Raw genomic sequence first — 56,742 nt, forward strand, 5'->3', positions numbered from 1 at the left:
CCGGTTTCCAACCGAAGCGAGAGACCTGACGTCTGGATTACGTTTGCTGCGTCGGCGTCTTGCGATGATCGTTGCGGTGATGGTGGTGCTGATGGCGGCTTCGATCGTGCTGATCTCAGGCTTGAAGCCGACCTATCACGCCGCCTCCCGGCTGATGATCCATAAGCCCCTGGCAACCGCACTCAGCACCGGCGATGCCGGCAACACTGCGCCGCTGAACGTCACGTCCGAGACCGAGCGGCTTCTGTCCAGAAGCGTGACGGAGCGCATCATCCGCGACTTGCGGCTCGACGAGCGGCCGGAGTTCAACCCGGCCCTGCGCCAGGCCTCCGTCATCGACGAGATCAGGGCAACCTTGCGCGGCCTGGTGAGCAGCGATAAGCCGTCACAGCCGGCAGAAGACAGTATCGAGCCGATCATCCAGGCCTATTACAAGGCGCTGAGTGTCTGGCGTGACGGCCAGAGCGATGTCGTCCAGATCGGCTTTACCGCCAGCGATCCCGAACTGGCAGCCGCCGTCCCGAACCGGCTCATCAGCATCTATCTCGAAGAGCGCAAGGACAGTATCCGCGGCAGCCTGGACACGGCAGAAGCATGGATCGGCCAGCGCATCGCCGAACAGCAGGATCGCGCCAGGGCCGCCCGCGATGCCGCCGACACCTATCAGCAAACGATGGGCGTCGTTCAAAATGACGATGATCAGAGCGAACAGGTCAAGGCGATCGTCGAGCTCAGCGACCGGCAGACGAAGATCGGACAAAGCCGCGCCGACATCAAGGATACGATCGCCGCACTGGAAGCAGCCCGCGACCCTTCGCTTGCCGCCCAGAGCAAATCCGTCCCCGACAGCATCGGCGTAATGCAAAGCGACCTTCGCGCCCAGCAGCAGGATCTCGCACGCCTTCTCGACATCTATGGCAACGATGCCGCCGCCGTGGTCGACCTGCGGGCAAGGATCGACAGGTCCCGCACCGATCTCGGCGCGGCGGTCGACCGGTACCTGCAGTCCATGCGCGCCAAGCTGAGCACCCTTGATGACGAGGATCGTACAGTGCGATCGGCACTGGCGTCCGCCTATGAGCAACGCTCCCGCTCATCGCTGGCGCAGACCGAGCTCGGGCGGCTGCAGCGCATTGCCGACAGGGAGCAGACGGCGCTCGACAAGCTGGAGGAGCAGCGCCGCGGTCTTGCCGGACAGGCCATGCTGCCGGGCACCGAACTGGAGGTCCTGTCACCGGCTGCGGTGCCGCTTGCGCCGCAGGGGCGCAGCCGGCTGTTCTACCTGATCGGCGCCTTCTTCGCTTCGATCTCGGTTGCGGTGACGGCCGCCTTCGTGGTCGAGATGATGGACAGGACGGTGCGCAGCTTCGACCAGATCACTGGAATGGCGCGCATCGTGCCGGCCGGCTTCGTCCCGCATTTGCGACGCAAGGACCGCAGAGATCCCTCGCGGCTGTTCGGGCAAACGCAGATCGGCATGTTCGACGAAGCCATCCGCACCGTGATGATCTCGCTCAAACAGGCCAATGGCGGCAAGCTGCCGAACAGCATTGCCGTGACCTCGGCCCATAGCGGCGAAGGCAAGTCGCTGGTGGCCGGATCGCTGGCAATCGAGCTCGCCGCCAACGGAACGCCGGTGCTGCTCGTCGACAGCGACATCCGGCGCGGACATCTCGACACGCTGTTCCGGTCCGGCCTCAAACAGGGGCTGAATGAGTTCCTGAGCGGGCAGGCTGGCCTCGAGGACGTCGTCCATCACCATCCGAGCGGCATCGACTTCATCCCGGCCGGCAATCCCCGCCTGCAGCGGCGTATGCGCATGACCGACGTCGCCGAGATCATCGAGATGGCCCGCGCCAGAGGCCAGATCGTCATCTTCGACAGTGCGCCGGTGCTCGCCTCGGCCGATACGATGCATCTGACGGCGCTGACGGAACGAACGCTGATGGTCGTGCAATGGGCAAAGACCAGCCGCAGAGCCGCAGAGTTCTGCCTGCACCAGCTCAGAAGCGCCCGCAATGCCGATATCGTCGTCGCCATCAACAATGTCAAACCCAAACGGCACGCAAAATATAACTTCCGTGACTCCGAATTATACGCAAGGTCATTGATGACCTATCAGAACTTCGAGACGTCGCCGATCGCGGCATGGTTCACCTTGCGTTGGCTGCACCCGTATCTGGGGATGCAAAAATGAGAGCTGGACGTTTCGATCACCCGCATCACAGGCAAGGCCGGAACCGCGCTTTCAAGTCGCGAGATAGAGCCGCCGTATTCGACAAGGCATGCGCCCACCGGAGGCTGCAGAGCCCTCGTCCCTTGCCGCATTAGCTTCTCAAAAACAGCCTTAATATTCGAGTTGGAGAGCGATCATGGATACCGGAATGAGACATAACAGGAAAGTTGCACTGATTACCGGCGTAACAGGTCAGGACGGTGCATATCTGGCCGAGTTGCTCCTGGATAAGGGCTATATTGTTCACGGCATCAAGCGGCGCTCGTCGTCCTTCAATACCAATCGCATCGAGCACCTCTACGAGGATCCCCACGTCGAGAACCCGCGCTTCATCCTGCATTACGGGGATATGACCGACGCAACAAATCTCATCCGGGTTGTCCAGGAAACGCAACCTGACGAGATCTACAATCTCGCCGCACAAAGCCACGTGCAGGTTTCTTTCGAGACGCCGGAATATACCGCCAACGCAGATGGAACCGGCACATTGCGGCTGCTTGAAGCCATTCGCCTTCTGGGCCTGACCAAGAAGACCCGTTTCTATCAGGCCTCCACCTCTGAGCTTTACGGCAAGGTCCAGGCCGTCCCGCAGAATGAAACGACGCCATTCTACCCTCGATCCCCCTACGCGGCCGCCAAGCTCTACGCCTACTGGATCGTCGTCAACTATCGCGAAGCCTATGGCATGCATGCTTCGAACGGCATCCTGTTCAACCACGAAAGCCCGATCCGTGGTGAGACTTTCGTGACGCGCAAGATTACCCGGGCGGCGGCTGCCATCCATCTCGGCCTGCAGGACCGGCTCTACCTTGGCAATCTGGATGCCAAGCGCGACTGGGGACATGCGCGGGAATATGTCCGCGGCATGTGGCTGATGTTGCAGCAGGACGAACCGGAAGATTATGTCCTGGCAACCGGTGAAATGCACACCGTTCGCTCCTTTGTCGAGAAGGCCTTCGCCAGAGTGGGCATGCCGATCGATTGGCGTGGGGAAGGTGTCGAGGAAAAAGGATATGACAAGTTATCCGGCCGGTGCGTGGTTGAGGTCGACCCGGCCTATTTCCGGCCCACCGAAGTCGACCTGTTGCTTGGCGATCCAACGAAAGCGCATACGAAACTCGGCTGGAAACACGAAATCAGTCTCGATCAACTGGTCTCGGAAATGGTCCGCGAGGATCTGAAAGTCATGGCCCGCAATGTTCCGACGGTCGGCGCGAACAAGGGCCTGATCCATGCCTGAAATCATCTACAGCCTCGCCGGGAAAAGGGTCTATGTCGCGGGCCACCGCGGCATGGTAGGCTCTGCGATTGTGCGGCGTCTCCTTGCCGAGAACTGCGAGATCCTGACGGTTCCGCACGCTGAGGTCGATCTGAGGCGGCAGGATCAGGTGGAGGGATGGATGGCAAAGAACCGTCCCGATGCCGTCTTCCTGGCGGCTGCGAAGGTCGGCGGTATCCTCGCCAATGATACCTATCCGGCCGACTTCCTCTATGACAACCTGATCCTCGAGGCGAACATCATCCACGCCGCGCATAAAGTTCGCGTCGAAAAACTGATGTTTCTGGGTTCGTCCTGCATCTACCCGAAGTTCGCCGAGCAGCCGATCGTCGAAGACGCGCTTCTCACCGGATCGCTCGAACCGACGAATGAATGGTATGCGATCGCCAAAATTGCCGGACTGAAGCTTTGCGCCGCATACCGAAAACAGCATGGGAAGGATTTCATCTCTGCCATGCCTACCAATCTCTATGGACCGGGCGATAATTTCGACCTCAATTCAAGCCACGTCATGCCGGCTCTGATCCGCAAGGCGCATGAGGCCAAGATCAACGGTGAGAAGGAAATCCGCATCTGGGGCACAGGAGCGCCGCTGCGTGAGTTCCTGCATGTCGATGATTGCGCCGACGCCTGCATCCATCTCATGAAGACCTATTCCGCCGAAAGTCACGTGAATGTCGGCTCAGGCGAAGATATCAGCATCCTCGAATTGGCAGGGCTCGTGGCAGAGATCGTCGGCTTCGAAGGCGAGATCATGCGGGACCTCGCTAAACCTGACGGCACACCGCGCAAGCTCATGAGCGCCGACAAGCTCCGTGTCCTCGGCTGGTCACCGAAGATCGAACTGAAGGAAGGCATTGCAGACGCCTATCGCTCCTTCCTGAAGGGGCACTATCTCGAACGCCACAACGAGGCCGCAGAGTGATGGCAGTCTGGCTGTCGTCGCGGCAATCGCATTGTCTGACGCGCCCGACCATCACTGCATCAAGGTCGCAGGTCGTTTACGCTTTCGTTTCGCGTTGATTGCCGGAGAGGGAACCTCGGGCCGCAACGTTTCCGTTGCCCTGTCGCGGTCAACCGGACGACCAAACAGATATCCCTGCACAAAGGGGCATCCGAGGCGCCGCAGGCGTTCTGCCTGATCCTCCGTTTCCACACCTTCGGCCACGATACGGGTACCAAGGCCGATAGACATGTCGAGAAGGGCTTTGACGATGACCGCGCCAGGTCCATCCGACATCCGGTCGATGAAGGTCTTGTCAATCTTGATGATGTCGACGGGGAAATTCAGCAGATGCGTGAGCGAGGCATACCCGGTGCCGAAATCATCGAGCGCCACAAGCAGCCCTTCCCTTCGAAGCTCCTCGATCGCTTTTGCGACCTTCCCATCCTTTTCGTCCATGTAGACCGTTTCGGTCACCTCGAGCACGACATGCTTGAGGGGCGTGCGGTGGTGGGCGAAAACGCTTTTGATCCGTTCGCCGAGATTTCCCTGATTGAAATCCGCCATCGATACGTTGACGCTGACATATTGAAACGTAAGCCCGAGATCGAGCCAGTATCTGATATCGCGCGCGACCTGCTCCAGCATTCGGTCGGTCAGGAGATGCCCTATCGACGGATCTTGGAGCGCCTCGGCAAACGCGCCGGGTGAGAGGATCTGGCCGCCGTCCATACGAATGCGGCAAAGCGCCTCAAGGCCGACGATCTCCCGCGTCGGAAGGCTGACGATCGGTTGGTAATACGCCTCTATCCGATCTTCGGCCAAGGCGCTGGTCACCGTCTGCAGCGCTCGAAAGCGGTTTGCGATCGCTCCTGCAAGATCGTCGCTATAAAGCACGAAACCGCCTCTGGCCGTCTGTTTGGCGTGGTGAAGTGCAAGATTTGCATGTTGCAGAAGGGTCGGAACGTCGGGTGATCGGTTCGGTTCGAAGGTTGCGCCCCCGCAGGTGACCGAGACCCGCAGGAGATGTTCGTTGCGTTGCGGTGTCTGCTTCTCTATGGCCCGTAGAATTTCTGCGGAAACCGCTGATAATTCCGCCGCGGAACAATTTTCGATCAATATTGCGAACTCATCGGCGTCCACCCTGAAGGTGGCAGCCGGCATAGCGATTCGTGCAACGGTTCGACCAACGTCCAGGATCAACCTGTCACCCGTCGCATGTCCGAAGGCGTCGTTGACCCGGCCGAGATGATCGATATCGACGAGCAGGACAGAAAGAGGGGTGGCGGCACCATCGACGGCTGCCTCCAGCGTCTTGAGAAAATTGGCGCGGTTGCCGAAGCCGGTGAGATTGTCGAAAAAGGCGAGCCTTTGATTATCGGCTTTCACCTCCTCCCGCTCGAGCACCAGCGAGCAAAGGTCGAGGCACTCGGCGACGATCATGCGTTCTTCGGCCGTGGGGCCGCGATTATCCTTGTAATAAAACCCGAACGCTCCGAGCACGCGTCCATCGCTGCGCAGGATGGGGCTCGACCAACACGCCTTGACGCCATGTTCTTTGGCAAGGATGTCGGCAAGCGGCCGATAGGGTATCCAAAGCGGGTCTGCAAAGATATCGGTGACGGCGATCGGCCTGCGGAAATGGGCAGCCGTACCGCACGAGCCGACATCAGGCCCGATTGGTATTCCATCGAGCGCGTCCGAATAGGTTTTGGCGATCGTTGGCCCAGCCAGCGGATGCAGGAGCCCTTCGCGGTCAACGGTCACGATTGAGCAAAGGACACCGGCTGCAAGCCGTTCGGCATGCTCGCAAATGCGATCGCACGCCTCTTCGAGGGAAGCCCCTCGTGCGAGCAGATCCAAAATTTCCTGCTGAAGTTGTCCTCGCATGCCCGGCCTCGTCGTATTCCTTTCGCTCGAACGGCCTCGAACCTGTTCGGCCGGTTACGATCGAAAACTAGCAGGTACTATGTTACGGGTTCGGAAATTTATCGACTACAATTCGAAGCCTGAGGATGTATGGGACACTCCTGCCTGTTCGAGCGCAGCCGCGGCGCACGACGACGGTGAAACGAAAGACCGGGTAGGTTCGATACGTTAGCTCTGAAGAATATGCTGCCGCACCAATTCCTTCAAATGCTCCGCATCGCCGGCTTCGATCGCATCGATCATCAGATGGTGTTCCCTGCCCGATTGTTCCACACGGGCCCGCGTGCGCCATTGCGAAGCCGGCACCGATGAAGTCCGACGACGGAAGAGCATGATCTCGACCTCAAGGCAGGCCGCGTCGATATCGTCATGGCGTCCATGGCCTATCCCAGAAACCGGGCAACGAGGACATGACGACGACAGGTCCGCGCTTCCAGGGCGGCTTCCTCGGCCGCGGCAGTTCCGTTGGCTTGCGCAAGAGCGACACCGAGCAGAAGACCATGTTCAACGATGCGATTGCCGCCGCAAAAGCGGATGGCACGATCAAGACGCTGTCGGAAAAGTGGTTCGGCTTCGACGTGACGCCGAAGTGAGCTGATTTCAAAATGATACCCGGCGAGTGACGCTCGCTGGGTATCGCGAGCGATCAATATGTCACGAGGGTTCAAAAACCGACGCTGCATTTACTAGTGCTCGCGCAGGCCCAGCCAGACGGGCCAACAAGCGCACATATTCTGTGCTCGCAAAGTGCCGCGGAGATCGCTATTCGTGTGATTGCGAGGTGTCGCCATTGGCGAACCCGCATCGAAACGAAGCATGACACGATCCCAATGCGAAGGAGGGGCAGCGATGGCCAATCTTCCCGATATGACGAAGCACCGCGGCTTTCCATCCGGCATGCCGGGCAGCGGCATTCAGTTCACCATCCGCCGCGCCAACCCCAAGGGCGTGACGCCGATCAAGGCACTGCCTCGTCGTGCACGGCCCGGCACGGCGGAACACCGGGTCGATGCAGCCTTCCTGCATGCGCTTTGGCATCATTTCGGGGCGGAGCCCTTCGAGCGTGGCAATCTGGACGCCGCGCGGCTCAACCTGCTGTTCGGGCGGGAAGTGGTGGCCGTGGACAAGGATTTCGATCCGAAGTCCTATGACGCGATGCTCGTTATCAACGAGAAGGTGGCGCGTCAGAATTTCCCGGAATCGTTCGAAGATATTATGGAAGTCTGACGGGAACGTTCATCGCGCATTTCCGTCGCGGGATTAGTTTCCCGTCTCGATGTTGACTTCATATTCGGCAAGCAAACGTTGTACGGTTTCGTTTCCGGTGTAAAGACGTTTCAGTCTGGCAAGTTCGGCATCGGTCCCGGTGCAGAGCCGCTTCAGTTCTTCGTCAATCTGAGCGCGTCGTTCTGCGTAAGGCGAATCCTCGCCTCGAAAATGATCGCATCCGTCGCGACGCTCCATAAATGCTCGCACATCTGCAGGTAGTTTCAACCTATCGGATTTCCGGTCGGCAGCCAGGGATGGCCCGCAACATGCGCCGGAAAGGCTCAGAAGCAACAGGCCCGCGGTGATCCTAGGCCCGATGATCGTCATGCCAACGCCTGTTCTACAGCGATCTGCGCCATCTCAAGTGCAGCCTCTCGCGTCTTTGCGGCCGCAACGAAAAGGCCCTTGTGGCAGAACGTTGCCCCGTCGACGCCGCAAGCCAATTCTAGATCGTGGCCGGTCAGACCCGCCCAGGATGCAGGCAAATCGGCGCGCAGCTCGAAGCCCTCGTCTGCGCGGCGGATACCGGTCAGGCACCAGTCGTTTTCCCGGGGGTGAACGACGAAAAGCAGATGATCGGCCTTCGCCCTTACGATCGCCGCACGAAAAGGCATGCCCATCGGCAGTTCGAGGACGCGCCCCTCGCCTGTTTCGTTGATCGCCTTGAGAACGAGGGCTTCTGCGCGTAGCTTGGCATCTTGCGTCGCGATACCGGCCTCGACGAAGCTTCGCGCGATTGAAAGGGCGGCATGGAACGCGCGCTCATCGGCCTCGGGATCCTTGGCATCAAAAACCGGCTTCAGGGTTTCCAGCAAGGCAGGCAGCGTAAGGCCGGCCAGCTCGCCTGCAATGGAAGGATCAAGTGCACCATTGTCGGTCAGATCGACCGGCAAGACGAACTTGGCGTCGAACGAAGCATGCACCGATGAAACATGCGCTTCGGGCACTCGCAGTGCTGCAAGATATTCCGCTCCATAGTGTTTCCAGACCAGGCCGAAGGAACTGTAGGGCCGTCCGTCCTCGCGCACGGGCGCGCCACGCTGATGGTGGTCGAAAATACCTGCGGCGGGATCATACTGCCCGCCGACGTCGTAGATGATGCGATCGGTGCCTGGGGTGGTCCAATCGACATTTCGGCTGCGAATGATCCTGGCCTCAGGGAACAGCCGAGTCAGGATGACGCTCGAAAGCAGCTCGTCGGCGTGAAAACCGCCGGAATGCGTAACCAGGTATGAAGGGGTCATTGTCAGATGCGTCTCTCGGAACCGGGACTTTGTTGGCCGTCCTGATAGCCTGCGTCGATCGCCAGCTCAACAGTGCGTGCGGGAGGCGACCGCAGAATTCTTTCGATCCGGATAGCTTGGAGACTTCCTGGACGCGATGCAGCCACAATGCTGCAGTAACACCATAAACATCCGAGGACATTGTATCCCCGGTGATGCAGGCTCCGTTGCCCGATTGCCGACGCGCTTGCGATCTTCCCATCAGCGATTTGTAGCAGCCGCAGTGGAGCATTGTTTCTGCGCGTGGATCCCATGCAGATCATATCAGAACGACCCCATCTGCTGGCGGAAACGCCGCTTCACCAGGCGCTAACGCACCCTGCCGCAGTCTCCCAAGACAAGGCATCAGTTGCAAGCTGCGACGGCGGATCATCGCCAAGCAGCGCGCTCAAGCAATCATTTTCAGACAATCAGGAGCGAACCCTCGCGGTTCGGATCTATCATGAATAATCACCATTTCGCCCACCCCAACAGAAGTGCTACACCATCGAGGCAGCGCCTGCTGGATCGATACAAGCAGTACCTTCGGTTTGCCGAGCTGAAGTCTTTGGCCGGCGACCGGATCGGCGCTGAGAATGACTACCAGCATGCCGAACACTTCCTCCGCAGCGCTGCCCAACAGAAAGACGCCGACCGACTATGAACGCAACGATGACGGCCGGCCAAGACGCCGGTGCCGAAAAAGCCTGGCTCAAGATTCTCTCGAATTACCGAAAACCCAATACAGGCCGAAGCCTGTACGAACTGGCCGTGACGCTGATCCCGTTTATCCTTCTTTGGGCAGCAGCGTGGATTGCGATACACTTCGGCTATTGGCTCGGCTTAATCCTCGTCGTCCCGGCAGCCGGATTCCTGTTGCGGCTCTTCATGCTGCAACATGATTGCGGGCACGGCTCGTTCTTCGGACGGCGTCAGTGGGATGACTGGACAGGGCGCGCGATCGGCATTCTCACGCTCACACCTTACGATTATTGGCGCCGCGCGCACGCGGAACATCATGCCTCAGCCGGCAACCTGGATGAGCGGGGGGTCGGTGATATCACCACGCTGACGGTCGAGGAATATCGCGCTCTGACGGGTCGAGGAAAGCTCGCCTATCGCCTATACCGGCATCCGCTGGTCATGTTCGGCATTGGCCCTGCCTATCTTTTTCTCTTTAAGCAAAGATTGCCGTTCGGCATGATGCGCTCCGGGGTGTTGCCCTGGCTTTCGACGATGGCGACCAACGCCGGCATCGCTGCGCTGGCCGTTCTCCTCATCTGGGCCGTCGGCATCGTTCCCTTTCTGCTGATCCATCTGCCAATCGTTCTGCTTGCCGGATCGGCTGGTGTCTGGCTGTTCTATGTTCAGCACCAATTCGAAGACACCCACTGGTCCAAGCCTCCGGAATGGACGTTCCCCTATTCCGCCATGCACGGTGCCTCGCACTATGATCTGCCGCGCCCGCTGCGATGGATTACCGCCAATATCGGCATGCACCATGTCCACCATCTGTCGAGCCGAGTGCCGTTTTACAGGTTGCCGGAAGTGCTGCGTGACTATCCGGAACTGGCGAAGCTTGGGCGCATCAACATTCGTGACAGCCTCAGCTGCGTGAAGCTCATCCTCTGGGACGAAACGGCACAGCGGCTGATTTCGTTGCGTGAGGCCAAGGTGCGCGCCTAACAGCGGGTCGCGCCGCACCGCCATCGGTCAGCTCAGATTTTTAAGATAGATCGACAGCAGCTGCGTCTGCGAGGAGATGCCAAGCTTGCGGTACACGTTGCGGCGATGGACCTTCACCGTTCCCGTCGAGATGTTGAGCTTCAGGCCGATCGATTCCGACGAATGTCCCTGCAGCACCAGCTCGACGATTGCCGTTTCGCGGCCCGTGAGGTTGAGGTCGTGCCAGACGGTATCGGCGCGCAGGATGCTTTCGCTTTTGCGGCGGCTCCTGCCTCTTGCGGCAAGCTGCGTGTCGAAGCGCGGGGCGAGCCCGGCCCAATAATGTTTCACCATGCTGGCCACGAGCAGCTCGACCTTCTTCAGCGTGGCGAATTCGGCGGGTGGGAAAGCGCCGGTCTTTTCGCGCCGCATCAGCGACAGCACCACCGTGATATCGCCATCGACAGGTACGAAGAAGCCGATTTCCTCGGCAAGTCCGGTCTGGACGTAGTAGGTGCGATAATATTCGCTGGAAAAGAACCGGTCCGGCGCCAGCTCGCGCATCCGGAAGACGCCTTGCCGCCTCTCGCGAGCGGTATGGTAGAAGGGATCAAGCAGATAAGGACCGGCCTGATAGAGCGTCACGAAAACGACATGCTCTTCGCGATCGAAGGTGCTGTGGAGATCGATCGGCCGTTCTTTTCCGCGATAGGCGAAGACGACGACATAGTCGAAGCGCACGAGTGCGGCCATCATCTGGCGGAACGCATCGCCGAAGCCCGCATCCGTCATGGTTGACTTGCCGACCGTGGCATTGAAAGCGGCAAACAGCGTCTCCAGGTCGATACTCACTAGCCCTTCCCTCCGCCCTTCCCAGCCATTTCGCGCAGCCCGGATATACACCTTCCATGAAACGTTGTGCGTCCAAATACCTCTCTCGGGGTATATACCGTGCAGGAAGCTCAGGCTTACTCTTTCCTTAACGACGGTGGCAATAAGGCAGCGATAGACTGCCATTCCAAACCAACCGCAGGGAACAGACGTGGCATCCGCTTCGACGAACGATATCGAATTCCGTTCGGTCACCAAGAACTATGGCGCCGTGACCGCTGTAACGGACATCAACCTTACTGTGCCCAAGGGTGCGTTCCTGGCACTGCTCGGGCCTTCCGGCTGCGGCAAGACGACCTGCCTGCGCATGATCGGCGGTTTCGAGCAGCCGAGCGAAGGCACGGTGCTGATCGACGGGCACGAGATGAATGGCGTTCCCGCCTATCGCCGACCCGTCAACATGGTGTTCCAGCATTACGCGCTGTTTCCGCATTTCAATGTCGAGCAGAACGTTGCCTATGGGCTGAAGCAGATGCGCCCTAAGATTACGGCAAAAGAGATCGACCGGCGCGTCGCTGAGGCGCTCGAAATGGTCCGGCTCGGCGGTTTTGCCAAGCGGCGCATCCATGAAATGTCGGGTGGGCAACAGCAGCGTGTCGCGCTTGCCCGCGCCATCGTCAACCGCCCTTCCGTGTTGCTGCTCGACGAACCTCTGGCGGCACTCGACAAGAAGCTGCGGTCGGCCATGCAGATCGAGCTGCAGACCCTGCAGCGCGAACTCGGCATCACCTTCGTCCTCGTCACCCACGACCAGGAAGAGGCACTTTCGATGGCCGACGTCGTCTGCGTCATGAGTGCCGGGCGCATCCGTCAACTCGGCAGCCCGCAGGAAGTTTACGACCGCCCTGCAGATCTTTTCGTCGCCGATTTTGTCGGCAAGACGAACCGTATCGCCGCGGCAATGGAAGCCGATGGTACGACGCTCAGGCTGGCGGATGGCTCAGCGATCGCCTCCGGCAAGCAGCTTGCGTCGGGCGAAGTCATCGCTGCTTTGCGCCCCGAGGCAATCCATCTGACGCGCAAGGCTGCGCCATCAGGCACGTCGTTAAAGGGAACCGTGACGCATCGCATCTTCCTCGGCTCATCAGCGGAATATGCCGTCAACGTACCGGGGCTCGGCGATTTCCTGATCACGGCGGACCGGCGCAGCATGAACGAGAGCGATCTCGTGGAGCCTGGCGAGGAGGTTTTCCTCGGTTTCGACCCCGCCGCCATCCATGTCTTTCCAGCATCGAATGCATAAACCAAAACAAGGGAACAGCATCATGAGCAAGGATTATAAGGACAATCTTCCCATTTCTGCCGAAGGTTTTATGGACGAGTTCATGCGCCTGAAGCGCGGCTCCGTCACCCGCCGGCACTTCCTCGGCATTACCGGCCTCGGTCTTGCGACCGCCGTGCTGTCGCGTTTCCCGGGTGCGCTGTCGACATCAGCCTATGCGGCAGAAGATCTCGGCACGCAGATGTCGATCGCCACATGGCCGAACTACCATGACCCGGCAACCTTCGAGAATTTCAAGGCGGCAACCGGCGTTGCCGTCGAGGTCAACGTCTTCGGTTCGAATGAGGAAATGCTCGCCAAGCTGCAGGCTGGTGCCTCCGGCTGGTCGCTCTTCGTGCCGACCAACTACACGATCTCGACCCATCACAAGCTCGGCCTGATCGAAGAGCTCGACCTTTCGAAGATCCCGAATTTCAGCCAGGCAAGCGAAAGCCCGCGCTTCACCAAGGAAGGCCAGATTGACGGCAAGACCTATGCGGTGCCGAAGAACTGGGGCACGACCGGCTTCTCCGTCAATACGTCCAAGATCAAGACCAAGCTTTCGAGCTGGAAGGACTTTTTCGAGATCGCCCAGACGGAAGCCGACGGCCGTGCCATGGTGCATGACTACCAGCTGACGACGATCGGCAGCGCGCTTGTTTCGCTCGGCTACGACTTCAATTCGATCAAGGCTGACGAGCTTGCCAAGGCAGAAGAACTGCTGATCAAGGTCAAGCCGCATCTCTTCGCAATCAATTCCGACTACCAGCCGTCGATGCGTTCGACCGATGCATGGCTGACCATGTGCTGGACCAATGACGGCGCGCAGCTCAACCGCGATATGCCGGAGCTTGCCTATATCCTCGGTACCGACGGCGGTGAGATCTGGACCGACTATTACGCGATCCCGAAGGACGCCCCGAACAAGGCCGCCGGCTACGCGCTGCTCAACTACCTGATGGACCCGCAGAATGCGGTGAAGGAGCACATTGCCAACGGTGCGCCGACCACAGACAGCCGCGTCATCGCGCTGCTGCCGAAGGAGGTCACGTCCAACAAGATCGTCTATCCGGACGAAGCCGCACTGACGCCGCTCGAGTTCGGCGCCGCCGTGACGCTCACCGATCCGGGCCGTGCCGAACTGATGGCGCGCTTCAAGTCGGCATAAGACCATCTTGCATCCCGGCTTCCCCGCCCTGCAGCGGGGGAGCCGGTTCAGCTTCCTGATCCGGTGGATGAAGATCAAGCCATGCCCCTGCCCCACGCCACCAAACGGCGCCTGATCACCGCGGCCCTGGTCGGCCCGGCCAGTGTCTGGCTGTTCGTCTTCCTGGTGCTGCCCTTCATCGCGATCATCGTCTTTGCCTTCGGCGAACGGGCGCCGGAAGGCGGCTATCAGGCAGCTTTTACCTTCGAACAGTTCGCCAATCTCGGGGCTCGCTCGGCAGCCTTCGTCAATACACTGATCCTGGCGCCGATCGGGGCGGCAGCCTGCCTCATCGTTGCCTACCCGGTCGCCTACTACCTTGCGGTCAAGGCGAGCCCGCAGCGTCGGCTGCTGCTCGTCTCTCTTGTCGTCGTTCCCTTCTGGACCAGCCTGCTGATGCGCACCTATGCCTGGATGTATCTGCTTGGCGCGCGCGGCATTCCGCATCTGCTCGAATTCGTCGGCATCGAAAATGTCAGGCTGATCAATACGCCGGGTGCCGTGCTGCTCGGCATCGTCTACGGTTACCTGCCACTGATGATCATGCCGATCTATGTCAGCCTGGAGAAGCTGGACCGCCGACTGCTGGAAGCCTCCGCCGATCTCGGCGCAAAGCCCATCTCGACCTTCTTCGGCATCACCCTGCCCCTATCGCTGCCGGGTGTGATGACCGGCGTTGCGCTGGTGACGATCCTGCTTCTCGGCGAATATCTGATCCCGCAGCTTCTCGGCGGCGGCAAGGTGTTCTTCATCGGCAACGCGCTTGTCGATCTCTTCCTCCAATCACGCAACTGGCCTTTCGGATCGGCGATTGCCGTCACGCTGGTTGCCGTTGTCGTCATCGTGCTGCTTGTCGCCATGCGCATCGCCTGGCGCGTCGCAGGTACCCGGCAGGTGGACCTCATCTGATGCGCGCACTCGTCACCTTCGTCTACCTGTTCCTCTACACGCCGATCGCGCTCGTCGTGCTGTTCTCCTTCAATGCCGGCCGCAATGCCAGCGAGTTCACCGGCTTCTCCACGCAATGGTATGGGCGGGCGCTTTCGAACACTTTCCTGATGGAAGCGCTGCGCAACAGCCTGATCATAGCCTTTACCAGCGCTGCACTTGCAGCGATTTTCGGCACCATGGCCGCGATCGGCATGGAGCGGCTCGGTGCCCGGACGCGTGCGGTTTTCGACGGGCTCTTTGCGGCAGCAATCGTCGTGCCCGGTGTCGTCATCGGCATCGCAACGCTGGTTGCCCTCGTCGAGGTCTTCGGCTTCGTCAATCCTGTTATCGCCGCCCTCTGGCCGGGCGATCAACCGCCGAAGCTGGCACTCGGTTACGGCTCGATCATTGCCGCCCACGGGCTTTTCACCATGGCGCTGGTGACGATGATCGTGAAAGCGCGCATAGCGAGCCTCGGGCGCGATATCGTCGAGGCCTCCAGCGATCTCTATGCGACACCGTTCACCACCTTCCGGCAGATCGTGCTGCCGCAAATCATGCCGTCGATCCTGGCGGGTTTTCTGCTCGCCTTCACCTTTTCCTTCGACGATTTCATCATCGCCTTCTTCGTGGCCGGCTCGAATACGACGCTGCCGATCTATGTCTTCGCCTCCATTCGCCGCGGCGTGACGCCTGAGATCAATGCGGTCGCAACGATGGTGCTGATCGCCTCGCTTGCCCTCATTTTCATCGCGCGCTTCCTGATGCGTGAAAAGACAACGACAAACTGACCGGGGAAATACCATGATACTGAGAGATCGCGTTGCAATCGTCACCGGCGCAGGCTCGGGCATCGGTCGGGCCGGCGCACAGATCATCGCGCGCGAAGGTGCCCATGTCATCGTTGCCGACATCAATTTCGCAAATGCCGAAGAGACCGCCGGTCTCATTGCCGCGGCAGGCGGCAGTGCCGAAAGCCTGGTGATCGATGTCACCGACGACAGGGCGCTTGAAACCGGCATAACCGCTACTGCCGTACGCCATGGCCGGATCGACATTTTGCACAATCATGCGGGTGCTCAGGTCGCCGGAGATCTGGAGCAGGTCGCCGTGGAAGGCTTCGACAAGTCCTGGAGCCTGAATGTGCGGGCGCATTTCATGGCAGCGCGTTTCGTCATGCCGATCATGAAAAAAGCCGGCAAAGGCGTAATCCTGAATACGTCGTCCTCATCTGGCGTGCTCTACGATCGCGAAATGATCGCCTATACGACGACCAAACACGCTGTCATCGCCATGACCCGGCAGATGGCCGGCGACTATGCAAAATTCGGCATCCGCGTGAATGCGCTTTGTCCTGGATGGGTCGACACGCCATTCAATGAGCCGTTCATCGCGCAGATGGGCGGGCGCAGCAAAATCGAAGGCTACATCGCCGAAAAGGTGCCGCTCGGCCGCTGGGCGGATGTGTCGGAAATCGCCGAGCCGATCCTGTTCCTGGTCTCAGACCGCTCGTCCTACATGACGGGGCAGATTCTCGTCGTCGACGGCGGCGAAACCATCGTTTAGGGCGACTGGAAGGTCAGTTGCACCTTGCAGGCCAGCGAACGGTCGCCGGCAATTTCAAAGGCCGAAACAGCGTCTCCGAGCGGCATTCTGTGGCTGATGATCGGCCGCACATCGATCTTCCGCCGCGAGATCAGGTCGACGGCAACGGCAAATTCCTCATGGAAGCGCTGCGTTCCGTGGATATGCAGTTCCTTGCCGACGATGGCGTTGAGAGGCACCGGTACGTCGCCTGAGACGCCCACCTGGACGATAGTGCCGCGCGGCCGGGCCGCCGCAATCGCGCTATGGATGGCTGGGGCGGCGGCGGAACATTCGAACACGAGATCGAAATAGCCTTTTCCTGACTGGAATTCGGCAAATGACTCTGCATCCCGGACCGCGTTGATCGTGCGGCTGGCGCCCATGGCTTTCGCCCGCGCGAGCGCCGCATCGGCAAGATCCGTGACGACAATCTCTGCCGCCTCATAATGACTGACAACGGCAACCATCAGGGAGCCGATCGGTCCGGCACCCGTTACCAGGACTTTCTTGCCGGCAATGCCTGGTGCGCGCGATGCGGCATGCAGGCAGACGGATAGCGGCTCGCTGCAGGCCGCTTCCGCAGCCGTTATCGAGGCTCCAACCTCAACACATTGTTTGGCCGGCACCACCAGCCATTCCCGAAACATGCCCTGCTCATGCGGCAAGCGCATCGCACTGCCCATGAAGCGCATTTCCAGGCAGTGGATCGGCAAGCCTATGCTGCAATATTCGCAGGCACCGCAAGGCTGGCTCGGATTGACCGCGACCAGTGTGCCGGCCTTCAGGGTGACGCTCTCACCTGCCTGCTCCACGGTTCCAGCGGCCTCGTGACCAGGTATCATCGGCTCGCGAACCCTGACCGGACCGAAACCGCCATCCTGGTAATAATGCAGGTCGGAGCCGCAGATACCTGCGGCTGCCATCTTCAAAAGCACTTCGCCCGGACCGGGGGCTGCGACCGGATCAGTCTCGATCCTGAGATCGCCCTTTGCATAAAGCCGTGCCAGACGTGTCTGCATCGCACTCTCCTACTTCAGAAGCCCAAGCTGCTGCGGCAGCCACAGGGATACGGAGGGAACGAAGGTGATCAGGATCAAGGCGATGAAAAGCGGCGCAAGCCAAGGCAGGATCGCCATCGTCGTACGCTCCACCGATAGTTTCGCCACCCGCGACAGCACGAAAAGCACCATGCCGAGCGGCGGATGGAGCAGGCCGATCATCAGGTTCAGAGTCATGATGAGGCCGAACTGTACCGGATCGATGCCAAACTTCGCGACGATCGGCAGAAGGATCGGTACGAGGATGGTAATGGCCGCGATTGTGTCCAAAAAGCAGCCGACGAAGAGCATCAGCAGGTTCACAAGGATCAGGAACACCCATTTATTGTCGGTGATCGACAGGATCGCGTCAGACAGAAGCTGCGCCGCCTGGCTCACTGTCAGCAGCCATGCGAAGACCGAGGCGGCAGTGACGATGAAGAGAACGGAGGCCGTCGTCTCGATCGTGTCGAAGCTCGCCTTGGCAAGCGTCGAGAGCGTCATCGTGCGATAGCGAACAAGGCCAAGGAACAGCGACCAGAGCACAGCGGCGACGGCCGCTTCCGTCGGCGTGAACCAGCCCATGGTCATGCCACCGATCAGGATGACCGGCGTCATCAGCGCCATGACGGCGGAAAAGCGGAAATACCAGTCCAGTGCCAGAAGCACGACAAGCGCGATGCCCGCCGCAGCGTTCATCGATACGCCTGACCGCATCATGACGTAGATCGACAGCGGCACCAGCAGGACGACGACGATCTCCAAACCTGCGGAAAGGAGCTGTTTCACGTCGAAGGGTGCATCGGAACCCCAGCGCTTCACGTAGGCGAAGGCTGCGACGGTGATCATCATCAGCAACGTCATGACGACGCCCGGCAGGATGCCGGCCATGAAAAGAGCGCCGATCGAGACATTGGCCATCATACCGTAGATTACGAAGGGCAAGGACGGCGGGAAGATCGGCCCGAGCGTGGCAGACGCCGCCGTTACTCCGACTGCGGCCTCGACCGGATAGCCGTGATCCTTCATCGCCTTGATCTCGATCGTGCCGATGCCTGCCGCATCGGCGAGCGCAGTACCGGACATGCCCGAGAAGATGACGGAACCGATGATATTGACCTGCGCGAGACCACCCTTCATCCAGCCGACGAGCGCGACGGCGAAGGAATAGATGCGGCCGGTGACACCTGCCGAATTCATGAGATTGCCGGCAAGGATGAAGAAGGGAACAGCGAGAAGCGGGAAACTTTCGACACCCGCGATCATTCGCTGAGCGACGATGATGTCGGGCGCAACACCATAGAGAACAATGTAGAGAACGGATGCGACGGCCATCGAGATTGCGACGGGCACGCCGATCAGCATCAGCAGCAGAAACGAGCCAAGCAAGAGCAGCATCGGGTCATCCTTCGACGGCGTGGAATTCTTCGGGGCGTTCCAGAACGGAATAGCCGCGGCGCAAATTAGTGATGAAGACAATCACCGCCCGGATCAGCATCAGCACGAAGGCGGCAAGCACGCTGTAGAAGACGATGTTGCGCGGCAAATCGACGGTGACCATCTGCTCGTCAGCGACGATCTGGACGTAGCGCCACATCAGATAGCAGCCATAGGCGAAGAAGCCGATGCGGACGATATCCACGAAGGTTGCGAGAACGCGCGCAAGGCCTGCCGGCATGTAATGATAGAAGACGTCCACCTGGATGTGGCGCGAGGTGCGCACGCACATGACGGCGCCCAAGAAAACGACGCCGATCAGGCAGTTGACGGCGATCTCCTCGGTCCAAGCATAGCTGTTGTTCAGCACATAACGGGTGAAGAACTGCAGGAAAACGCAGCCGGCCATCAGCCAGAAGACGATCAGCGTAATCCAGTCTTCGATGGCGTAGTCCGAGACATTGGCGGTGGGCGCATGCCCTTCGAACTCGTGGCCGATCTCCTCGGCGGTGATTTGCGTGTGGACTTCTTGAGACATGATCGGCTTTATTCCGGTTGGGGAAGAAGGGCGCGCAGCGCTCCCGCGCGCCCTCGGGCTCTTACTGGATCGCGCGGATCGCCTCCCAATCGGCTTTATCGTAGCCGAAGTCCTCGAACTTGACCTTTTCCGCAACCGTCTTCTCGAAGTCGGCCTTGTCGACCTCGGTGACGCTCAGACCCTTTTCCTTGAAGGTAGTGATCAGGCCGTTTTCCTTGCCTTCGATGGTCTTGGTCGTGCGCTCGGCAGCTTCCTGCATGACGTCGCCGAAGATCTTCTTGTCTTCATCGGAAAGGCTCGACCACAACGTCTTCGAGATCACCGTATTCAGGTGATCGACAATGTGACCGGTCAGGATGATGTTCTTCTGGACTTCGTAGAACTTCTTGGCCTCAATCGTCGTCAGCGGGTTTTCCTGCGCCTCGACCGTGCCGTTCTGCAAGGCGAGATAGACCTCGGCAAAGGCGATCGGCGTGGTGTTGGCGCCGCAGGCGCGCGGCATGGCGAGATAGGCCGGGACGTCAGGCACGCGGATCTTCAGGCCCTGCATGTCGGCGCATTTGGCGATCGGCTTGTTGGCCGTCGTATGGCGCGTCCCGTAATAGCTGACGGCGGCGATATGGTTGCCGGTCTTGTCCTCATAACCCTTGGCCAGGCGCTTGAAGACGTCGCTCTTGGTGTAGGCAATCAAGTGCTCCGGGCTGCGGAAGATATAGGGGAAATAGGTCACACCGATCGGCTTGTAGTCGCGGGCGGCAAAGCTCGACCCGGAGATGATGATATCGACCGTGCCGAGCTTGAGGCCCTGGTTGATATCGGCTTCCTTGCCGAGTTGCGAAGCCGGATAGACCTCGATCTTGTAACGGCCGTTGGTGCGCTTGTTGATCTCTTCCGCGGCCCAGAGGGAATCCGTGTGGAAAGGTTCGGATGTCTCGTAGACATGGGCCCATTTCAGCACAGTCTGGGCATGTGCGATCGCCGTTGTCGCCATGATTGCGGCGGCCGTGCAGAGTATCGTCGTCAGTTTCAACTTCATCGCTCTCTCCTCCTGAGATCTCGTTAAGTGGCTGCTTTTCCCTTGTTCGGCCCGGCCGTTTGGCCGCGCCCCTCCTCGCCCGAAAACTCCTCCCCGAAGCTTTCGGAAAACCTCTTCTGCGAATTCGTCAGATGCGTGCGCATGGCGGCCTTCGCCCCTGCCGTATCGCCGGCGGCGATCGCATCGCGTATAACCCGGTGCTCTTCCAGTGCGCTGCGCCATGACACCGGTCCTTCGAAATGGCTGGCGAGCTTTTCGAAATACGGCGTCATGCGCATGTCGAACATCTCGCCGGTGACCCGGATCAAGGTCGCATTGCCGACGATAGCGGCGATGCCGGTATGAAAGGCGCGGTCGGCGACAAGCACGGCGCGCGCATCCTCCACCACGCCGCTCATTGCTCTCAGCGCCTCGTCGAGGACGGCAATGTCCTCAGGGCGGACGCTTTTTGCGGCCTCCTCTGCTATCGCGCATTCGATGATGGCGCGGGCCTGCAGCAGCTCGAAAGGACCTTCGACCGGTTCGCGCTCACTGCCGGTCGCTTCGACCACATGTTTGCGCGTGACATAGATGCCAGAGCCCATGCGGATATTGATGTATCCCTCGACCTCCAGCACTATCAGCGCCTCGCGCAGCGTGGGGCGCGAAACCGAAAGCTGCTCCGCAAGTTCGCGCTCGGCCGGCAGCCTCTGGCCGACGGCAAGTTCGCCTCGGATAATCATCAGACGAATCTGGTCCGCCACCTGCCTGTAGAGGCGGCGTGATTCAACTGCCGAAAACATTATGGCCTCCCCGGCGCGCTTCTCCTCAAACGCACAACTGGTCAACTGGCCTGACCAATTAATCCGAAACTACCATCCGGGAAGTTATGCGTCAATCCGACGCATACACTCAGACCGGGCTGGTCAGTCGATAAGTGGACGCAAGGGTCCTAAGGGCCTCGACCGTCGCCGGATCCAGCATCGCGCCATGTTTTTTCCGCTCGGCGGCGACAGCCCATTCGCGGTCGCCAGGCGCCATTACCCTGAAGCCTTCGCGTGGCGGAGACGCCCTCAAGGTTTCGACGTAGCGTTTCATGGCAGCGTCGAAGATTTCGATATCAAGGAAGGCTGCAGGGTTCAGGGCCATGACGAAAGCACCGAGACCGCGCGGTGTCGAAAAATCCGGCCCGGGCATCGGAGCAATATCGAAACTCAGCTTCATACCTGTAAGTGCGGCACTCAGAATCTCGGGAATGCCGGCAAGCCCTGCACCCTTGAAACCGAATTCGCCGCCAAGCGGCGCCAGCATGTCGGCCACATCGGGATCGGCCGTGTCGTAACCCCGCTCATCGGAGGCAACCCCTTCGGGCAGTTGGCGGCCGAGGCTGCGATAGAGCAGCACGCGGTTATAGGGCACGGCGCTCGTCGCCATGTCGAAGAGCCACGGGTTATCTCCCTTGACAGGGACAGCGCAGGCGATCGGATTGGTGCCATGAAAGCGCATGGCGCCGTCGTGCAGACGCACGAAGCTATCGGAATTGCAGAAAGCAAAGCCGATGAAGCCGCGTTGGGCGGCCTCGAACGCATAAGCACCTGCCGGTCCGAAATGCGAGGAATTGCGGATCGCAACCGCACCGATCCCGAATTCCCCGGCAAGACGCGTGGCATGCTCCATGCCCGTATAGGTGGCAAGCGCGCCATGGCCATTATCCGCATCGAGCGACGCGACGGCGCCAAAGGCGTTTGCCAACACGAGATGCGGGCGTGGATTGAGACGTCCTTCGGTCAGTCCCTTCACATAATGAGGAAGCAGGCGCACACCATGGCTGTCGATGCCATAGCGCGTACCATGCAGCATTCCCCGCGTCGCGGCATCCGCCGTCTCCTGGTCCGTGCCGGCGGCGAGGAAGACCTTTCGGCAGAAATCCTCGATCGCGGCCAGAGGTGCCAGGGAACCAGTGGGATTTTTGCTGTCACTCGTCATAGACCTCAATCCGTTCGGGTGGATCGTCTGCAAACTCTAGCGCGCCTGAGAGAAGATTCGATAGTCGCATCGCGGCTGAACCTGCACCTCCTTCAAACCCTGTTCCGATCGGGACAAAGTTACGGCTTGCCGAGCGACAGGCGAAACTGCCGGGGCGTCGTGCCGGTTCGCTGCTTGAAGATGTCGTAAAACCGGCTGCTGGAGCCGAAGCCGCAGTCGAGGGCAATCTCCAGGATCGGGTCCTCGGTCTCGGCCAGCCGCTGCATTGCTCTCGCGAGACGATAGCGCGTCAGATATTCCATTACTGAAATGCCAAGCACATCGCGAAACGCCCGGTTGGCTGTAGTCGGGTGCACATTGGCACGCCTTCCAAGATCCACCAGGTTGAGCGGTTCGGAAAAATGCCGGTTGATCAGGTCGGTCAGCACCTCTGAGTGGCGGATGGCGGGGCTTACCGGCGTTGCGGCGGCTGCGACGGACGTGCCTCGATCATCGGCGTGATCAAGGATGAGCCGGCGCACCCTAAGCTTGACCTCGTCGGCGATCAGCTGGCGCCGGACGGGATCGCCCTTGCCCCATTCGTCGACCCAGGCAGAGACGGTGAGCGATGTCGTCTCGCGGCGGCGGGGCTCGACGACGAAGGCACCCTGCATGATCGCCTGTCTCGCCTTCTTGTCGATGGAGAGCGCGAGAAAATCGACGAGCGGAAGGTAGACGCAGATGAGCGGCGCCTCCGGCGTCACCAGGATTGTTTGATGGGGAATGGCCGCCCAGAAGAGGACAAGACGCCCGGCCTCGACCCGCTCCTGCCGGCCATTGAAGAGATAAGTCATAGCGCCATCGAGAAGCAGGTTGATCTCGACATGGTCGTGCCAATGCGCTGCACTCATGGCATCGGCCGTGTGGCGCTCGATCAGGAAGCTCCGCGGCGATCCCGCCCATTCGCCGCTCCTGTTGAAATGATCGTCTCTCATGCATCCAACGCTTCAATCCGGGAATACTCCCTTCAATAGCAGGAAGAAATTCTGATTTGGAAGAGGCACGACTATGGCGACCTTGATTGGCGGGAGACCAAAATGCCGAAGATTTGCCTCGTGGGTGCGGGCAGCACCGTTTTTGCGCAGAACATTCTGGGGGATGTGCTCTCTACTCCCTCGGGCAGCGACTATGTGATCAGCCTGTTTGATATCGACCCTGAGCGGCTGAAGACATCGGAGATCGTTGCGCGGCGCATCTGCGAGGCGCTCGACCTGAAGAAAGTCAGGGTCGAGGCTACACTCGATCGTCGCGAGGCACTGCGCGGATCGGATTTCGTTATCCTGATGATGCAGGTCGGCGGTTACAAGCCGGCTACTGTGACGGATTTCGAAGTGCCGAAGCGATACGGCCTGCGTCAGACTATTGCCGATACGCTCGGCATCGGCGGGATCTTCCGCGGACTTCGCACCATTCCGGTGCTGGAAGCGATCTGCCGCGATATGGAAGAGGTCTGCCCGGACGCGCTGCTGATGCAATATGTGAACCCGATGGCGATCAATTGCTGGGCCATCAAGGAACTGGCGCCCAGTATCCGCACGGTCGGCCTTTGCCATAGCGTACAACATACCGCCGCCCATCTTGCCTCCTGCCTGGACGAAGACATTGTAGACATCAACTACATCTCGGCTGGCATCAACCACGTCGCCTTCTTCCTGAAATACGAGAAGCTGCATGCCGATGGCCGGCGCGAAGATCTCTATCCCCGCCTGAAGGCCCTCACCGGCGAGGGACGCGTGCCGGACGACGACCGGGTACGCTTCGATGTGCTGAAGCGGCTCGGCCATTTCGTAACGGAATCCAGTGAGCATTTCTCCGAATATACGTCTTGGTACATCAAGGATCGTCGCCCCGAACTCATCGACAAACTCAACATCCCGCTCGACGAATATATAAGCCGCTGTGAGCGGCAGATTTCCGAATGGCATGCCCTGCGCCGCGATCTCGAAGGCGACAAGCCGATCGAGGTCTGCCGAAGCAATGAATATGCTGCAGGCATTATCAACGCTGCCGTCACAGGCAATCCCGCACTGATCTACGGCAACGTTCCCAACAATGGCCTGATCGAAAACTTGCCGCCCGAATGTATCGTGGAAGTGCCCTGCCATGTGGACCGGAACGGCATCCAGCCGACCCGCATCGGCAGAATTCCCTCGCAGCTTGCCGCGGTCATGAAGCTCAGTGTCTCGGTTCAAGAACTGACCGTGGAAGCAGCACTGACAGGCAAGCGCGATCGCATCTATCAGGCCGCGCTGCTTGATCCGCATACATCGGCAGAACTGTCGCCGGATGAGATCTGGGTCTTGGTTGACGACTTGATCGAAGCACACGGCGACCTGCTGCCTAAATACCGCTGAGGCCGTCAGAGCCCGCGACCGCCAGAACGCTACTCGTCGAGAAGCACGCCATCCCTCGGGAGGCGTGCTTTTGTTTGTCTTTTAAATCCTCGTCGCGGTCTTCAAAAAATCATAAACGATCAGAATCTTGATTGACATTGATCGTATTGAGTGGGAACGTTGACGCAAATAAACGATAAACAGCAGGGGACTATCCGTGAATCAGACTGGCGGCGTGAAAACTGACCGGCTCGATGCCATCCGCAGCCATCTCTATGCGAACGGCTTTTCGACCATTCAGGATCTGGCCGATGCGGTCGGCGCTTCGCTCGCAACAGTCCGGCGCGACCTGCAGGTTCTTGAGCAGGACGGCGCGATCGACAGGGTGCATGGCGGGGCCCGCATCGCCGAAGGGTCCTCGGTCGAACTGGCCTTCCAGGAGCGTGAAAAGCGCCATCTTTCGGCCAAGCGCGCGATCGCGAACGCGGCCTATGAAAAGCTTTTGCCGCGCACGGCGATCTTCCTCGATGCCGGCACGACGGTCCTTCAGCTTGCCCGGCTGATCCGCATCAATCCGATGCCGCTGCGCATCTTCACCAACGGTCTGATCGTCGCTCAGGAATTCCTGAACATTCCGCATCTCGAAGTCGTGCTTCTCGGCGGTCATCTGCGCAGTGAAAATGCCTCTCTCGTCGGCCCGCAGGCTGAAGCCATGCTGGAAACGATCTGGTTCGATCAGCTCTTTCTGGGTGCCAGCGCCATCAGCCCGGATGGGGCGATCTATAGTGTCGACAGCGCCGAAGCCAGCCTGAACAGGCGCATGCTCGCCCGCTCTGCCAATGGTTACGTTCTCGCCGATTCCTCGAAATTCGGGACGATGGCGACATACAAGGTCGCGCCGCTGATTGCGGCAAAACTCATCACCGACAAGGGCCTGGCGCCCCAATGGCGAGCCGAACTCGCCAATTTCGGTGTCGATGCAACCTATGCCGAGCTCGGAGCAAAAGAATGAGCGACGAGTTGATCCTCGGCATCGACGGCGGCGGCAGCAAGGTGCTCGTCACTCTCGCCGACAACGAAGGCAGGATACTGCGCACCGGGCTTGGCGGCGGCGTCAATCCCATGGATAACCCGGACTGGCGACAGGAACTGGAGCAGCATATCGAACCGTTCCGCAATGAGCCGGGATTGGCCGCTGTTGGCGCTGCCTTGCCTGCTTACGGCGAAGTTGCGCATCTCTCCTCTCTCCAGAGGCGATGCATCGACGAAGCTTTCCCGGATATCCGCAGAACCGTCCTCAACGATGTCGACGCCGCCCATCTCGGCGCCTTCGCCGGGCGCCCGGGCATACTCGTCCTGTCGGGGACCGGTTCCATGTCCTGGGCACGCAACGGCGCAGGTGCCTCCGCACGCGTCGGCGGTTGGGGCGATGTGATCGGCGACGAAGGCAGCAGCTACTGGATCGGCCGCGAAGCATTGCACCTTATCAGCCAGAGCCTTGATGGACGCGCCAAGCCCACCGCGCTGGCAAAGGTTGTTTACGAGCACCTCGAGCTCGACATGTCAGATCCGATCAACGCTCTCGGCGGCTGGATTAGCGGGCTTGCAAGGCCGCGCGCGGGTATTGCGGCTCTCTCCGTCCTTGTCGACCAGGTAGCGAGCAAAGGCGACGAAGCAGCAATCGATCTGATCGAAAGAGCAGCTGAAGAGCTTGCCAAGCACCATTGGGCAATATCGGGCCATTGTGAAACCGGCACCGACTGGACTTATGCGGGCGGGACCTTTTCCAGCCGGCTGCTGCTCGAGGCCGTCGAACGACGGATCGGCCGGCGGGCGGTCTCACCTGTACTTCCCCCCGTTGGCGGCGCGCTTCTGGCCGCCGCCCAACTTCTCGACTGGCAGCTTGACGAGCGCTGGTTCGGGCAAATCGCGGTCGCGACAGAAACCGTGATCGCGCGATCAAGACAATGACTGTCAAAGATAAAGAAGGATGGGAACATGCGTAAAATCATATTGCCTTTGCTTGCCTCAGCCGCACTTGCGATTGCCCTGCCTGCCATGGCAGACGACGCCAAGCCACTTGCCGGCCAATCGATCACGGTGCTCATGCCATCGCCGCAGGGGGCCACGGTTGCGGCCGATTTCGAAGCCGAGACCGGCATTCATGTCGATCTCCAGACCCTCTCCTGGGACGATATTCGGCCGAAGTTGGTAACGGCCCTCGTCGCTGGCACGGCACCGGCCGATGTCACCGAATTTGACTGGTCGTGGACGGGACAGTTCAGCGCTGCCGGCTGGTACATGCCGCTCAACGACGTGATCGACAAGGATACGGTCGCTGACATCGGCGTCGCCAAGATCTTCACCGTCGACGGCCAGTTGCTCGGCGTGCCTTACACGAACGACTTCCGCGTCATGCTCGTCAACAAGAAGCATTTCACCGACGCCGGCGTTGCCGAAATGCCGAAAACGCTCGACGCGCTGGTCGCAGCCGCCAAGAAGATCAAGGAAAAGGGCATCTCGACCTATCCGATCGGCCTGCCGCTCTCGGCGACGGAGGGTGCTTCCACCAGCTGGTATCTGCTGACCAAGGCCTTCGGCGGCGAACTCTTCGACAAGGACTTCAAGCCGCTTTTCCTCACCCCGGATTCACCCGGCTACAAGGCGCTCGCCTTCGAACTTAAGCTCCTGAAGGACGGCCTAGTCGATCCGGCCTCGACGGGCCTCAAGGACAGCCAGATCAACGAGAGCATGTTTGCCCAGGGCCTGACCAGCATCATGATCTCGGGCGAACCCGGTCGCCTGGGCCAGATGAACGATCCGAAGCAGTCCAAGGTCGCCGGCCAGGTGGAAGCGATCCTCGTGCCGACCGAAAGTGGTCAGACCCGCAGCTTCGGTCTTCCGGAAGCGCTCGCCATTCCGAACGTCTCGCAGAACAAGGACGCGGCGGTCGCCTTCGTCAAATGGTTCACCAGCAGGGAGTTCCAGAAGAAGAATGCGGCAAACGGCTTCCTGCCGACGCGCACTTCCGCCCTCTCCGAACTCAACACGGAAGGCAAGCTGACGAGCGGCGACGCCCTTGTCGCACAGTCCAAGACCGTCGAGCCGCTGTTCCAGCAGGGAACGCCGCCGTGGTATCCGCAGTTTTCGAGCGCAGTGAACACGGCGATCAACAGCGCGGCAAAGGACCAGATCACCGTTGATCAAGCCATGCAGAGCATCGCCGATGCAGCCAAGCAGGCGATGGCGCAATGACAACAGCCACCGCTGAAGGTGTCGCAGCCAAGCGTAGTGTCGGCCTCAACGCCGACACCATGCTCGGACTGCTGCTGGTGCTGCCGATCCTGGTGACGATGGCAGCTCTGGTCTTCTATCCGATGGGACGTACGGTCTGGGACTCGCTGCACCGGGTCAATCCGATGCAGGCCGGAACGCCCTTTGTCGGACTGGAAAATTACACGCGCATGCTCTCGGACGGACAGTTGGCGACGACCTGGACGAATACCCTCATCTACGTCGTGCTCGCCGTCGCTGCCGAAACCATCTTCGGCGTGCTTGCTGCAGCGCTCATCAACCAAGTGAAGGTCGGGCGGCAATGGGTACTGGCGGCCGTCATCCTGCCCTGGGCGCTCCCCGGTGTCGTCAATTCCGTTATCTGGTTGTGGATCTATCAGCCGGGTGCCGGCCTGTTGAACGGCATTCTCGTTGCACTCGGCCTGCCCTTCGAAAACCATGTCTGGTTCAATGACCGGACGAGCGCGATCATCGCCGTGACCGTCGTGCATGTCTGGCGCATGATGCCGCTGACGATCGTCATTGTGCTGGCCGCCATGCAGAGCATTCCGGCGCATCTCTACGAGGCTGCCCGTATCGATGGCGCGACCCGCGTGCAGATGTTCAGCCTGGTCACGCTTCCGCTCGTGCGCAGCGCCATCGCCGTTGCCATGACAAATGCGACCGTCAACGCTTTCAACCTCTTCGACGAGGCCTGGGTGCTTGCCGGATCGAGCCTCGAAACACGGCCGATCCTCGTGCAGATCTATCTCGAGACCTTCCAGAACCTTCGCTTCTCCTACGGCATGGCGCTGTCTGTCGTCATCACGCTGGTGTCGCTGCTGGTTTCGCTGGTCTACGTCCTCCGCGTCTATCGCAACACACGGTTCGACTGATGAAACCAACCATTCTCTATCGCCTGATGATATGGACGGGTCTTGCTTTGCTGCTGATCTGGTCGCTCGGCCCGATCTATTGGACGCTCGCAAGTTCCGTGACGCCGACGGAGGATTTCTCCACGCGGCCGATCCATTTCTTCCCGCAGCATTTCACGCTCGACCACTATTCGCGCCTGCTCGGCATCAACATTTCCCGGATCGGCGGGGTGGAGGTGTGGAAGCAATTCCGTGCAGCGCTGCTCAACAGCGTAATCACATCTGCTGCCGCCACGGCTCTCTGCGTCGCAATCTCTGCACTCGGTGCCTATGCCTTCACCAGGATGCGCTTTCCGGGCCGTCACATTCTATTCGGCGCTGTCGTTGCGACGCTCGCCATCCCTGCCTATGCAGTGCTGATCCCACTCTATCAGATCATGATCAAGATGCATCTGGTCGACACCTATACCGGCGTGTCGCTGATCTACGTCTCGGCCTATCTGCCGCTCTCCCTTTGGCTGCTGCGCAGCGTCTTCGAGCAGCTTCCGATCGCACTCGAAGAGGCTGCACAGCTCGATGGCGCAGGCCGCCTCTTCATCTTCTTCAACATCGTGCTGCCGCTCGCCGGACCCGGCCTGACGGCGGCCGCCATCCTCACCTTCCTGGGGGCCTGGGGCCAATACCTCGTCCCCCTCATCTTCTCACCGCAGGCTACGAAACCCCTGACGGTTCTCATTCCCGAATTCGTCACCAAGAACTTCATCGACTACGGGCTGATCACGGCAAGCGGATCGATTGCGATCGTCATCCCTGCCCTCGTCGTCATCTTTCTCAACCGGTACCTCGTCAGCGGTCTGCTGGCTGGTTCGGTCAAATAATCGGAGACATCATGAACACGACCGAAAAGGTAATCTTCGAGCAGTTCCCCTATTGGGAAAAAGCCATCGGATCGAATACGGCAAGCGGCAAGGCGGATGACCTCCTCGTCTTCGTCGGCTGCGGCACCTCCTTCAACCTCGCTTTGTCTCTGGCCGCCTATGCCAACAGCCTGAGGCGCAAGGCAATCGCCGTCCCGGGGGCGGAATGGCTGAACCGGCCTTCTTACTTCTGGCCGGAATGGCAGAAAACCCATGTGGTCGCGCTTTCGCGCAGCGGCGAAACGACGGAAACGGTCGCTGCGGCCAAGGCAAGCCGCGCTGCCGGCGCGTTCGTCACTGCCGTCACGGTCGAGCCCGAAAGCGCGCTTGCCAGGAATTGCGACCAGCTGATCTGCTCGCCAACCCATCCGGACGAAGGCATCGTCATGACAGTGTCGGCGAGCCTCATGGTCTTGCTCAGCCTGCAGACGATCGGCCAGACCGTGCCGGCTTCGATCGTCGCATCGGCACGGCAGCTTGCGAACACGCTTGATGCCGCCCTGCCCGATATCATCAAGGACCGTTCGCACTTCGTCTTTCTCGGCGGCGGACCGCTTTTCGGCATCGCGCTTGAAGGCGCATTGAAGTTGATGGAGATGAGCCAGCTCATGACGCAGGCTTTCCATCCGCTCGAATACCGCCATGGGCCGATCAGCCTCGTCGATGAGAAGACGGCGGTTATCGTGCTCTACAGTCCGGACCAGAGAGAAGCCGAGGCCAAGCTGGTTGGCGAGCTGCGCGAAAAAGGCGCTGTTGTCATCGGCTTCGGCGGCCCTGGCGATCTGGAGCTTACTGTTGATGTCGACCTGTCGCTCGCCGGGCTCACCGTTCTGCCGGCGCTGCAGATCCTCGGCGAACGTGCCGCTCAGGCACGCCACATCGATACGGTTTCACCGCGTCATCTCACTAAAGTTGTCACACTCGCATGAGCGCGGCGGTCGATCGAAATCGCCAGATTGCCCTGGCGAAACTATTCGGGGACAGAGGGCTGCCCCTGCCCCGCGGTATCACATCCGTTTGCTCTGCCCATCCCCTGGTCATCGAAGCAACATTGCGACGTGCCGCCCGACAGAGCGACGTCGTCCTGATCGAGGCGACCTGTAATCAGGTCAATCAAGAGGGCGGCTATACCGGTATGACGCCGGCGGATTTCCGCGCCTTCATCGAACGAATTGCGGCAAGCGTCGGCTTTCCTGCCGCGCGCATCATTCTCGGCGGCGACCATCTCGGCCCGAACCCGTGGCGGAAACTCAGCGCTGACGATGCCATGGCACGCGCCGAAGCCATGGTAACAGCATATGTGGAAGCCGGCTTCGAAAAGCTGCATCTCGACACATCAATGGGCTGCGCCGGGGAACCTGTGGCCCTTGCCAATGAATTGACGGCAGCAAGAGCCGCGCGGCTGGCACGGGCCGCCGAAGAGGCCACCCGCCGCAGCGGCCGTCGCCCGCCGGTCTATATCATCGGCACGGAAGTGCCGCCGCCGGGTGGCGCCACACATGCCCTGGACGAGCTCGAGGTCACGCGGCGGGAAGCCGCAGTAAGGACGCTCGATGTTCATCGCGAGGCTTTTACCCAGGCTGGGGTCGGTTCCGCACTGGAGCGGGTAATCGCCATCGTCGTTCAGCCGGGTGTGGAATTCGGCAATGCCAATGTCGCGCTCTACAAGCCCGAGCGGGCACAGGAGCTGATCTCCGCGCTCGACGAGATGAACGGTCTGCTCTTCGAAGCCCACTCCACCGACTACCAGCCGGCAGACCTGCTGGCTTCTCTGGTCGACGGCGGATTTTCTATCCTTAAAGTCGGGCCGGGCCTGACCTTTGCATTGCGCGAGGCGCTCTACGGCCTCGATGCGATCGCCGACACGCTCTCAGGCGGCAAGGAAGCCCGCGGGCTAGCAACGACGATGGAAGAGATCATGCTTGGCAAGCCTGGACATTGGGCCGGTCACTATGGCGGTACGGCAGATGAGCAGCGCCTGCAGCGACATTTCAGTTACAGCGACCGCATCCGCTATTATTGGCCGGACGCGCGCGCTGCCGGGGCGGTCGACAATCTGCTCGCGCAGTTGCCCGACGAGATCCCGGAAACGCTGATCAGCCAGCATCTTGCCCGTCTCTATCCCGATGTGGTCGAGAAACGCCTGGCGCCCAAGGCTCGCGATCTTTGCCTTGCCGCCATTGATGCAGCCCTCGCACCCTACGCCACCGCGACAGCGCCTCGGTAGCAGGCATGTCACATGTCGCTCTCAGGGGCGATCGCAGATCCGAAATCAGATTTCAGCCGGAGACAGTTATGGCGTCCGTAAACGTGGCGAATGTCCGCAAGAACTATGGTCACTTCGAAGTGTTGCACGGTGTCGACATCGATATCCGCGACGGAGAATTCGTCATCCTCGTCGGCCCCTCCGGCTGTGGCAAGTCGACCTTGCTGCGCATGATCGCGGGGCTTGAGGAAATCTCCGGTGGCAATGTCTCGATCGGCAGCAAGGTCGTCAACAATGTCGCTCCGAAGGAGCGCGACATTGCCATGGTCTTTCAATCATATGCGCTTTATCCGCATATGACGGTCGAAGCGAATATGGGATTTTCGCTGCGACTGGGGAAAGCGCCGAAGGAGCAGATCAAGGCGCGTGTCCGTGATGCGGCGCAGATCCTCGGCCTCGAACATCTACTCGACCGCTACCCAAGAAATCTCTCCGGCGGCCAGCGTCAGCGCGTCGCGATGGGCCGCGCGATCGTGCGCCAGCCGCAGGTCTTCCTCTTCGACGAGCCTCTCTCTAATCTCGACGCCAAGCTTCGCGTGCAAATGCGCGCGGAGATCAAGCAACTGCACCAGCGGCTGAAGACGACGACCATCTACGTGACGCACGATCAGATCGAAGCCATGACCATGGCAGACCGGATCGTCGTGATGCGCGATGGTTATGTTGAGCAGATCGGTTCACCGCTCGATCTCTACGACCGCCCGGCCAATCTCTTCGTCGCCGGCTTCATCGGCTCTCCGGGCATGAATGTTATCAAGGGCAGGATCAGCTCGTCCGGGCCGCTTGAATTCATCGCCGACGGAGGAGCGCGCCTGCCGCTGCCGGAGGCTGCGGCGGTCGCGCGCGGCGCAGAGGTTGTCTACGGCATCCGTCCGGAGCATCTGATCGTCAGCCAGGATGGCGTGAGCGCCGAGGTGGCGGTCATCGAACCAACAGGCGCCGAGACCCAGATTAACGCGAAGATTGGATCGGATCCGTTTGTCGCCACGGTGCGGGACCGGCTTTCCCTGAAAGCCGGCGACACCGTCAGGATGATGCCGGATCTCAGCAAACTTCATCTCTTCGATGCCAAAACCGAAAAGCGCCTGTCGATCGGCTAGCGGCTGGTTGCGCTATCGAGTCCACGAAGGCTTGGCGCTGAAAGTGGTGCGGCGACGGTCGCCGCACCGTATCTTGCTCTGGTGGTTCGAGCTTCAGAACTCTTCCCAGTTGTCGCCCTTTGTATCGAGGGCGGCATTTCCCGAGAATGCAGAAGCGATCTTGCGGCCGAGGGCACGGACCGGTGACGGAGCCGGAGTATCATTTCGTGCGGCGGCGCGAGGAGCAGCGGAACGCAGTGCATAACTGACCTCGCTCAGCTTGAACTGGGCAAGAAGCTCGTTGAGCGAAGCAACTTCCTTCGCAAGGTTATGGCTTGCGGCAGTCGACTCTTCGACCATAGCTGCGTTCTTCTGCGTATCCTGGTCCATCTGGTTGACGGCCAGGTTGATCTGGTCGAGACCGGAGGACTGCTCCTGCGATGCTTCGACGATCGCGGCAATATGGCGGTTGATTTCCTGCACCTCGGCGACGATCGCTTCCAGCGCCTTGCCGGTTTCCCCGACGAGGCCGACGCCCGAATTGACCTGTTCGCTCGACGTGTTGATCAGAGCCTTGATTTCCTTGGCGGCGTTTGCAGAACGCTGGGCGAGTTCGCGGACTTCCTGGGCGACGACCGCAAAGCCCTTTCCGGCTTCGCCGGCGCGGGCCGCTTCGACGCCAGCATTCAAAGCCAGGAGATTGGTCTGGAAGGCGATATCGTCGATCACGCCGATGATGTTGGAGATCTCGCCCGAGGACTTTTCGATCTGCTGCATGGCCGAAACCGCCTTGCGGACGACTTCGCCGGATTTTTCCGCGCCTGTCTTGGCACGCGAGACGAGCTCTCCCACTTCCTTGGCTCGCTTGCTCGAATCCTTCACGGTCGTGGTGATTTCTTCGAGGGCTGCAGCCGTTTCCTCCAGCGCCGCTGCCTGCTGTTCTGTGCGCTTGGCAAGATCGTCAGCGGCCGATTTGATCTCGTTTGCTCCGGAGTCGATGCCGCGGGCATTCTGCGACACGCGGTTCAACGCGGATTGCAGTTTGTCAGCGGAGTTGTTGAAGTCGCTGCGGACGCCATCGAGCCTTGTCACGAAAGGCTGGTCGATACGGTAGGACACATCGCCGTCGGCGAGCTTCGAGAGACCAGCGGCGAGGTTGTCGACGGCAAACTGCACATCGGCAGCATCTTTCGCCTTTTCCTTCTCGCGTTCGATCTGCTCTCTTTCGCTCATGCTGCGATTGGCCTCTGCCTCCTGCTCGAGGCGAACCCGCTCGATTGCATTCTGCTTGAAGACCTGAACAGCGCGAGCCATGGCGCCAATTTCATCCGGTCTGGCCTGCCCCTGAACTTCGACATTGAGATCGCCTGCGGCCAGACGCGCCATGGTGTTGGTTGTCTTCTTGATAACCGCAGCAATCGACCGCGCAAAAACGAGGAAGCCGACAAGCGAAATCAGCGAGACGATTACCGCACCAATCGCCGCCATCCAGAGCGCCTGCTGCGACGCTTCGACGATCTCCGTCACATCGGAGCCGATTTCGAAGACGCCAATCTTGCGACCGGAGAAATCTTCAAAGGGAATGGCCGCGACTTCGTAGTCCTTGTCGCCGAGAACGGCATGGACGCGGATGCGGTCACCGTTGAAGGCGGCCTGCAACTGCTCCTGAGTGAGGATTGTCTTGTCACCGAAGGTCGAGGCCTGTGGTACGAACTTGTCATCCTGAAGAATATGCACTGCGACGGCCGCATCGACCGACCGCGCCAGCGGCGCAAAATAGTCGTTCGTGAGCGAGGTGCCGACATCGACGACGCCGACGGTCTTGCTATCCTTGATAACAGGTGCTGAGGCAAACATGCTGACGGCGGTCCGCCCGGGTTCGATGCCGGCGTTCAGCTTGCCCTGCGTCAAAGCCGCGACGATCATCTTGCGACGTCCCTTGAGATCGTCGCCAAAAGTATCCGGAGTATGGACACGCGCAACGGCCAAGCCATCGGAATTGCTGAAGGTAATGAGCTGAAGACCCTGCGCTTTGATCGCCGGCAGGCTGGCAGCGTATTTTGCAAGAATGGCTGCGCGATCATTTTTTGCGATCAGGTCAGCCGTTTCAGGCTCGCCGGCAAGAGCGAGGGCAAGCCCGGCAGCCGCCCGCTTCTGAGCCTCCATGTCCGTCTGAATCACGTGCAGATCAGACGAAAGCTCCTTCTGAAGCGACTGATCGCTCATCGCGTTCTGACGATACCAGGCAAGACCACCGATTGCTGCGCTTGCAAACAAAACGGCCGCAAACCCATAGGCCGTGATGCGAATCCATATCGGCCGCTTGATCTTTTCCTTGTCCATAACGTCCCCTCAAATATCGATGACCCTAATTCTTGAGGGGAAAACTTGTTTTTTACTTAATTTTGAATGGTCAACATTATGCATGGACCCAGGGAGCTGCATCGCTGCCGCCACCGCGTTAAGCGTTAAAGTCGACAAAATTCTCGCCTGGGTTGCCGATGGCTTCTTGGCGTCATCGACTTCAAAGCTGCCGCCGATAAGAAGGCCGCATCCCACGCCGGCTTTGAGAAGACTCGCAGCATGTCACCGCAAGAAGCGAGCAACAAATTCATGAGACGCGGCGACGGCCTTTCGACCAACAGACATGAGCGTACGGCGCTGCCGAGCATTTCAAGCAGTTCCAAGGCTCTGGCTCACGCGATACGGCAAGCTATCGAAGTCGCAGGCGGAATGGCCGCGCAATTGCCGGGCGCCGTCCAGATTCTGCGGCCGTCAGGTCTGTCTCCCTACTTTGCACAGGTCACTCCCCTGCCGCCAAATTCTTTCGTTGCCTGGGATTCGGCGGACTCCGGCGCCCGCGTACTTCTTCAGATCGTCGACGCGGAAAGCCGGGCCATTGCGCAGGCGGAACAGCTTCGTAGGATCTTCAGCTTGACCGCCGCGGAAACGAAGGTGGCCGTGCTCGTCGGCTGCGGGTTCTCGGTTCCGGAGACCGCCAGGATGCTTGCCCTGTCTCCCAACACCGTCAAAACGCACACAGCAAGGCTTCTGTCCAAGACGGGTGTGCGATCTCAAGCGGCATTCGCGCGGTTAATGGCATCCGTTCCCACGCGGCCCGGCCGATCCTAGAACGACACAATAAAACCGAAAATACGGGAAGGTGATGCCGAACATGCCCCTCCCCCTCAATAATCAGCTTCGCGATCAGGGATCAGGCGTCGTCAGCTCCGTTTCCTTCGTGTCGACGACGAATACCGCCAGGATTTTTGCAGGTTTCGTCTTGCTGGCATTCGCGCTGACCAGGTGATGATCGCCAGGCACTTCGATCCAATTCTCTCCGGTCTTGAAGACCTTTTCCTTGCCGTCGTTCACCTTGCTTTTGATTTCGCCCTCAATGACAGTGGCGTAGATGAATGCGCTCTTCGCATGGGTATGCGCAGGATTATAGCCGCCCGGCCCATATTCAACGAGAACGCCGCGCATGCTTTTGCCGGGGACGTTTGGCAATTCATGATCGAACACGACCGTGATTTTGGCGTTATGGGCTTTCTGGGCCGCAAGAGCCGGGGCTGCAACAAAGGTCAGCGCCAGCGCGGCGGTGGTCAAGGACTTGAGCATCGTATCTTTCTCCTCTGAGGCTCGCTACGACCTGGGCAGACTAAGTCCATGCACGATGAGAGGTCAAATATACGATGGTTTAACGCTCTGCCCTGCGGCTGTCAGGACACAGTCCGAGAGTCTGTCGACAACCAGTTAAGGTTGTTGTTGCGGTTGTCGCCAACAAGATATATCTCAGAAATGCCACTCGAAATTGTCTTTTTTCGCCGCCGTTGCGATTGAGATCAAACTCCCGAACCGATCATCCCGGAGCGATCGAATGCATATCCAGCCGCAACATCGGATCTATGTCTGCTTCTTTCTTTTCGCCATTTCGATGGGAGCACTGCTTTCGCGCCTGCCCGACCTGCAGGACGCCTTGGGCGTCAACAAGTCCGAACTCGGCCTCACGCTGATCGGTGCGGCGATCGGTGCGCTGATTTCCCTGACATTCGCGTCACCGCTCATTGCGTACTTCGGCGCGCGCAAGACAGCGTTCCTGACGGTGCTTGGCACGTCTGCGCTACTTGCGACCATTCCCTGGGCCAATGCCGCCTGGCTGGTTTTCTTCATTCTATTCTGTGAGGGCTTGCTGGCCGGCGCCCTGGAGATCAATCTCAATGTCGAGATCGATCGCATCGAAGCCCAACTCGACCGCGGCGTGATGAACAGGGCGCATGGCTTCTGGAGCCTCGGATTTTTCCTGACCGCGCTCGTTGGCTCAGCCGTTCGACAAGCGGGCGTGCCGATGTCTCTCCACCTCGCACTGACATTCACCTTCGTGTTGATCGTTGGCACCGTCATTATTTCGGGCATCAAGAATGCGCCGGCCCGCGCCGGGGGCGAGCATGTGGAAGGTCCAAGCATAGCGCTGCCGACATGGGGGCTCATGCCCCTTTGCATCATCGGTATTGCCGCCTTCCTAGTGGAAGGCGCCGGCATCGACTGGTCGGCTATCTATATGCGCGACGCCTTCGCGGTCGAGCCCTTTATCGGCGGCCTTGGCCTGACGCTGTTCACCTTTTTCATGGCGGTCGCCCGACTGTTCGTCGATCCGCAAGTCGACCGATTTGGCGCACGCGCCGTCGCCACGTTTCTGCTGGTTCTTGCGGTGGTCGGACTCTGCGCCGTCTGGCTTGCGCCACACCCCTATGTCGCCCTGTTCGGTTTTGCGCTGATGGGTGGCGGCTGCAGCGCGGTCTATCCCCTTGCCGTTTCCGCCGCGGCACAGCGGACCGATCGCCCAACCCATATGAATGTTGCAGCCCTTGGACAAATGTCCTTCGTCGTGTTCTTCCTGGCGCCGCCGTTGCTTGGGTTCGTCGCCGAACATGCCGGCATCAGGGTCTCATACCTTGTCTGCCTTCCCATCATCATTGCGGCCTTGTGCCTGACAAAAGCGCTGAAGCCGCGCGGAAGTGACAACAAGACTGGAATCGAGAGCGAAGCCAATCAGGCAGCGCGCGTATAAACGATCGGCTATGGCTCGCCGGCCTCAAGCTTGATCACCCTGACCAGCGGACCGGCGAAAGACGAGCGTACAGGGCAATCTCTCGACGCCTGGCTCGATCGTCTCGCCTTTCGACAAGGCAAGGATCGCCAGCCCCGCCCGGTGACCGAGCTCCTTGAGTTCCATGTCAATGGTCGTCAGCGGCGGACGTGTCTGCCGTGAGACGACCTCCCAATTGTCGAAACCGACCACCGCGACGTCGCCGGGGATGGAGATGTTTCTGTCGCGCAGCGCATCGATGACACCACGGGCGATCTCGTCACTGCCGCAGAAAATCGCATCCGGTTTCGCCCCGGATCGCGAGAAGACGGTCTCGATCGCCGCATGTCCCCATTCTTCCGACCAGTCGCCGAACATGACCTCGGCTGCCGGCCCGGCGAGTTCCTGATACGCCTCGGCGCGGATGCAGGCAGCACGATAGTTCCGCTCGCCGGTGATATGCAGAATGCGTGACCGGCCGAGACCCTGGAGATGTTCGACTGCCAGCCGCGCGCCTTGAGCATCATCGGGATGAAAGCTGACGCTATCCGATGGCCCTTGCGCGAAGACATAGACCACCGGAATGCCCAATTGGGTCAGTTCCGGCGGCGGCTCCATGTCGATGCGTGTCGCGGTGAAGATGATGCCGTCGACCTGTCTGTCGCGCAGCGCTTCAAGATGCAGTCTCGCCAGTCGCGGATCATTATTGGTGGCACAGAGGAAGAGCGAAACACCGTGATCGACCAGCACTTCCGACACGCCCGACGCCATCGGCAAGGTTAGACGCCCATAGGTGTCGTTGGTCAGCATTCCAATCGCATGGCTGCGCTTGGTCAGCAACCCACGCGCGAGCGCATTCGGGCGAAATCCGATCTCCTCGGCAATCCGTCTCACCTTTTCGCGCGTTTCGGCATTGGTTCGCCCGGTGCCGTTCAACGCGTTCGAGGCCGTTGAAATACTCACGCCCGCAGCCTTCGCCACGTCACGGATCGTATGCCGGCCGCCACTTGATTCCTTCAAAATCGCACCCATTCAACTGGCTTGTTAAAACCTTTTAGCAGAAATAATTTAGTTGCTAAAAGGTTTTAACAAAAACATGGCCTTTTCATGCATACAACCTGTCGACATGAAAAATTTTCTCCTTTAACGTCGTCTTTGTCTCGAGGCAGAGGAGCCTCGCATAAGAGAAGGGGAACCCACATGTTACATTTGAAAACCACCATTGCCGCCGTTGCGCTGCTGGCGAGTTCTTCTCTCGCCAGCGCCGAAGAAATCACGCTATGGGTGCGGACCTCTTCGGGTGCCGTGCTTCAGGGCCTAGCGGAGAAATACAATGCCTCGCATTCCGACAAGGTTAACGTCACCCAGATCACCGCCGAGCAGATGGTGCCGAAGCTCGGCGCCGCGGTTGCCGGCGGTGCAGCCCCTGACGGCGCGGTCCTCGACCTGATTTACTTGCCGACCTTCGCGGCCAATGACAGCCTTGAGGACATCAGCGATTTCGTCAAGGGCCTGCCCTATTCGGCAGCATTGAGCCCATCGCATATCCGCCTCGCCACCTATGACGGCAAGGTCTACGGCGTGCCGGCACTGCCCGATGCCTCGATCATTGCCTACAATACCGACCTCTTCAAGAAAGCCGGCCTCGACCCGGAGAAGGCGCCAGCCTCGCTTGAGGAGATTGCTGCCGATGCGAAGAAGATCCATGCGCTCGACAAGGAAACCTATGGCTTTTATTTCGTCGCCAATTCCGGCAGCTGGTTGATCTACGACTTCCTGCCGCATCTGTGGGCCGCCAATGCCGATGTTCTGAGCGATGACGGCCGTACCGCAACCGTCGACACGCCGGCGATGCGCGACACGATTGCCGCCTATCGCGACATGTGGAAGGAAGGCGCCATCCACCCGACCTCACGTTCGGGCAACGGCAACAACGCCGTTGAAGCCTTCGCCTCCGGCAAGGTCGGCATCCTCATGACCGGCTCCTATATCGTCAACCTGCTGACCAGCAAATATCCCGACGTCAAGTTCGCTGTTGCCCCGATCCCGGGTCCCAAGGGCGGTGCATCGAGCTTTGCCGGCGGCGATACGGTGGCCCTCATCAAGGGCATCAGCGAGGAAAAGAAGAAGGTCGCGCTCGACTTCGTGAAATTCTACATGGAGCCCGAGCAGCAGGTTTATATCACGCAGGAATCCGGCATGCCGTCGCGCACCGATCTTGCTAAGGAAGCCTATGCCAAGTTCGACCCGCGCAACCTCATCGCCTATGACATCCTCGCCAAAGCGCGCACGCCCTATACGTTTTCCTCGGATGAGTTGTTCGTCAGCCGCACCGGCCCGTTCCTCAACCTGATCCAGGGCACGATCTTCGGCGACGATGTCGATGGTTCGATCAAGAAGGCGCAGGACGACTTCACCAAAATCCTCGACCGCACAAATCCGTAACAACATCTGAAGCGGGGCGGCCGTCCGCCCCGCAATTCGGGATTGCCGACGCGCGGTTTGAAATCTTCGAGGAAAAATAGTGGTCGACACGCCGACAACTCATATCAAACAGCCGATCTCCGGGGAGCCGGAGCCGAAGGGCTGGCTGGGGCTGGCCTTCATCCTGCCCGGCTTCCTCTTCATCCTGGTGCTGTTTCTCGTTCCGCTCGCCATGACGATATGGATGAGCTTCTACAACTGGCCGCTGCTCGGCCGGAAGAAATTCATCGGTCTCGCCAATTACAGCGAGCTCCTGGGCGACATGCAGCTCTGGCATTCGCTGGGCTTCACGATGCTCTACACCGTGCTGGTGACGGCCGCGATCTTTGTAGTAGCTTTTCCGCTGGCGCTGCTGGTCGATCGCCCGCTGCGCTCGGCCGGCTTTTTCCGCACCATTTTCTTCATGCCTGTCGTGATCGGCTTCGGCGCGGCCTCGACGCTCTGGATGTGGCTACTCAATCCCGACAGCGGCGTTTTCGCGCAAGTCTTACGCGGCATCGGCCTCATCAGTTCCGCACCGCGCCCGCTCGAAAGCTTCTGGCCAGCGATGGCCGTGATCATTCTGATGGTCGTCTGGAAAACCGCCGGCTTCACCATGGTCATCCTGTTGACCGGTCTGCAAGGCATTTCCAACGATGTCATCGAGGCCGCCAAGATCGATGGCGCCAGCGTCTTCAGCCGCTTCCGCCGTATCACCCTGCCACTGATGCGCAATTCGCTGGTGCTGGCGCTGGTCCTCAACGTCACCTCCTCCATGCTCGCCTTCGACCAGTTCTTCATCATCACCCAGGGCGGGCCGGAAAACAGCACGATCTCGGCGGTGTTCTCCATCTACCTGGCGTCCTTCTCGTCCTATCGGCTCGGCTACGGTTCGGCGCTCTCCTTTGCGCTGCTGATCGTGCTGGTCGCCATCAGCGCCATTCAATTCGTGCTGCTGCGCGAGCGGCCGGAGGAAGGCTAATGACTCAAACGAAGACAAACACCAATTCGCGCGGCGGCCAGACGGGATATCTCCTCTTCCTGCTCGTATCGATCCTGTTTGCGATCTTCTTCATCATGCCGATCGTCTGGTCGCTTGCCAATTCCTTCAAGCCGGCCGCCGAAGCGCTTGCCAATCCGGCCGCGCTATTTTCGAAGACCTTCTCGCTAGAGAATTACCGGCGGCTCGAGAATGTCGGGGCCGGCTGGTATGTCTATGCCGCCAATTCCGTGATGATCGCGATCGGTACGGTTCTCCTGACCGTCATCGTCTCCGTGCCGGCCGGTTACGGCTTCTCCAAGTTCAAGTTTCCGGGCCAGTCCATCCTCTTCGTGCTGATCATGGCAACGATGATGATCCCGTTCCAGTCGATCCTGACGCCGCTGTTCCTGATCCTGAAACTGCTTGGATTGCAGAACAGCCTGGTCGGCCTGGTGCTGATCTACGTGACCTTCCAGTTGCCCTTCTCCGTCTTCATGATGCGCAATGCCTTTGACGCGGTGCCGAAGGCGCTGATCGAGGCGGCGCGTATCGATGGGGCCTCGCAGGCGACGATCCTGCGCCGTATCATGCTGCCGATTGCGTTGCCGGGCGTCGCGACAGTGGCGATGTTTGCCTTCCTCAACTCGTGGAACGAGTTCCTGGCTGCCCTCATCTTCCTGTCGGACCAGAACAAGTTCACGCTGCCGATCATGCTCGTGAATGTCTCCTCCGGCCTTTACGGCATCATCGACTGGGGCGCCCTGCAGGCGGGCATCGCGGTCACCATGATCCCCTGCATCATCCTCTTCCTTCTTCTGCAACGCTATTATGTGCGCGGCCTGACGGCCGGCGCCGTGAAATGAAAAGCGGCCCGTCCGCTCAAGGAGTTCCCATGCCTATCGCTCAGAAATCCCCTTCCCGATCGCCGATCGACCGTTACGTGCCCGCCGACCATACCCGCGTCGCTTTCAATGGCGGCTTCTGGAAGAGCTGGACGGAAACCGTCCGTAACGTGACCATCCCGACCCAGCATATGCGGCTCGACGAGGAAGGCTTCCTCGAAGTCCTCGATTTCGACAAGCCGGCCGGTCCGCTGGCGCGGCCGATCCAGCCGAGCGGGTTGTCGATGCAGCATTTCTTCGATTCCGATTTCGGCAAGTGGATCGAGGCTGCGAGCTACACGCTGAAGAACAACCCGAACGCTGATATCGACGCAAAGATCGACGCGATCGTCGAAAAGCTCGAACATGGACAGATGGCCGACGGCTACCTCAACAGCTGGTTCATCCGACGCGAGCCGGAAAAGCGCTGGACCAATCTGCGCGACCTGCACGAAATGTATTCGATGGGCCATCTGCTGGAAGGTGCGGTCGCCTATTACGAGGCGACCGGCAAGCGCCGATTCCTGGATGTGATGATCCGTGCCGTCGATCACATCATCGACACGTTCGGCCGCGAACCGGGCAAGTTGCGCGGCTACGATGCGCATGAGGAAATCGAGCTGGCGCTGGTCAAGCTTTACCGCGTCACCAGGGATCCCCGCCATCTGGATCTCGCGACCTATTTCGTCGACGAACGCGGCCAGATGCCCTCCTATTATGACGAGGAGGCGCGCAAGCGCGGCGAAGACCCGGCCAGTTATGTGTTCCAGACCTATGCCTATAGTCAGGCGCATATGCCGGTGCGCGAACAGACGCAGGTGGTCGGGCATGCCGTACGCGCCATGTATCTGTTCTCTGCCATGGCCGATCTCGCATTCGAGAACGACGATGAAAGCCTGAAGAGCGCCTGCGACCGGCTGTTCGACAATCTGGTCGGACGCCAGCTCTATGTCACCGGCGGCCTCGGCCCGTCCGCTTCGAACGAGGGTTTCACCAGGGAATACGACCTGCCGAATGAAACAGCCTATGCCGAAACCTGTGCTGCCGTGGCACTCGGCTTCTTCAGCCACCGAATGGCGCAGATCGAGCTCGACAGCAAGTTCACCGACAAGCTCGAAACCGTGCTCTACAATGGCGCACTGTCAGGCATCTCCCGCGACGGCGAACATTATTTCTATGAGAATGTGCTCGAGAGCCACGGCCAGAACCGCCGCTGGAAGTGGCACTACTGCCCCTGCTGCCCGACAAATATCGCCCGCTTCATCACCTCGCTCGGTCAATATTTCTATTCGACCAAGGCCGATGAGGTTGCTGTCCACCTCTACGGCGAAAATGCCGCCGAGCTCACGGTCGGCAATGCGTTCCTGCGTCTGAACCAGAAGACCGAATATCCCTGGAACGGCGATGTCGGGATCTCGCTTGGCCTCGAACAGCCGAAGCATTTCACACTGCGCCTGCGCATTCCCGGCTGGTGCCGCGATGCAAAGGCTTTCGTCAACGGCGAAGCAATCAAGCTGGATATCGTCAAGGGCTATGCGGCCATCGAACGCGAATGGAAGGATGGCGACGAGGTTCGGCTCGCCTTCGACATGCCGGTAGACCGCCTCTATGCGCATCCTGCCGCGACGGAGGACAACGGCCGTTTCGCGCTGCGGCGCGGCCCGGTGATCTTCTGCGTCGAGGAAGCAGATCTCGGCACGGAGCCGCAGCGGCTGAGGCTGCCCTCACAGGGTGAGATCGCCGCAAGTTTCGATGAAACGCTTCTCGGCGGCGCCACGGTTCTCGAGGGCGATGCGTTGGAAGCCGATGCATCCGACTGGCAGGAGACGCTCTATCGCACAGAGCCGCCGGCGCTGAAGCCGAGGCGGTTCAAGGCGATCCCCTACCATCTCTGGGCAAACCGAGAGCCGGGCGCAATGGCCGTCTGGCTGCACGAAAAGTAGGGAGATCACAATGGCACGCCTTGAACTGCGCAACGTGGTCAAATCCTACGGCATTTACGAAGCCGTGCGCGGCATCAACCTCGATATCGAGGACAATGAATTCGTCGTCTTCGTCGGCCCCTCCGGCTGCGGCAAGTCGACGACGCTGCGCATGATCGCCGGACTGGAGCACATTACCGGCGGCGACATCGTCATCGGCGATCAGGTCGTCAACCGGCTCGGCCCCGGCAAGCGCGACATTGCCATGGTGTTCCAGAACTATGCGCTCTATCCGCATATGAGCGTGCGCGAAAACATCTCCTTCTGCCTCGAACAGCAGAAACTGCCGAAGGCGGAGATCGACGAGCGCATCAGCCGCGCGGCCGAAACGCTGCATATCACCGAGCTTCTGTCGCGACGTCCCGGCCAGCTTTCAGGTGGTCAGCGCCAGCGTGTCGCCATGGGCCGCGCCATCGTCCGCAACCCAAAAGTCTTCCTGTTCGACGAACCGCTCTCCAATCTCGACGCCAAGCTGCGTGTGCAAATGCGCACCGAAATCAAGCGCCTGCACCAATTGCTGCCGACCACCACGGTCTATGTTACGCACGACCAGGTAGAGGCCATGACCATGGCCGATCGTGTCGTCGTCATGAATGGCGGCATCATCGAGCAGGCTGGACCGCCACAGGAACTCTATCATCACCCGGTCAGCCAGTTCGTGGCCGGCTTCATCGGATCACCATCGATGAATTTCCTCACGGCGATGCTTGAAGCCGAGGGAGATGGGCTGGTCGTCATCCTGGAAGACGGCAGCCGGCTCGCTGTTCCCGCAACCCGGTTTCAGGAATATCGAGCGCACGCCGGCAAGCCGGTGATCTTCGGAATTCGACCGGAATCGATATCAAGCCTGACGCAGAAACCCGGCTTTGAAACCATCGAGGCGAATGTCGATCTTGTGGAGCCGCTGGGACCGGAAACGATGATCTATTTCGATATCGGCTCGGTCAGCATGTGCGCCAATGTCGATCCCGAGAGCGACCCACGCCCACGCACCAAAATGCCGCTCTCCTTCAACATGAATCGCATGCATCTCTTCGATCCCGTCGGCGGCAGGTCGCTTTCGGTCTGACGTCCAGCGCGGTAGCAAAACGGCAGCGGCGCCCCTCGGCTTAGCCGAGAGGGCCGCCGCGCTCGCGCACCAACTGTCTCAGACGCGCGAAGACGGCGGACGACTGGCGTACGCCGTCGTGTTCGAATTCGTTCGTCACCCAGGTCTGGACATGGCCGACGTGACGGGCGGTCGCGAGCGACAGCTCAGCATCGACATACATGTCATCGAAATAGACCGCTGCGGCCAAGGGGATCTCGCTTGATGCCAGCCGAGCCCGATCGTAGAGCGGTTCGAACCCATCGTAGCGCGCCAGCGCTTCCACCGCGTCGCGGAACGGACGCAGCGAGCGGATTTCCTCGAACATCCATGGATACATCATCTCGCCGGTCAGATAGAGCGGCCGGCTCTCTTCACCGAATTCGGAAAATTCCGACCGGATACGCTCCGCCGCCCAGCCGGTCGCGCCGTTGCCCTGCCCGTAGATGCTCTCCTGCAGTACGGCAAACATCGGGTTCCCGTCATAGGAGGTCAGCGACATGACGGAGGCGAGGAAAGCATCCGAGAACTGCGTTTCCTCCGGATCGGAGAAGGCTTCGTCCACCAGCCAGTGCACGTTTTCATAACCCGGCGCCATGCCGAAATCGATGCCGATGGTCTGCAGCCTGCGCACAGTCAAGCGATCCCCGTCAGGCAGGCGCACATCATCGGCGGCAATGCGCTCCGCGATCCGGGCGATGCGGTCACGATCGGCGGGATAGCGCTGGTAATATTCCCGGTTCTTGGCAGCAACACGCGGATAGGTGCGGCGATAAACGTCATCGGCTGTTGCCGAAAGCCCTGCTAGCCCGCCCGTTACATAGCAGGCAGCGAGCCCTTCCGGCGCCTGCGACAGATAGGTCAGCGTCAGGAAGCCGCCATAGCTCTGGCCAAGCGTCTCCCAGCGCACGCCGTCAAACACGGTCTTCCGCAGATGCTCGCAATCGGCAATGATGCTATCGGCCCGAAAATGGCTGAGATAATCGGCTCCTGCCTTCCCGTTCGGAAAGGCAGCCATAGTGGCGCTCTCGATGCGCGTGCTTCTGCCCGTGCCGCGCTGATCGAGCAGCACGACGCGATAATTCTTGAGCGCCTCGCCGAGCCAGGACGGACCGCCGCCGACCGGGCGCGGCGACTTGCCGCCAGGACCACCCTGCAAGAAGAGAAGGACGGGCAGCTTTTCCTGCTTTCGGGTGGGATCGCACACCTCGCGCGCGAAGACCTTGATCGAAGCATCATCAGGTTTTTTCCAGTCGAGCGGCACCTTGATGAGATGGTCGCGGACATGGACGCCGGGGATCGTATATTCGCTGACGAGCATGATCAAATCCTGTGGAATGTTTGTCGACACACTGCCTACAATTGCCCTATGCTGGAATCAAGCATTCAATTTTGACAAAGATAACGGATATATAGCGTGTCTCTCCCGGTCCGGTCCCATCCCGTCGCAGCCATCACTGACGAAGAACGGCGCAGCCGCCTGTCGCGCCTGCGCGAGCGCATGCAAGCGCATGGCATCGCCGCCACGCTGCTCGGTCCGACCGAGAGTCTACGCTATTTTACCGGCCTCGTCTGGCACCTGAGTGAGCGCCTGCTCGGTGCAGTCGTGACTGAAGACAGGCTCACTTACATCGTACCCGGTTTCGAGCGCAGCCGCGTCGAGACGCTGCCGCATCTGCCGGGTGAGATAGCCGTCTGGGAAGAAGAGGAAAGCCCTGCCACATTGGTATCACGGCTCGTTAGCCCGTCCGGAAAGCTCGCACTCGACGATGCGTTACCGCTTGCCTTCTACCACGCCTTTACGGGAGAGATGGGAGCGAGCCGCCTTGTCGATGCAGGGCCTGTCATCCGCGCGCTGCGCGCCATCAAATCGCCGGCAGAAATCGCCCTCATCCAGTATGCGATGGGCATCACGCTGGATATTCACCGCAAGGTCCGCGACACACTGACAGCCGGCACCGCCGCCTCGGACGTTGCGCGCTTCATCGACCAGCAGCATCGCGCTGCCAGCGCCGATGGCGGCTCGACCTTCTGCATCGTCTCTTTCGGTGCGGCGACCGCACTGCCGCACGGGGCCGATGGCGAACAGATCCTGCAGGCGGGTGACGTCATTCTCGTCGATACCGGCTGCCGGATTGATGGCTATCATTCCGACCTGACACGCACCTATATGCTGGACGAGGGCAATCGCGAATTCGAACGTGCATGGGCAATCGAGCGGGAGGGCCAGCAAGCCGTTTTCGACGCGGCAAAACTCGGCACGCCCTGCGAAAGTCTGGATGCGGCCGCCCGCAACGTGTTTGCCCGGCACGGGCTCGGCCCGGACTATCGCCTGCCCGGCCTGCCGCATCGCGCCGGCCATGGCCTCGGCCTCGAAATCCACGAGGCGCCCTATATCGTCCGCGGCAATAAAACGCCGCTGGCGCCGGGCATGTGCTTCTCGAACGAGCCGATGGTCGTCTTCCCCGGCACATTCGGCGTTCGCCTCGAAGACCATATCTACATGAGCGAAGACGGCCCACACTGGTTTACGACGCCGGCGGAAAATCCTTACGCGGTCTAACCCGGCTATCAGGTTCCCTATGCCAGCCGTGAAGTGCCAATTGCCCGTGGCTGGCCGGCCGCGAAAAGCGTATCCATGCCGTACCGCCCTATACGCGCGTCGAACCGCTTGTCTTCGACGATGTGCCTTATCGGGTCGAGGACCATGCTGACAATATTTGTCACCGAAGCGGCGTAACAGGCTACTTTATGAACGAACTGCCGCTTTATGAACGAACTGCCGCAGGACGATGGCTCCTCCACCTTCGAGGTTTCCGACAGGCAGTACGGCGTCAAGCATATCCGCAAGCGGGATGGCGAAGCCGTCGCTATCGGCGAAACCTATTACAAGGCGCCCGCGCCAAGGGCGCGCAGATCCAGGATGGAGCAGAAGATGTGGCTGAGTGATTTCGAAATCGTGCTGCGCGATAGGGTTATACCGCGCGGCGCAGTCAGGATCGAAGACGGTATCATCGCCGAGATCAGCAAAGAGCCAGTGGCCGCAGCCGATATTTCCGGCGATGGCAGGCTTCTGCTTCCCGGCTTCATCGATATGCATGGCGACATGATCGAGCGCGAAATCGAGCCGCGCCCAAATGTGCGCTTTCCCCTGGAACTCGGCATTTTCGAACTCGACAAGAAGCTCGCCGGCAATGGTATCACCACGGCCTATGCTGCGCTTTCCTTCCACGCCAACAGCAGCTACGGCCACATCCGCTCGGAAGAGCATTCACGCTCGATCATTCAGACCCTGGTCGAGCTCAGGAAGAACGATCTCCTGGTCGACCACAGGGTTCATGCGCGCTTCGAAATCACCTTCACCCACGCCCGTGCCGTCATTGAAGATCTGCTGCGCGCCGGCGCCCTCGATCTCGTCTCGCTGATGGATCACACGCCAGGCCAGGGGCAATACCGCGATGTCGAACGGCATATCGAAACGATTGCGCGCAACAACAAGATCACCCTCGAACAGGCTGCCCAGCGTGTTCAGCAACGCATGGAAAACCGCGCCCAGAACAACGACGCGGTCGACAATCTGCAGGGGATCGCCGCGACTGCCCGCGACCATGGCGTCATCATCGCTTCTCACGATGACGACAGCGTAGAGAAGGTCGCGATCGTGGAGGGACTTGGCGCGCACATCAGCGAGTTTCCTGTGACGATGGCAGCTGCGCAGGAAGCCCGCAAATTTGGACTGGCAACCGCTATGGGCGCACCGAATGCGCTTCGCGGCCTTTCCTATTCGGGCAACCTTTCTGCCCGTGAAGCTTACGAGAACGGCGTTCTCGATATTCTTGCGAGCGATTATCACCCCTCAGCCATGCTGCCGGCGATCATCGCGCTGGCCGAGGCAGGACCGGGCGGGATGCCAGCCTCCGTTGCACTTGTCAGCGCCAATCCCGCACGTGCACTCGGACTTACGGATCGTGGTGCGATCGAGATCGGACTGCGCGCCGATCTGGTCATCGCCGAACGCGGCCGCCTGCCGCGTGTGCGTGCCACCTTCTCCAAGGGCAAGCAAGTCTATTCGGACGGAATTGTTTTGCGATTCCAACAGGCTGCATAAGAAGGCCACCGACTCGGACAGCGGACGGCCTCTCTTCCCGCCATCCGGAACTTCCGGATGTATTGATTGATAAAATCAGCATAAACGGACGCAGCGGCGCCGGCGGAGGGCCGCTGCAAACCGTCCGCCTTGCCATCATGCCGCAGGCGTTGCCGGTCATCCTGTCGATCATGCTCCACAATTTCGAATCCAACACCCGCTCCGGCACCATTCTCGACATTGTCGGCGCCGGAGGAATCGGATTCCCGCTGGCGAACCGCATTGCCGCCTATAGCTGGCCGGAGGCCTGGACGATCATCTTCCTGATCGTCGCCGTCGTTTATGCTATCGATCTCCTCCGCCTGGCTGCGCGGCAAGATCATCGGCAAGAACGACAGCGCCCGGTAAGGCCGGAATATCGCGACGAGGGAGTTGGAATGGCAAGGATAATGGTGGTCGGCAATGCCAATATCGACCGGATCTGGCGGCTCGATCGGCCGCTCGTGCCGGGTGGGAGGCTCTCCTGTCAGGCGATCGAGGAGCGTTATGGTGGCGGTGGCTTCCACACCGGCCTGTCCCTCCTCGATCTTGGCCACGAGGTGGTTCTGGTCACCAGCCTTAGTGATGACGATAGAGGCCGCAGCTATCTGAAGGATCTCGGAAAGCGCGGTTTCAACACCGATTTCGTCGATCTTATACCCGGGGAGACAGCGCCCCTCGACATCCTCGTCGATCCCAACGGCGAGCGCACCATCATCGCGCCGGCAGGTCGCCGGCGACCGGGGATAGATACCTTGCCGCCGGTCGATGCGTCGCTTGTCTATCTCAATACACGCGTAATGAGCCCGGCTGCCCTGCGGCAGTTGCAAGATTTCGACGCGGTGGTTTCGCAATATCCGCTCTCGGCCGAACGCCGGCCCGCGAATGTTCTGATCGCCTCGCGCTCGGACGTGAAAGGAACAGCGCAAACGGCCTGGCAGGCGGCTTCGGAAATCGCCGCGCCGCGACTTGAAACCCTCGTGCTGACGAGCGGCATGCAACCCATCGAGATCGTCAGCCAGCGGGATTCGATCATCGTCGAAGTGCCGCCAGCGCCCCCTGCGCGCGACACGACAGGAGCGGGCGATTATTTCGCCGGTGGCTATATCGATGCCATGGTCAGAGGCCTTGATGCCGGCGCGGCAGCGCTGGCCGCCTGCAAGGTCGCGGCGTCCTACCTTGCCGCTTCCTGAGATCGCGGCTCTTGAAAGACGGGCACATCAATCTCACCTGATATCTCCATTGTTCACCTGTCGAACGACAGCCCTTTGCCATCAGCAGTCGCTGCCGGTCCTCAACATCGACGCCTCACGCGTCGGAGGAGATTTCATGGGATTCATTGATCGTGACATTCAGCCGTCGTCAGACGCCGGGCTGCTGGATGCCTATTCCGAAACGGTGTCGAATTCCGTTGACATGGTCGGCCCGGCGGTCAGCCGTATCGAGCGTATTGGCGGACGAGCGGGGCATGGTTCGGGCTTTGCCATCTCGCCCGACGGTCTCATCGTTACCAACAATCACGTCGTCGGCGATGCAAGGGCCGTCACCATCAAGACACCTGACGGTACGGTCGTCGAGGGCCGGGTGCTTGGCCGAGATGAAGATACCGACCTTGCATTGATCCGGGCCAACGACTGGTCCGGCGCCTGGGCGCAGCTTGCCGACTCGAAGAAACTGAAGCGTGGGCATATCGCTGTCGCCATCGGCAATCCGCTTGGCTTCGAATGGACCGTCACGGCCGGCGTCGTTTCTGCCCTCGGACGCTCGATGCGCGCAGCGAGCGGTCGCCTGATGGAAGATATCATCCAGACGGACGCAGCGCTTAACCCCGGCAATTCCGGCGGTCCGCTGGTCTCTTCGTCTGGTGAGGTCATCGGCGTCAATACGGCCGTGATACAGGGCGCGCAGAGCATCGCTTTTGCAGTAGCCTCGAACACCGCCAAGCATGTCGTGTCCGAAATCCTGCGTTTCGGCGAGGTCCGCCGCGGATATATCGGTATCGCCGCCGATACGGTCGATCTGCATCGGCGCATTGCGCTTGAAGCCGGCCTTCCGCAACGGACAACGGTCCGCCTGCGCCGCGTCGAAGATGGTGGCCCTGCCGCGACAGCAGGCCTTCGTGAAGGCGACTATCTGCTTGCAATCGCCGGCCATCCGGTATCGGGGATAGATGACGTCGTCCGGCTGCTGGATGGGTCGACGATCGACGCCGATGTCGATGTGTTGATTTTCTCCATCGCGGGACGGATCGAACAACGCACCGTTCGGCCGGCTAAAAGAGCACACTAGGCAACTGTTTAGCCGATATAGCTAAAGAAGAGAACGAAGCCGGAAATCGTGCTTCGTTCTCTAATCGCGGCAGGCTATGGCAGTCCTCAAGCGACGAGGCTTTCGGCCTCGATTTCGGCGATAAACTGGGCAACGGTCTCGCCGATGATTTCGGGGTGGTCCTCCTGCAGATAGTGCAGGCCCGACTGGAGCTTCACCAGCCGGCAATTGTGCAGACGTCTCGCAAAATCCTCTGCAACCGCCGGCGGAATGAGCGCACCTGGATCTCCGGCGAAGAGGAGCTTCGGATAGGTCGATACCGCCAAAGCCTCATGTGCTTTTTCCATGCTTGCATAGACATCTGCCGGCTCACCGGCAATCGGCAGTTCATTCGGAAACCGCCAGGTTGGCCGACGCGAGGCCGGTGTGGGGAACGGCGCTCGATAGACGGCCATCTCCTCCTCGCTGAGTTGGCGGGAGGTTGCGCCGGGAAGCACGCCTTCAACGAAGATATTTTCCCTCAGGATGAGTTCCTCGCCCTCTCCCGGCGTCCGAAACCTGCGAAATATCTCACGCTCGGCACTGTTCTGCAGGAATTCGTCCCAGGTCGGTATCGGCCGGATGAACTCCATGAAGGCCAGACCACGAACGAAGTCGGGACGGCGGGCTGCGAGATGGAGTGCCAGCCCGCTTCCCCAATCCTGGGCGACGAGATAGGCCGACTTAATGCCCATCTTCGCGATGAACGCATCGAGGTAACGCACATGATCCTCGAAGCGATAGGCAATGTCCGGCTTGCCCGATTGTCCGAAGCCGATCAGGTCGGGGGCGATGCAATGGGCGGCCTTAGCGACAAGCGGAATGATATTGCGCCAGATATAGGACGAAGTGGGATTGCCATGCAGAAACAGGGCGACAGGGCCGTCCGTCCTGCCGGCCTCGCGATATGCCATTTCGGAATCGAGCACCGGCACGCGCGGCAGACTGATATCATGTCTCATGGGTGTGATCCTTGAACACGGTGGCAAAAACGATCTTCTTGAACCGCTCCAAGGGCTGGGCATCCCGCGATACTTTCATGCGCAGGATCGCACCTTCCCATGAAGCAAGGAGGAATTCGGCCAGATCTTCCGGACCGATCGCATCATCGATCTCTCCGGAGGCCTGTCCTTCGGCAATGCAAGCCGTAAATGGCGCGCTCCATTCGCCAAAAATTTCCGCGAGCCGCGTGCGCAGCATTTCACTCTGTGGGGCCGCCTCCAGGCTGAGATCGCCGATGAGGCAGCCGCGGCTGAAACCATCAGCAGCCAGACGGCCGGTGATGATATCGAGGTATTTCTCGATGCGCTGGCGTGGTCTCAGCGTCACATCCCCCAGCGCCGCCTCGATGGCACACTGAAGATCCAGAAAATAGAGATCGAGCACCTCCTTCGTGAATTCCTCTTTGGAACGGAAGTGGTTGGTAAACGAGCCCTGCGGCACACCCGCCTCGGCAACGATGTCGCGAACGCCTGCGCCAATGTAACCCTTGCGGAACATGACCTTGCGGCCCGCTTCAAGAATGGTGTTTCGGTGTGAGTGCTTTGCCATAGTTGCCATAATACGTACGACCGTATTAAAATCAAGAGTGAAATTGCCGGCGCGACGTAGAGGGCGTCAAACCGAAAAACATGCATAAAAATAAAGGCACCCGCCTACCGGCCGGTGCCTTGATCATTGCCTTCCACGATATCGAACTTAGACCGGCCTACAGGGAACCAGACATTCCCGAGGTCGCAGCAAGTAGTCCGTATAGTGCCGACGGCTCATCAGAGAACACGTCATAAATACAGGGTGCCGCGAAAACCGCTGCCCCCAGAATAACGATGATGATCCTTTTCATCGAAGCCTCCATCGGCGCAGCCGGACTGCGCCTTCTGTTATCAGTAACCCTAGACGAGGTTCAGCTCGACATTGATGTTGCCGCGCGTCGCCTTCGAATAAGGGCAGGTCTGATGAGCCTCTTCGACCAGCGCCCGGGCGACCTCGGGCTCCAGACCCGGCAGGCTGATGTTCAGACGAGCCTGCAGGAAATAGGCGTCGCCCGTCATGCCGAGATCGACTTCCGCATCGACAGCGGTATCGGCGGGAAGCCTCAGCTTCCGCTTGCCGGCAGCAAGGCCCATCGCGCCGATGAAGCAGGCGGACCAGCCGGCAGCAAAGAGTTGTTCGGGATTGGTGCCGGCATGGGCGCCGCCCGGAGGCGAAAGCTTCACGTCGAGCTGCGCGTCACTGCTGCGGGCGGAGCCGTCACGGCCGCCTGTCGTGTGGGTCTTGCCGGTATAGAGAACCTTTTCAATCGTCGTCATGAGAGCACTCCTCGATTTCGTGTCGCGAGCTGCGACATCTGGTGACGGAGTGGTTTTGACGGTTTGACGTATCCACTATGTTTCCGAAATCGGCCGAACTGTATCAAAGCGTAGCGCAGATCGATCTGGACATTTTCGCATACAAAACAGCGAAAAATTCAGTTGGCGCGGATGGTGACCTCGGCGGCCAATCCGCCGCCCTCGCGGTTATACAACCGCACTGAACCGCCGATCGCGGCAGCCAGCTGCTGGGCGATGGCAAGACCGAGTCCCGTGCCGCCTGTCTCGCGATTGCGCGATTGCTCCAGCCGGAAGAAGGGCTGCATTGCAGCCTCGAGCATAGCCTCCGGAATGCCGGGGCCGCGGTCCATCACAGTGATAACGATCGCCTCTTCACCTTTTCGCTCAACGCCGATTTCGGCGGCCCCAGCAAATTTCAGGGCGTTGTCGATAAAATTCGTCAGAATACGACGCAAGGCATGTGGCTTGGTCGATGCGACACCCTGCACCAGACCGACGACACTGACGTCTTTGTCCATGTCCTGATAGTCGTAGGCGATGCTATCGATGAAGGACGAGAGATCAATGCGCGAAAACTTTTCACCACTGCCGTGGGCGCTGCGGGCATAAGCGATCCCGTCCTGCACCAGGCGTTCGATCTCGCCGAGATCGCGGACCAGCTTGTCCTTCTCGGGGGACTCATCTGCCATGTCGGCGCGCAGCCGCATGCGGGTGATCGGCGTTTGCAGGTCGTGGGAGATTGCGGCCAGTATCTGCACACGCTCCTCGAGATAGTGCGCAATTCGCTCCCGCATGGCGTTGAAGGCGCGAGCCGCATGGGCAACCTCGCTCGGTCCGCGCTCACTGAGCGGCGGTCCCTTCTTGTTCGGGTCAAGTTCATCTGCTGCCGCGGCAAGAGCGCCAAGCGGGCGGATCGCCTGACGCACGGCAAACCACGTGCAGAGCACAAGCAGCGCCATTTGAATGGCAAGCACGTAGGGCAGCCATGCCGCAATGGGCATGGGCGGGCGCGGCGTGATGTCAATCGTCAGGGGACTTCCATCACTCAGCGTCAGATGCGCCTGCAAGCGGCTAATGTCGCCTGGAATCGATTCCATGCGGATCGGATAAGTACCCCCGATCGCCTCTTCGATCCTGCCGCCGATTTCCTTGCCCTTGCTGGAGTTATCGGGCACGCCCGGCAGACCCGGCCCAAGTTCGAAACGATAATTGCCGCGACTCAGGCGGTCGAGCAGGTCGCCGCGCTGATCCGCCGGCAGGCGGTCGAGTACCGCAATCGAGGTTGCAACGTCACTCTCCAGCGTACCAAGCATGACGGCCTTGGCCGACATGGAACGCTCGACGAAGAGCACCGTAAATGACAGGCCGTAGGCAATCGCCAGGCCGAAGAGCAGGATAAGGAAAAGCCGGGCCCTCAGCGTGCTCGGCCAAAACCCGAAGCGAAGCCCCCCGCTCGCACTCATGACCTCGCCTCTTCAATCTCCACCGGAACGGAAAAGACGTAACCCTCGCTACGCACCGTCTTGATATAGGTCGGCTCGCGGGCGTCATCGCCCAATCGCTGGCGCACACGGCTGACCAGAAGGTCGATCGAACGGTCGAAGAGCTCCGCATCACGGCCCTGGGTCAGGTTCAAGAGCTGATCGCGGTTGAGCACCCGCTGAGGATGATCGATGAAGACGCGCAGCAGCCGATATTCGGCGCCGCTCAGCGCAATCTCCGTTCCCTGTTTGTCGAGAAGATGTCGGCCGACAGTATCGAGACGCCAGTCGCCGAAACGAAGCCATTGCCCCGCTTCCGAGATCTGCAGGTTCGGCGGCAGCGCGCGCGTGCGTCGCAGCACAGCCTTTATACGCGCCAGCAATTCGCGCGCTGCGAAGGGTTTCGGCAGATAATCGTCGGCACCCATCTCCAGCCCGATAATGCGATCCATCTCGTCGCTCCTGGCCGTCAGCATCAGGATCGGCGTCGCCTTATGCTTACCTGCACGCAACTCGCGGCAGAGCACGAGCCCGTCGTCACCCGGCATCATGACGTCGAGCACGATGAGATCGACCGCATTGCCTTCGAGAAAATTGCGCATCTGTCGGCCATCGGCCGCGACTGACGCCCGAAGGCCGTTCTTCTTCAGATAGCTCGAAACCAGCTCACGGATTTCACGATCGTCATCGACGATCAGGATATGGTCGATATGCTCCATGTCAGGACTTTCGGATCCTCTATCTGTTGGCGTCAGCAGAA

General features: G+C 60.1%; 54 protein-coding genes and 2 pseudogenes (1 of these 56 cut by a window edge). 34 read left to right on the forward strand and 22 right to left on the reverse strand.

Annotation, left to right across the window (positions count from 1 at the left end):
- The 3 genes from H4W29_RS22535 to fcl form a co-directional block, all read left to right on the forward strand.
- A protein-coding gene (locus H4W29_RS22535; protein ID WP_376776599.1) for a GumC family protein crosses the window boundary here: on the forward strand, window positions 1-2,197 show its 3' portion. 32 nt of this gene lie to the left of the window's left edge; only the last 2,197 of its 2,229 coding nucleotides appear in the window; the start codon falls outside the window, past its left edge; the stop codon is at window positions 2,195-2,197.
- 175 nt (window positions 2,198-2,372) lie between these two features.
- Window positions 2,373-3,476: a GDP-mannose 4,6-dehydratase gene (gmd, locus tag H4W29_RS22540; protein WP_192731091.1), complete on the forward strand. Its 1,104-nt coding sequence runs from the start codon at window positions 2,373-2,375 to the stop codon at window positions 3,474-3,476.
- On the forward strand, window positions 3,469-4,440 hold the full coding sequence (gene fcl, locus H4W29_RS22545; protein ID WP_192731092.1) for a GDP-L-fucose synthase: 972 nt from the start codon (window positions 3,469-3,471) through the stop codon (window positions 4,438-4,440). The genes gmd and fcl overlap by 8 nt, the downstream gene beginning before the upstream one ends.
- Window positions 4,441-4,491: 51 nt before the next feature.
- On the opposite strand, the gene H4W29_RS22550 is transcribed toward fcl, so the two are convergent.
- Window positions 4,492-6,348, reverse strand: coding sequence for a putative bifunctional diguanylate cyclase/phosphodiesterase (locus H4W29_RS22550; protein ID WP_192731093.1), 1,857 nt, complete (start codon window positions 6,346-6,348; stop codon window positions 4,492-4,494).
- 207 nt (window positions 6,349-6,555) lie between these two features.
- Window positions 6,556-6,720, reverse strand: a complete 165-nt coding sequence (locus H4W29_RS22555; protein ID WP_312872338.1) for an FCD domain-containing protein — start codon at window positions 6,718-6,720, stop codon at window positions 6,556-6,558.
- Here H4W29_RS22555 and H4W29_RS22560 point away from each other — a divergent pair.
- Both H4W29_RS22560 and H4W29_RS22565 read left to right on the forward strand, forming a co-directional pair.
- Window positions 6,706-6,980: pseudogene (locus tag H4W29_RS22560) on the forward strand (transporter substrate-binding domain-containing protein); the annotation flags it as partial. The gene H4W29_RS22555 and the pseudogene H4W29_RS22560 sit on opposite strands and share 15 nt — an antisense overlap.
- Before the next feature lie 256 nt (window positions 6,981-7,236).
- Window positions 7,237-7,614: a hypothetical protein gene (locus H4W29_RS22565; protein ID WP_192731094.1), complete on the forward strand. Its 378-nt coding sequence runs from the start codon at window positions 7,237-7,239 to the stop codon at window positions 7,612-7,614.
- A 33-nt stretch (window positions 7,615-7,647) separates the two neighbouring features.
- Here the strand turns inward: H4W29_RS22565 and H4W29_RS22570 are convergent, their stop codons facing one another.
- The 3 genes from H4W29_RS22570 to H4W29_RS34455 form a co-directional block, all read right to left on the reverse strand.
- Window positions 7,648-7,983: a hypothetical protein gene (locus H4W29_RS22570; protein WP_192731095.1), complete on the reverse strand. Its 336-nt coding sequence runs from the start codon at window positions 7,981-7,983 to the stop codon at window positions 7,648-7,650.
- Entirely contained in the window at window positions 7,980-8,900 is a 921-nt protein-coding gene (locus H4W29_RS22575) for an MYG1 family protein (protein ID WP_192731096.1), read from the reverse strand. The genes H4W29_RS22570 and H4W29_RS22575 overlap by 4 nt, the downstream gene beginning before the upstream one ends.
- A gap of 427 nt (window positions 8,901-9,327) precedes the next feature.
- On the reverse strand, window positions 9,328-9,528 hold the full coding sequence (locus tag H4W29_RS34455; protein ID WP_246517419.1) for a hypothetical protein: 201 nt from the start codon (window positions 9,526-9,528) through the stop codon (window positions 9,328-9,330).
- Here H4W29_RS34455 and H4W29_RS34820 point away from each other — a divergent pair.
- Window positions 9,487-9,582 carry a DUF4167 domain-containing protein gene (locus tag H4W29_RS34820; protein WP_376776600.1) on the forward strand — a complete coding sequence of 32 codons (96 nt, stop codon included), beginning with the start codon at window positions 9,487-9,489 and terminating at the stop codon, window positions 9,580-9,582. The two genes, H4W29_RS34455 and H4W29_RS34820, sit on opposite strands and share 42 nt — an antisense overlap.
- The gene (locus H4W29_RS22585; RefSeq protein WP_192731098.1) at window positions 9,579-10,604 is read left to right on the forward strand and encodes a fatty acid desaturase; all 1,026 of its coding nucleotides are present in this window, start codon (window positions 9,579-9,581) and stop codon (window positions 10,602-10,604) included. Before H4W29_RS34820 ends, H4W29_RS22585 begins: the two co-directional genes overlap by 4 nt.
- 27 nt (window positions 10,605-10,631) lie before the next feature.
- On the opposite strand, the gene H4W29_RS22590 is transcribed toward H4W29_RS22585, so the two are convergent.
- Complete coding sequence (locus tag H4W29_RS22590) at window positions 10,632-11,435, reverse strand: helix-turn-helix transcriptional regulator (RefSeq protein ID WP_192731099.1); 804 nt, start codon at window positions 11,433-11,435, stop codon at window positions 10,632-10,634.
- Window positions 11,436-11,625: 190 nt separating this feature from the next.
- On the opposite strand from H4W29_RS22590, the gene H4W29_RS22595 reads away from it, so the two are divergent.
- The 5 genes from H4W29_RS22595 (at window position 11,626) to H4W29_RS22615 (ending at window position 16,438) form a co-directional block, all read left to right on the forward strand.
- Entirely contained in the window at window positions 11,626-12,717 is a 1,092-nt protein-coding gene (locus H4W29_RS22595) for an ABC transporter ATP-binding protein (protein WP_192731100.1), read from the forward strand.
- A gap of 22 nt (window positions 12,718-12,739) precedes the next feature.
- Window positions 12,740-13,903: a polyamine ABC transporter substrate-binding protein gene (locus H4W29_RS22600; RefSeq protein WP_192731101.1), complete on the forward strand. Its 1,164-nt coding sequence runs from the start codon at window positions 12,740-12,742 to the stop codon at window positions 13,901-13,903.
- An 81-nt stretch (window positions 13,904-13,984) separates the two neighbouring features.
- Entirely contained in the window at window positions 13,985-14,851 is an 867-nt protein-coding gene (locus tag H4W29_RS22605; RefSeq protein WP_192731102.1) for an ABC transporter permease, read from the forward strand.
- Entirely contained in the window at window positions 14,851-15,663 is an 813-nt protein-coding gene (locus H4W29_RS22610; RefSeq protein ID WP_192731103.1) for an ABC transporter permease, read from the forward strand. Before H4W29_RS22605 ends, H4W29_RS22610 begins: the two co-directional genes overlap by 1 nt.
- A gap of 13 nt (window positions 15,664-15,676) precedes the next feature.
- Entirely contained in the window at window positions 15,677-16,438 is a 762-nt protein-coding gene (locus H4W29_RS22615; RefSeq protein ID WP_192731104.1) for an SDR family NAD(P)-dependent oxidoreductase, read from the forward strand.
- On the opposite strand, the gene H4W29_RS22620 is transcribed toward H4W29_RS22615, so the two are convergent.
- The 7 genes from H4W29_RS22620 to H4W29_RS22650 form a co-directional block, all read right to left on the reverse strand.
- Entirely contained in the window at window positions 16,435-17,478 is a 1,044-nt protein-coding gene (locus tag H4W29_RS22620; protein ID WP_192731105.1) for an L-idonate 5-dehydrogenase, read from the reverse strand. The genes H4W29_RS22615 and H4W29_RS22620 overlap by 4 nt on opposite strands.
- 9 nt (window positions 17,479-17,487) lie before the next feature.
- A complete protein-coding gene (locus H4W29_RS22625) occupies window positions 17,488-18,894 on the reverse strand; it encodes a TRAP transporter large permease (RefSeq protein ID WP_183733042.1) in 1,407 nt (468 codons plus the stop codon).
- A gap of 4 nt (window positions 18,895-18,898) precedes the next feature.
- Window positions 18,899-19,471, reverse strand: coding sequence for a TRAP transporter small permease (locus H4W29_RS22630; RefSeq protein ID WP_192731106.1), 573 nt, complete (start codon window positions 19,469-19,471; stop codon window positions 18,899-18,901).
- Window positions 19,472-19,532: 61 nt separating this feature from the next.
- Window positions 19,533-20,507 (reverse strand): sialic acid TRAP transporter substrate-binding protein SiaP, encoded by a 975-nt coding sequence (locus H4W29_RS22635; RefSeq protein WP_192731107.1) that lies wholly within the window; start codon window positions 20,505-20,507, stop codon window positions 19,533-19,535.
- A 23-nt stretch (window positions 20,508-20,530) separates the two neighbouring features.
- Window positions 20,531-21,289: a FadR/GntR family transcriptional regulator gene (locus H4W29_RS22640; RefSeq protein WP_192731108.1), complete on the reverse strand. Its 759-nt coding sequence runs from the start codon at window positions 21,287-21,289 to the stop codon at window positions 20,531-20,533.
- 109 nt (window positions 21,290-21,398) lie between these two features.
- Window positions 21,399-22,472, reverse strand: coding sequence for an Ldh family oxidoreductase (locus H4W29_RS22645; RefSeq protein WP_192731109.1), 1,074 nt, complete (start codon window positions 22,470-22,472; stop codon window positions 21,399-21,401).
- A gap of 119 nt (window positions 22,473-22,591) precedes the next feature.
- Window positions 22,592-23,446, reverse strand: coding sequence for a helix-turn-helix domain-containing protein (locus H4W29_RS22650; protein ID WP_192731110.1), 855 nt, complete (start codon window positions 23,444-23,446; stop codon window positions 22,592-22,594).
- Between the two features lie 102 nt (window positions 23,447-23,548).
- Between H4W29_RS22650 and H4W29_RS22655 the strand changes: the two genes are divergently transcribed.
- The 9 genes from H4W29_RS22655 (at window position 23,549) to H4W29_RS22695 (ending at window position 33,275) form a co-directional block, all read left to right on the forward strand.
- Entirely contained in the window at window positions 23,549-24,865 is a 1,317-nt protein-coding gene (locus H4W29_RS22655) for an alpha-glucosidase/alpha-galactosidase (RefSeq protein WP_192731111.1), read from the forward strand.
- Between the two features lie 196 nt (window positions 24,866-25,061).
- Window positions 25,062-25,856: a DeoR/GlpR family DNA-binding transcription regulator gene (locus H4W29_RS22660; RefSeq protein ID WP_192731112.1), complete on the forward strand. Its 795-nt coding sequence runs from the start codon at window positions 25,062-25,064 to the stop codon at window positions 25,854-25,856.
- Complete coding sequence (locus tag H4W29_RS22665) at window positions 25,853-26,815, forward strand: N-acetylglucosamine kinase (RefSeq protein WP_192731113.1); 963 nt, start codon at window positions 25,853-25,855, stop codon at window positions 26,813-26,815. Before H4W29_RS22660 ends, H4W29_RS22665 begins: the two co-directional genes overlap by 4 nt.
- A 27-nt stretch (window positions 26,816-26,842) precedes the next feature.
- The gene (locus H4W29_RS22670) at window positions 26,843-28,099 is read left to right on the forward strand and encodes an ABC transporter substrate-binding protein (RefSeq protein WP_192731114.1); all 1,257 of its coding nucleotides are present in this window, start codon (window positions 26,843-26,845) and stop codon (window positions 28,097-28,099) included.
- Window positions 28,096-29,013 carry a carbohydrate ABC transporter permease gene (locus tag H4W29_RS22675; protein ID WP_192731115.1) on the forward strand — a complete coding sequence of 306 codons (918 nt, stop codon included), beginning with the start codon at window positions 28,096-28,098 and terminating at the stop codon, window positions 29,011-29,013. The genes H4W29_RS22670 and H4W29_RS22675 overlap by 4 nt, the downstream gene beginning before the upstream one ends.
- On the forward strand, window positions 29,013-29,870 hold the full coding sequence (locus tag H4W29_RS22680; RefSeq protein ID WP_192731116.1) for a carbohydrate ABC transporter permease: 858 nt from the start codon (window positions 29,013-29,015) through the stop codon (window positions 29,868-29,870). Before H4W29_RS22675 ends, H4W29_RS22680 begins: the two co-directional genes overlap by 1 nt.
- A gap of 11 nt (window positions 29,871-29,881) precedes the next feature.
- Window positions 29,882-30,838: an SIS domain-containing protein gene (locus H4W29_RS22685; RefSeq protein ID WP_192731117.1), complete on the forward strand. Its 957-nt coding sequence runs from the start codon at window positions 29,882-29,884 to the stop codon at window positions 30,836-30,838.
- A complete protein-coding gene (locus tag H4W29_RS22690) occupies window positions 30,835-32,136 on the forward strand; it encodes a D-tagatose-bisphosphate aldolase, class II, non-catalytic subunit (RefSeq protein ID WP_192731118.1) in 1,302 nt (433 codons plus the stop codon). Before H4W29_RS22685 ends, H4W29_RS22690 begins: the two co-directional genes overlap by 4 nt.
- 68 nt (window positions 32,137-32,204) lie before the next feature.
- The gene (locus H4W29_RS22695) at window positions 32,205-33,275 is read left to right on the forward strand and encodes an ABC transporter ATP-binding protein (protein WP_192731119.1); all 1,071 of its coding nucleotides are present in this window, start codon (window positions 32,205-32,207) and stop codon (window positions 33,273-33,275) included.
- Window positions 33,276-33,368: 93 nt separating this feature from the next.
- Here H4W29_RS22695 and H4W29_RS22700 read toward each other — a convergent pair whose 3' ends face one another.
- The gene (locus tag H4W29_RS22700; protein ID WP_192731120.1) at window positions 33,369-35,597 is read right to left on the reverse strand and encodes a methyl-accepting chemotaxis protein; all 2,229 of its coding nucleotides are present in this window, start codon (window positions 35,595-35,597) and stop codon (window positions 33,369-33,371) included.
- Between the two features lie 390 nt (window positions 35,598-35,987).
- Here H4W29_RS22700 and H4W29_RS22705 point away from each other — a divergent pair, with 390 nt between their 5' ends.
- Window positions 35,988-36,386, forward strand: a complete 399-nt coding sequence (locus H4W29_RS22705) for a helix-turn-helix transcriptional regulator (RefSeq protein ID WP_246517421.1) — start codon at window positions 35,988-35,990, stop codon at window positions 36,384-36,386.
- Window positions 36,387-36,461: 75 nt separating this feature from the next.
- Here the strand turns inward: H4W29_RS22705 and H4W29_RS22710 are convergent, their stop codons facing one another.
- Window positions 36,462-36,875 (reverse strand): cupin domain-containing protein, encoded by a 414-nt coding sequence (locus H4W29_RS22710; RefSeq protein ID WP_192731121.1) that lies wholly within the window; start codon window positions 36,873-36,875, stop codon window positions 36,462-36,464.
- A 259-nt stretch (window positions 36,876-37,134) separates the two neighbouring features.
- Between H4W29_RS22710 and H4W29_RS22715 the strand changes: the two genes are divergently transcribed.
- A complete protein-coding gene (locus H4W29_RS22715) occupies window positions 37,135-38,325 on the forward strand; it encodes an MFS transporter (RefSeq protein WP_192731122.1) in 1,191 nt (396 codons plus the stop codon).
- Window positions 38,326-38,349: 24 nt separating this feature from the next.
- Here the strand turns inward: H4W29_RS22715 and H4W29_RS22720 are convergent, their stop codons facing one another.
- The gene (locus tag H4W29_RS22720; protein ID WP_192731123.1) at window positions 38,350-39,375 is read right to left on the reverse strand and encodes a LacI family DNA-binding transcriptional regulator; all 1,026 of its coding nucleotides are present in this window, start codon (window positions 39,373-39,375) and stop codon (window positions 38,350-38,352) included.
- 168 nt (window positions 39,376-39,543) lie between these two features.
- Here H4W29_RS22720 and H4W29_RS22725 point away from each other — a divergent pair, with 168 nt between their 5' ends.
- The 5 genes from H4W29_RS22725 to H4W29_RS22745 all read left to right on the forward strand — a co-directional run bounded on the left by H4W29_RS22725 (window position 39,544) and on the right by H4W29_RS22745 (window position 45,720).
- Window positions 39,544-40,788, forward strand: coding sequence for an ABC transporter substrate-binding protein (locus H4W29_RS22725; RefSeq protein WP_192731124.1), 1,245 nt, complete (start codon window positions 39,544-39,546; stop codon window positions 40,786-40,788).
- A gap of 79 nt (window positions 40,789-40,867) precedes the next feature.
- Window positions 40,868-41,788 carry a carbohydrate ABC transporter permease gene (locus tag H4W29_RS22730; protein ID WP_192731125.1) on the forward strand — a complete coding sequence of 307 codons (921 nt, stop codon included), beginning with the start codon at window positions 40,868-40,870 and terminating at the stop codon, window positions 41,786-41,788.
- Window positions 41,788-42,651: a carbohydrate ABC transporter permease gene (locus H4W29_RS22735; RefSeq protein WP_192731126.1), complete on the forward strand. Its 864-nt coding sequence runs from the start codon at window positions 41,788-41,790 to the stop codon at window positions 42,649-42,651. Before H4W29_RS22730 ends, H4W29_RS22735 begins: the two co-directional genes overlap by 1 nt.
- A 29-nt stretch (window positions 42,652-42,680) precedes the next feature.
- Window positions 42,681-44,612, forward strand: a complete 1,932-nt coding sequence (locus H4W29_RS22740) for a glycoside hydrolase family 127 protein (protein ID WP_192731127.1) — start codon at window positions 42,681-42,683, stop codon at window positions 44,610-44,612.
- 10 nt (window positions 44,613-44,622) lie between these two features.
- Entirely contained in the window at window positions 44,623-45,720 is a 1,098-nt protein-coding gene (locus H4W29_RS22745; protein ID WP_192731128.1) for an ABC transporter ATP-binding protein, read from the forward strand.
- A 40-nt stretch (window positions 45,721-45,760) separates the two neighbouring features.
- Here H4W29_RS22745 and H4W29_RS22750 read toward each other — a convergent pair whose 3' ends face one another.
- Window positions 45,761-47,059, reverse strand: a complete 1,299-nt coding sequence (locus tag H4W29_RS22750; protein ID WP_192731129.1) for an alpha/beta fold hydrolase — start codon at window positions 47,057-47,059, stop codon at window positions 45,761-45,763.
- A 96-nt stretch (window positions 47,060-47,155) separates the two neighbouring features.
- Here H4W29_RS22750 and H4W29_RS22755 point away from each other — a divergent pair, with 96 nt between their 5' ends.
- The 6 genes and pseudogenes from H4W29_RS22755 to H4W29_RS22775 all read left to right on the forward strand — a co-directional run bounded on the left by H4W29_RS22755 (window position 47,156) and on the right by H4W29_RS22775 (window position 52,153).
- A complete protein-coding gene (locus tag H4W29_RS22755; protein ID WP_192731130.1) occupies window positions 47,156-48,301 on the forward strand; it encodes a M24 family metallopeptidase in 1,146 nt (381 codons plus the stop codon).
- Window positions 48,302-48,354, forward strand: a pseudogene (locus H4W29_RS34825) (hypothetical protein); the annotation flags it as partial. It abuts the gene before it with no gap.
- Between the two features lie 18 nt (window positions 48,355-48,372).
- Window positions 48,373-48,687, forward strand: coding sequence for an alpha-D-ribose 1-methylphosphonate 5-phosphate C-P-lyase PhnJ (locus H4W29_RS34695; RefSeq protein ID WP_376776601.1), 315 nt, complete (start codon window positions 48,373-48,375; stop codon window positions 48,685-48,687).
- Entirely contained in the window at window positions 48,662-49,846 is a 1,185-nt protein-coding gene (locus H4W29_RS22765) for an alpha-D-ribose 1-methylphosphonate 5-triphosphate diphosphatase (RefSeq protein WP_281401567.1), read from the forward strand. The genes H4W29_RS34695 and H4W29_RS22765 overlap by 26 nt, the downstream gene beginning before the upstream one ends.
- A gap of 62 nt (window positions 49,847-49,908) precedes the next feature.
- Complete coding sequence (locus tag H4W29_RS22770; protein WP_192731131.1) at window positions 49,909-51,057, forward strand: PfkB family carbohydrate kinase; 1,149 nt, start codon at window positions 49,909-49,911, stop codon at window positions 51,055-51,057.
- A 136-nt stretch (window positions 51,058-51,193) separates the two neighbouring features.
- The gene (locus tag H4W29_RS22775) at window positions 51,194-52,153 is read left to right on the forward strand and encodes a S1C family serine protease (protein ID WP_192731132.1); all 960 of its coding nucleotides are present in this window, start codon (window positions 51,194-51,196) and stop codon (window positions 52,151-52,153) included.
- A gap of 86 nt (window positions 52,154-52,239) precedes the next feature.
- On the opposite strand, the gene H4W29_RS22780 is transcribed toward H4W29_RS22775, so the two are convergent.
- From H4W29_RS22780 to H4W29_RS22800, 5 genes are all read right to left on the reverse strand, one after another.
- Entirely contained in the window at window positions 52,240-53,133 is an 894-nt protein-coding gene (locus tag H4W29_RS22780; protein WP_192731133.1) for a haloalkane dehalogenase, read from the reverse strand.
- On the reverse strand, window positions 53,123-53,722 hold the full coding sequence (locus H4W29_RS22785) for a TetR/AcrR family transcriptional regulator (protein ID WP_192731134.1): 600 nt from the start codon (window positions 53,720-53,722) through the stop codon (window positions 53,123-53,125). The genes H4W29_RS22780 and H4W29_RS22785 overlap by 11 nt, the downstream gene beginning before the upstream one ends.
- A gap of 341 nt (window positions 53,723-54,063) precedes the next feature.
- On the reverse strand, window positions 54,064-54,480 hold the full coding sequence (locus H4W29_RS22790) for an organic hydroperoxide resistance protein (RefSeq protein WP_113212970.1): 417 nt from the start codon (window positions 54,478-54,480) through the stop codon (window positions 54,064-54,066).
- Between the two features lie 158 nt (window positions 54,481-54,638).
- On the reverse strand, window positions 54,639-55,964 hold the full coding sequence (locus H4W29_RS22795) for an ATP-binding protein (protein ID WP_112542328.1): 1,326 nt from the start codon (window positions 55,962-55,964) through the stop codon (window positions 54,639-54,641).
- Window positions 55,961-56,701 carry a response regulator gene (locus H4W29_RS22800; RefSeq protein ID WP_192731135.1) on the reverse strand — a complete coding sequence of 247 codons (741 nt, stop codon included), beginning with the start codon at window positions 56,699-56,701 and terminating at the stop codon, window positions 55,961-55,963. Before H4W29_RS22800 ends, H4W29_RS22795 begins: the two co-directional genes overlap by 4 nt.
- Window positions 56,702-56,742 lie beyond the last annotated feature (41 nt).

This window comes from Rhizobium viscosum, from assembly GCF_014873945.1.
In the GTDB taxonomy this organism is placed as follows: Bacteria; Pseudomonadota; Alphaproteobacteria; order Rhizobiales; family Rhizobiaceae; genus Rhizobium; species Rhizobium viscosum.

Bases quoted from the DNA above. Each gene is read 5' to 3' on its own strand.
- H4W29_RS22635 (WP_192731107.1), bottom strand. From the start codon at position 20,507: ATGAAGTTGAAACTGACGACGATACTCTGCACGGCCGCCGCAATCATG.
- H4W29_RS22600 (WP_192731101.1), top strand. From the start codon at position 12,740: ATGAGCAAGGATTATAAGGACAATCTTCCCATTTCTGCCGAAGGTTTT.
- H4W29_RS22665 (WP_192731113.1), top strand. From the start codon at position 25,853: ATGAGCGACGAGTTGATCCTCGGCATCGACGGCGGCGGCAGCAAGGTG.
- H4W29_RS34455 (WP_246517419.1), bottom strand. From the start codon at position 9,528: ATGCTGGTAGTCATTCTCAGCGCCGATCCGGTCGCCGGCCAAAGACTT.
- H4W29_RS22605 (WP_192731102.1), top strand. From the start codon at position 13,985: ATGCCCCTGCCCCACGCCACCAAACGGCGCCTGATCACCGCGGCCCTG.
- H4W29_RS22620 (WP_192731105.1), bottom strand. From the start codon at position 17,478: ATGCAGACACGTCTGGCACGGCTTTATGCAAAGGGCGATCTCAGGATC.
- H4W29_RS22780 (WP_192731133.1), bottom strand. From the start codon at position 53,133: ATGAGACATGATATCAGTCTGCCGCGCGTGCCGGTGCTCGATTCCGAA.
- H4W29_RS22640 (WP_192731108.1), bottom strand. From the start codon at position 21,289: ATGTTTTCGGCAGTTGAATCACGCCGCCTCTACAGGCAGGTGGCGGAC.
- H4W29_RS22645 (WP_192731109.1), bottom strand. From the start codon at position 22,472: ATGACGAGTGACAGCAAAAATCCCACTGGTTCCCTGGCACCTCTGGCC.
- H4W29_RS22650 (WP_192731110.1), bottom strand. From the start codon at position 23,446: ATGAGAGACGATCATTTCAACAGGAGCGGCGAATGGGCGGGATCGCCG.
- H4W29_RS22690 (WP_192731118.1), top strand. From the start codon at position 30,835: ATGAGCGCGGCGGTCGATCGAAATCGCCAGATTGCCCTGGCGAAACTA.
- H4W29_RS22625 (WP_183733042.1), bottom strand. From the start codon at position 18,894: ATGCTGCTCTTGCTTGGCTCGTTTCTGCTGCTGATGCTGATCGGCGTG.
- H4W29_RS22570 (WP_192731095.1), bottom strand. From the start codon at position 7,983: ATGACGATCATCGGGCCTAGGATCACCGCGGGCCTGTTGCTTCTGAGC.
- fcl (WP_192731092.1), top strand. From the start codon at position 3,469: ATGCCTGAAATCATCTACAGCCTCGCCGGGAAAAGGGTCTATGTCGCG.
- H4W29_RS22750 (WP_192731129.1), bottom strand. From the start codon at position 47,059: ATGCTCGTCAGCGAATATACGATCCCCGGCGTCCATGTCCGCGACCAT.
- H4W29_RS22705 (WP_246517421.1), top strand. From the start codon at position 35,988: ATGGCCGCGCAATTGCCGGGCGCCGTCCAGATTCTGCGGCCGTCAGGT.
- H4W29_RS22550 (WP_192731093.1), bottom strand. From the start codon at position 6,348: ATGCGAGGACAACTTCAGCAGGAAATTTTGGATCTGCTCGCACGAGGG.
- H4W29_RS22785 (WP_192731134.1), bottom strand. From the start codon at position 53,722: ATGGCAAAGCACTCACACCGAAACACCATTCTTGAAGCGGGCCGCAAG.
- H4W29_RS22565 (WP_192731094.1), top strand. From the start codon at position 7,237: ATGGCCAATCTTCCCGATATGACGAAGCACCGCGGCTTTCCATCCGGC.
- H4W29_RS22735 (WP_192731126.1), top strand. From the start codon at position 41,788: ATGACTCAAACGAAGACAAACACCAATTCGCGCGGCGGCCAGACGGGA.
- H4W29_RS22710 (WP_192731121.1), bottom strand. From the start codon at position 36,875: ATGCTCAAGTCCTTGACCACCGCCGCGCTGGCGCTGACCTTTGTTGCA.
- H4W29_RS22675 (WP_192731115.1), top strand. From the start codon at position 28,096: ATGACAACAGCCACCGCTGAAGGTGTCGCAGCCAAGCGTAGTGTCGGC.
- H4W29_RS22775 (WP_192731132.1), top strand. From the start codon at position 51,194: ATGGGATTCATTGATCGTGACATTCAGCCGTCGTCAGACGCCGGGCTG.
- H4W29_RS22610 (WP_192731103.1), top strand. From the start codon at position 14,851: ATGCGCGCACTCGTCACCTTCGTCTACCTGTTCCTCTACACGCCGATC.
- gmd (WP_192731091.1), top strand. From the start codon at position 2,373: ATGGATACCGGAATGAGACATAACAGGAAAGTTGCACTGATTACCGGC.
- H4W29_RS22585 (WP_192731098.1), top strand. From the start codon at position 9,579: ATGAACGCAACGATGACGGCCGGCCAAGACGCCGGTGCCGAAAAAGCC.
- H4W29_RS22700 (WP_192731120.1), bottom strand. From the start codon at position 35,597: ATGGACAAGGAAAAGATCAAGCGGCCGATATGGATTCGCATCACGGCC.
- H4W29_RS22745 (WP_192731128.1), top strand. From the start codon at position 44,623: ATGGCACGCCTTGAACTGCGCAACGTGGTCAAATCCTACGGCATTTAC.
- H4W29_RS22685 (WP_192731117.1), top strand. From the start codon at position 29,882: ATGAACACGACCGAAAAGGTAATCTTCGAGCAGTTCCCCTATTGGGAA.
- H4W29_RS22725 (WP_192731124.1), top strand. From the start codon at position 39,544: ATGTTACATTTGAAAACCACCATTGCCGCCGTTGCGCTGCTGGCGAGT.
- H4W29_RS22720 (WP_192731123.1), bottom strand. From the start codon at position 39,375: ATGGGTGCGATTTTGAAGGAATCAAGTGGCGGCCGGCATACGATCCGT.
- H4W29_RS22765 (WP_281401567.1), top strand. From the start codon at position 48,662: ATGGAGCAGAAGATGTGGCTGAGTGATTTCGAAATCGTGCTGCGCGAT.
- H4W29_RS22575 (WP_192731096.1), bottom strand. From the start codon at position 8,900: ATGACCCCTTCATACCTGGTTACGCATTCCGGCGGTTTTCACGCCGAC.
- H4W29_RS22630 (WP_192731106.1), bottom strand. From the start codon at position 19,471: ATGTCTCAAGAAGTCCACACGCAAATCACCGCCGAGGAGATCGGCCAC.
- H4W29_RS22715 (WP_192731122.1), top strand. From the start codon at position 37,135: ATGCATATCCAGCCGCAACATCGGATCTATGTCTGCTTCTTTCTTTTC.
- H4W29_RS22740 (WP_192731127.1), top strand. From the start codon at position 42,681: ATGCCTATCGCTCAGAAATCCCCTTCCCGATCGCCGATCGACCGTTAC.
- H4W29_RS22615 (WP_192731104.1), top strand. From the start codon at position 15,677: ATGATACTGAGAGATCGCGTTGCAATCGTCACCGGCGCAGGCTCGGGC.
- H4W29_RS22680 (WP_192731116.1), top strand. From the start codon at position 29,013: ATGAAACCAACCATTCTCTATCGCCTGATGATATGGACGGGTCTTGCT.
- H4W29_RS22800 (WP_192731135.1), bottom strand. From the start codon at position 56,701: ATGGAGCATATCGACCATATCCTGATCGTCGATGACGATCGTGAAATC.
- H4W29_RS22555 (WP_312872338.1), bottom strand. From the start codon at position 6,720: ATGCTCTTCCGTCGTCGGACTTCATCGGTGCCGGCTTCGCAATGGCGC.
- H4W29_RS22655 (WP_192731111.1), top strand. From the start codon at position 23,549: ATGCCGAAGATTTGCCTCGTGGGTGCGGGCAGCACCGTTTTTGCGCAG.
- H4W29_RS22790 (WP_113212970.1), bottom strand. From the start codon at position 54,480: ATGACGACGATTGAAAAGGTTCTCTATACCGGCAAGACCCACACGACA.
- H4W29_RS22695 (WP_192731119.1), top strand. From the start codon at position 32,205: ATGGCGTCCGTAAACGTGGCGAATGTCCGCAAGAACTATGGTCACTTC.
- H4W29_RS22795 (WP_112542328.1), bottom strand. From the start codon at position 55,964: ATGAGTGCGAGCGGGGGGCTTCGCTTCGGGTTTTGGCCGAGCACGCTG.
- H4W29_RS22670 (WP_192731114.1), top strand. From the start codon at position 26,843: ATGCGTAAAATCATATTGCCTTTGCTTGCCTCAGCCGCACTTGCGATT.